This window comes from Luteimonas sp. TWI382 (genome assembly GCF_039674545.1).
GTDB lineage: Bacteria > Pseudomonadota > Gammaproteobacteria > Xanthomonadales > Xanthomonadaceae > Luteimonas.
Genome location: NZ_JBDJNS010000026.1, coordinates 1 through 52,914 on the forward strand (window position 1 = coordinate 1; position 52,914 = coordinate 52,914).

Consider the following 52,914-nt stretch of genomic DNA (forward strand, 5'->3'; position numbering starts at 1 on the left):
TCCCGGCCCGGGGCCGTTACAACCCCGGGGTCTGTAGCCATTTTTCGCCTGGCGAAATGGCACTCTCACCCCGGTTTTTGACCCCGGTTCTTGTCCGGGCCGGGACGAAGAAAAAGCCACGCAATGCGTGGCTTTTCTGTTTCCGGGGGCTGGGATCCGCGTCTGCGGATCCTGCGACTGGCCCGATGGGTCAGTCGAATTCCTTTGCGTACCCCGACGACACCAGCACCTGCTGCAGCGGTTCGATCAGGCGCACATTGGCGGCAAGGATCGGGCGGCCGCCAGCGAGGGCGACATTGAGCGGGCCGGTGGCGCGGCCCTTGAAGTCGCTGACGCGACCGCCAGCCTCGCGGACCAGCAGCACGCCGGCCGCGATGTCCCAGGGATGCACGCCGGCTTCGAAGTAGGCGTCGCAGCGGCCGGCGGCGACGTAGGCCAGGTCCAGCGCGGCCGAGCCGGCGCGGCGGACGTCTTCGGCGGACTCGAGCAGGGCGTCGACCGCGCGCAGCTGCGCACCGGCACGCTTGCGCTCGCGCGGGGCGAAGCCGGTGGCGATCATCGCGCCCGACAGGTCCTTGCGGTCGGCGATGCGGATGCGGCGTTCGTTGAGCTGGGCGCCGGCGCCGCGCGTGGCGGTGAACAGTTCGTTGCGCAGCGGATCGAAGATCACGCCGTGCAGCGGCTCGCCGCCCTCGACCAGCGCGATCGACACGCACCAGTGGGGGAAGCCGCGCAGGTAATTGCTGGTGCCGTCCAGCGGATCGATGACCCAGGTGTAGCGGCTCGCACCGCCTCGGCCGGGCTTGGCGCCGCCTTCCTCGCCGAGGATGGCGTAATCGGGGTGCGCCCGGCGCAGTTCCTTGACGATCGCCTCTTCGGCCAGGCCGTCGACCTCGCTCGCGTAGTCCAGCCGTGCCTTCTCGACGACGTTGAGCGCGTCGAGCTTGTGCATGTTGCGGAGCAGGACGTTGCCGCCGGCACGCGCCGCCTTGACCATGATGTTGACAGCAGGTTGAAGCATCGCGGACGACTCCGGGCGCGGGCGGGTTCGAGGGGAAAAAGAGCAGTGCCGGCGCTTGGCCGGTCGGGCAGTTTACCATTCGCGGCATGCAAGCGCCCCTCAATCCTGACTCTTCGCCCGCCACGATCGCTGCGCGCCTGCGCATCGTGCTCGTCGGCACCCAGCATCCCGGCAACATCGGCTCGGCCGCACGCGCGCTCAAGACGATGGGACTGCACCGTCTGGTGCTGGTCGCGCCGCAGAAGTTTCCGCATGTCGAAGCCGACGCGATGGCCGCCGGCGCCGATGACGTACTGGCCTCGGCCACGCGCTTGGACACTCTGGCCGAGGCGGTCGCCGACTGCCGGTTCGTGCTCGGCTGCACCGCGCGCAGCCGTCGGGTGCAATTGCGCGAGCTGCGTCCGCGCGAGGCGGCGGCTGCGGCACACGCGCAGGCGCTGGCCGGCGGCGAGGTCGCGCTGGTGTTCGGGCGCGAGCGCACCGGGCTCGAGAACTCGGAGTTGCAGCTGTGCCATGCGGCCGTGCACATCCCCGCCAATCCCGACTACAGCTCGCTGAACCTCGCGGCCGCGGTGCAGGTGCTCAGCTACGAGCTGCGGCTGGCGCTGCTGGGCGAGGCCTCCGCTCCTCAGGCGGTCGTGCCGGCGTCGGCAGACGCCGTGCCGCATGCGCAGCTCGAAGGCTTCTTCGCCCAGTTGGCCGACACGCTCGAGGCGATCGATTTCCACAAGGGGCGGGCGCCGGACTCGGCGATGCGCAAGCTGCGCCGGCTGTTCGTGCGCACCGGGCTCGACGAGAAGGAAGTCCGGCTGCTGCGCGGCATCCTGGCCGACGCTCAGCGCATGGCGCAGCTCGCTGGCGAGCGCGGCCGCTGACCGGCTGGCCGCGTTGCCGGGCTAGGTGAGCCGCGCGATCCAATCCGTCGCGGCGGCGGCCAGCGCGCCGCTGAGCACGCCGAACACGCCGATCGCCAGCAGGCCAGCGGCCCAGGCGACCAGCAGCAGGGCGCCGTCGCGTTCGAGCAGCGCCAGTGCATAGGCCAGCAGCAGCACGGCGAAGACATAGTTGGTGAACGGGATCGGCAGCGCCAGCAAGATTCCCAGCAGCACCAGCAGCAGGCCGGTGAACATGGTCGCTGCGCGATGGTCGAGGACGCCCGGCAGCCGCGGGCGACTGACCCGCTCCAGGCGTCGGAACCAGGGCTCGAGCACGGTCTCGAACCGCTGCACGGCGCTGCGGTGCGGGCCGCGCTCGGCGATGAAGGCGGGCAGCCACGGCTTGCGCAGCCCGATCAGCAGCTGCAGCCCGACGAAGATCACCAGCGGGCCGCCGACCGCGCCGCCGACCCCAGGGATCGGGATGAAGGCCGGCAGCGTGGCGACGAACAGCATCATGCCGAACACGCGCTTGTCCAGGCCGGCCAGCAGGTCGCGGAAGCGCAACTGGTCGCCAGGATCGCCCGCCGCCATCGCCGCGAGCAGTTCCCGGGTCGAGGCTTCCTCGCGCGAACGCATCGCAGGCCCGTCAGGCCGCATTGTCGGCCTCGGCCTCGGGCAGGCGCTGCAGCAGCAGCTTGTCCACGCGCGGCCCGTCCAGGTCGACGATCTCCACCCGCCAGCCGTTGGCGTCGAAGTGCTCGCCGACGTTGGGGATGCGTCCGAACTGGGCGATGGTCATGCCGGCCGCGGTGTGGAACAGGTGTTCGTCCTCACCCGGCAGCGTGCCGCCGCCGAGCAGCTCGCGGACCGCCTCGACCGACAGGCTGCCGTCGACCAGCAGCGAGCCGTCGTCGCGTGTGACGACCAGCGGCGAGGCGTCCACGCCACTGCTCTGGGTGCGGCCGATCACCGCTTCCATGACGTCGTTGACGGTGACCATGCCGGTGATGTCGCCGTACTCGTCGACCACCAGCGCCAGCGATTGCTGGTTTTCGCGCAGGATCTCCAGCAGCTTCATCGCCGGTGTCGACTCGGACACGAACAGCGGCTCGCGCAGGTACTTGAACAGGTCGAACGCCCCCGCATCGAGCCGGTCGATCAGCGATTTGATCTCCAGCACCCCGACCACGTCGGCATCGTTGCCGCGCAGCACGGGGTAGCGCGAGTAGGGCGTGTCGCGCATCCGCGCCAGGTTCTCTTCGAAGCTGGCCGACACGTCGAGCCAGGCGATCCGGGTGCGCGGCGTCATCAGCGTCTCGGCATCGCGGTCGCCCAGCGTGAGCACGCGATTGACCATGTTGCGCTCGTCGGCGTCGATCACGCCCTGCTCGTGGCTCTCGCTCACCAGCATACGGATCTCTTCTTCGGTCACCTGGGCCGCTTCGGTGTCGTTGAGCCGCAACAGCCGCAGCAGGCCGCGCACGGAGGCGCTGAGCAGCCACACGGCCGGGGTTGCGATCCGCGACAGCCAATGCATCGGCAGCGCGACCACGCTGGCCACCCGCTCGGGCGCCAGCAGTGCCAGCCGCTTGGGCAGCAGTTCGCCCAACACGATGGTCAGGAAGGTGATCAGGCCGACAGCCAGCACCGTGCCGGCGGTGGCCGCATAGGCGCCCAGCGCCGGCAGCCTCGACGCCAGCCAACTGCCGATGGCGCTGCCCAGCGCGTCGCCGCCGAGCATGCCGGTCAGTACGCCGATCAGCGTGATGCCGACCTGGACGGTCGACAGGAAGCGCTCGGGGTGCTGGGCCAGCTCCAGGGCCGTGCGCGCGCCGCGCCGCTCGGCCATTTGCTTCAGGCGCGGCTTGCGGGACGTCACGACCGACATTTCCGACAGCGCGAAGAACGCGTTGCAGGCGATCAGCGCCAGGACGATGAGGATCAGCTCAATCATCGACGGCGCCCGTGTTCAGGCCGTGGCCGGTGGTGAAGGCCGGCGGGCGCGGGCATCGGCGGGCGAAGGGCGGTCTAGGGTCGTCGTCCATGGGGGGCGGGCAGCGCAGGAGGGCGCGGGCCGGACTATAACAGGTGGCCGCGTGAGGACCCCGGGCACGTCCGGGGTGGTCGCAGGCGTCACGGAGCCGTCATAATTCGCCCTTGCGCAAGCGCCCGGCCCCGCGGGTGCGCGGACAAAGGCGTCGGCATGTTCTCCCTGCAAACCATCTTCGGCCAAGGCAACCAGTTCTACACCCTGCTCGAGGAGGCGGCGGTCGCCGCGCACGACAGCGCCATCGCGTTGCACGCGATGCTCAAGGAGGCCGACCGGCAGCCCGCGCTCGATGCCTTCAAGCTGGCGCGCATGCGCGAGCGCGAGGCCTCCGACAAGATCAGCCAGGCACTGGTCGACAGCTTCATCACCCCGATCGAACGCGAAGACATCGAGGCGCTCGGTTCGGCGCTGTACAAGATTCCCAAGCAGATCGAGAAGTTCGCCGATCGCTACTCGCTGGCCACCCAGCACCTGGAACACATCGACTTCGCGCCGCGCGCGGCGATGCTCGAACAGGCATCGGCGGTGGTGGTGAAGATGGTCAAGACTTTGCGCAGCATGAAGCTCGAGCCGATGAAGGCGCTCAACGACGAGCTGCGTGCGCTGGAGAACGAGGCCGATCGGCTGATGCTCGAGCTCTACCGCGACATCTACTCGGGCAAGCTCGATCCGCTGCAGATGTTCCTGCTCAAGGAGTTCTTCGAGATCCTCGAGAAGGCCATTGACCGCTGCCGCGAGGCGGGTGTCGTGGCCTACGAGATCGTGCTCAAGAACTCCTGACGGGCTGCCGACCATGCTGACCCTCGTGCTGATCGTGGTCGCGACCGCGCTGGTGTTCGAATACATCAACGGGTTCCACGACACCGCCAACTCGATCGCGACGGTCGTCGCCACCAAGGTGCTCTCGCCGATGCAGGCGGTCGGGCTGGCGGCGTCGATGAACCTGATCGGCGCGCTGATGGGGACCGCGGTCGCCAAGACGATCTCCTCGGGCCTGATCAACGCCGGGGTGATCGACGTCGGCTCGCAGCTGATCCTGTGCGCGCTGCTGGGCGGCATCATCTGGAACCTGATCACCTGGTGGTGGGGCCTGCCGTCGTCGTCCTCGCATGCGCTGATCGGCGGCCTGATCGGCGCCGCGCTGGCTGCGGCCTCCAACAATTTCGACGTGGTCGTGTGGTCGGAGCCGGCGACGCCGTTCTGGCAGAGCGCCGGCGTGCTGTGGAAAGTGGTCGTGCCGATGGTCAGCTCGCCGGTGCTGGGCTTTGCGGCCGGCTTTTTGATGATGGGCGTGCTGTTTTTCGTGATCTCGATGATGGCGCGCAGTGGCGGCGTGCTGGCGCGTATCGCGCGGCCGCGCTGGGTCAATGCGTTCTTCGGCAAGAGCCAGATCGTCTCGGCCGCCGGCATGGGCTTCGCGCACGGCATGAACGATGCGCAGAAGACGATGGGCATCGTCGCGTTGACCCTGGTCAGCGCGCAGAGCGTGGGCACGCTGGACAACCTGCCGGGCTGGCTGGCGTTCCTGCATCCCTCCGACGCCGCGCTCAACGATGGCGACATCGACCTGTGGATCAAGATCTCCTGTGCGCTGGTCATGGCCGCGGGCACCGCCGCGGGCGGCTGGCGGATCATCAAGACGCTGGGCCACAAGCTGGTCAAGCTGCACCCGATCCACGGCTTCGCGGCCGAGACCAGCGCTGCGTCGGTGATCCTCGCCGCGTCGTCGCTGGGCATTCCGGTCTCCACCACCCACAACATCTCCTCGGCGATCATGGGCGTGGGCACCGCCAAGCGGCTGAATGCGATCAAGTGGTCGGTGGTCAACAAGATGATCTGGGCCTGGATCCTGACGATCCCGATGTCGGGCGGCATCGCCTACGGCCTGTTCCGGGTGTTCCACCAGTTCGGCTGGGTGTGACGGCCGGCCGCCGGGCGAAAATCGCGCGGGCCGAGCGGCCCGCATCGCTGTCGAAGGCGCCCGACTCGCACCCGCACGCCCGCATCGCGGATGCGATCCGCGCGGTGCCCGCCGGGCGGGTCGCCGGCTATGGCCACATCGCGCGTCGCGCCGGATTGCCGGGCCGGGCACGTCTGGTCGCGCGGGTGTTGCGCGACCACGACGGGCCGGCGCTGCCCTGGCACCGCATCGTCCGCAGCGATGGGCGCATCGCGTTTCCTGAGGGCTCGCCCGGCTTCGAGGCGCAGGTCCGCCTGTTGCGCGCCGAAGGCGTGGCGGTCGTGCGAGGGCGCGTGCGCATGCCGGCCGACGATGGGCTCGATGCGGTGTTGTGGGGACCGGACGCGCGCGACTGAAGGCGACGCAGTCGACACGGCGCGCCGGTATCATGGGCGCGCATAACGAGGAGTGCCGATGTTCCCGAGGTTGCCGCAGGCCGTCAAAGTGATTCTGGCCATCAATGTCGTGGTGTTCCTGCTGCAACTGGTGATCGGCGGCCTGCTCGCGCCGTTCATGCTCTGGCCGCTGGGCGGTGCCGACGCCGGTGGGCTGGGCTTCCAGCCGTGGCAGCTGTTGTCCTACGGCTTCATGCACGATCCGCGCAATCTCGCGCATCTGGTGTTCAACATGCTGGCGCTGGTGATGTTCGGCTCCCAGCTCGAGTACACCTGGGGCACGCGCCGCTTCGTGACCTACTACCTGGTGTGCGTGGTCGGTGCCGGGTTGTGCCAGCTCGCCGTGGTGACGTGGTCGCTGACCCAAGGGGCGTTTCCCTATCCCACGCTCGGCGCGTCGGGCGGGGTGTTCGGCCTGCTGCTGGCCTACGGCATGCTGTTTCCGAATCAGCGGATCATGCTGCTGTTTCCGCCGATCCCGATGCGGGCGCGCACGTTGGTCATCGTCTACGGCCTGGTCGAGCTGGTACTCGGCATCACCGGCACGCGCTCGGGCGTGGCGCACTTCGCGCACCTGGGCGGCATGCTGTTCGGTTGGCTGCTGATCCAGAACTGGCGCGGTCGCCCGCCGTTCAATCGCAGTCGCCGTCACGTGCGGCGGCTGTGAGCGGGGAGGCAGTCTCGGAAGTCGTGATTGAGGATGCGTAGAAGCGAGTGCCTCGATCGACCGCACTGCTCGAAAACGAAGAAGGCCGCACAGTGTGCGGCCTTCTTTTTGGCGCTTCTCAACACCGGGGCCCAGAACCGGCAGAACCGGGGTCAGAGTGCAATTGCGCGTCGCGAAACTGCACTCTGCCCCCGGTTTTGGCCATGGCGCGCGCAACCCGGCTTCGGAGACGAGCGCGGCTCGCGTTTCCTGGTCGGGTGCGACGCCCCAATCCCCAAGCGCGGCTCAGCGCCAGATCCGGACCTGGTCCTCGGCCTTGCGATTGAGCGCGTCGCTGGCCTTGCACTGGAAGGTCTCGGCGAACGCCGGCAGGTTGGCGACCGGGCCGTTGGCGCGCCACTGGCCGGGGGCCTGCGGACTGGTCGCGGCGTTGCGCGTCGCGGTATCGACCGCCGACTGCTGCCGCCACAACTGCGCCCAGGCGTTGAAGAACGCCTCGCGCGACGGCTTGGCGAGCTCGGGCGTGGCCTGCTGCAGCGCATCCCAGGCCAGCTCCACGCCCGCCAGGTCGGCGGCATTCTCGTCGCGGGTCAATGCCCCGTTGACGTTGACCCCGGTCAGGCCAGGATAAGGATAGCGGTTGTACTGGGTGACCAGGCGGTCGGTCGCCTGCATCCACTCCGCATCGTCGGCCGGGGTCCACCAGGTGCGCAGGGCGTCGTTGCTGTCGACCGACTTGCCCTTGATGTCGACCGCGCGGCTCATCTCATGGCCGACCAGCGCGCCGAAGGTGCCGTAGTGCGCCGCGCTGTCCTGGGCCATGTCCAGCACCGGCGCCTGCAGCACCGCGGCCGAGACGATGATCCGGTTCTGCGCCGGGTCGTAGGCCAGCGCCGGTGTCTGCGGCAACACGTCCCAGCGGCGGGCGGCATTGGTCTGGCCGATGCGGCGCATTTCCTGGCCGTGACGCCAGGTCGCGGCGATGAGCATGTTGCTGCCGAAGCTGCCGCGGCCCATCGGCTGGGCGGTGTAGTCGATGTCCTGCACCGGTGCGCCGATCTCGATCCGCAGCTTCGCCAGCTTGGCGCGCGCTTCGGCCTTGGTCGGCTCGCTCATCCAGGTGCTGCGGTCGATGCCGCGTCCCAGCGCGTCGCGCACCTGGCCGGCGATCGTCTCGGCGCGCGCACGGGTGGCGTCGGGCAGGTGGCGGCCGATGTACTCGCGCGAGACCATCGGGCCGGCGGCGCGGTTGATCGCCGCCAGCACCTGCTGCCGGCGCTCGGGCTGGGCGGCTTCGCCGCGCAGGATGCGACCGTGGAAATCGAATTCGGCATCGCGGAAGCGCTTGGACAGGTACGGCGCCATCGCATTGCCGATATGGAAGCGCAGATAGGCCTTCCACTGTTCGGGCTTGAGCGTGTTGACCAGCGTATCGAGCTGTTGGAACAGCGCCGCATCGGCCAGCGAGACCTGGGTGGCGGTCACGTGCTGCGCCTGGAGGAAATCCTCCAGTTGCAGGCGACGGTACTGCTTGCCCAGGCCGGCGACGTCGACCAGCGCGTATTGCGTGCGCGGGTCGCGGATGTCGGCCAGCGGCTTGGAGGCGGCGGCGATGCGGCGCTCCAGGTCGAGCACCAGCGCGGTGTCGGCCTCGAGCCGGTCCTCGGTGGTGCCGGTCAGCGCCAGGATGTTGCGCACGTACTGCGTGTACTGCGCGAACACCGCCTCGGTCTGGGCATCGCCACGGCTGTAGTAGGCCGGGTCAGGCAGGCCCAGGCCGCCCTGAACGAAGTAGGCGATGTTGCGATTGAGGTCCGCCACATCGACCTCGGCACCGAAGTTGAAGACCACCGGGATGCCGACCGAATGCAGCGCGGCGATCGACGGCGCGATGTCACGGGTGCGGCGGATGCCGTCGATGCGCGCGATCAGTGGTGCGATCGGCTTGGCGCCGTCCGCCTCGACCGCGGCCTCGTCCAGGCCGCTGGCCCAGAAATCGCCCAGCAACTGCTGCACGTTGTTCTGCGGCGCTTGCATCGCGGCATCGAGCAGGTCGTACTGCTGCTGTTGCGCCAGCGCCTGCAGTTCGCCGAGCGCCGAGCGCGTGCCCTGGCCGGCGACCAGGACGTTGGCGGCCAGCCAGTCCTTGTTGACCGCGGCGTACAGGTCGCTGCAGGCGGTGACCGGCGGCGGGCCTTTGGGGGCGGCTGCGCGCCGGCGTTGGGCATCGGCGTCGGTGCTCAGGCCCACGAGCAGGGCGATCGACGCGGCGAGCAGGGCCGGGCGGGCGAGGGGGGAATGGATCGACATTGCGGCTTCCGTTCGGCGTGATGCGGGCAAGTCTAGCAAGCGCCGTAGAGGCCGACGTGCAGACGCGCGCGGCGTTCCCGGCGCCGGTCGGCGGGCGTCCGCCAACGCCGCGGCGGGCCGGAAAACGACGAGGCCCGGCGTCGCCGCCGGGCCTCGCTGGTCAGCCGGTCGGGGCTGGCCGAGGCGTTACCAGATCACCACCTGGCGCTCGCCGTCGCGCACCATCGGGTCGCCCGGCTTGCACTGGAACGCGGCCGCGAACGCCGGCAGGTTGGACGGCGCGCCGATCGCGCGGAACGACGAGAGCGCATGCTCGTCGGTCGCCAGCCGCTGGGTCAGCTGCTCGGGCGTGAAGTTGCGGCGCCACACCGTGGCCCAGCTCAGGAAGAAGCGCTGGTCGCGGGTCATGCCGTCGGTCATCGGGTCGGGCGTACCGGCGGTGGCCTTCTTCATTGCATCGTAGGCCGTCGCCAGGCCGCCCAGGTCGGCGATGTTCTCGCCCAGCGTGTGGTTGCCGTTGAGCGCACGGCCATCCGGCAGGCGGTAGTCGTTGAACTGCTGGACGAGCTTGCCGGTCCGCGCCTTGAAGCCGGCGAAGTCCTCCGGCGTCCACCAGTCCTCCATGTTGCCGGTGGGTCCGAAGCGCGCGCCCTGGTCGTCGTAGCCGTGGGTCATCTCGTGGCCGATCACCGCGCCGATGCCGCCGTAGTTCATCTCGTCGGTGGCTTCGGGATCGAAGAACGGCGGCTGCAGGATCGCGGCCGGGAACGTCAGCTGGTTGGCCAGCGGGTTGTAGGAGGCATTGACCGTCTGCGGGCGCATGCCCCACTCGGACTTGTCGACCGGCTTGCCGATCTTGCCCAGATCCCACTTGTAGTTGAACTCGGTCGCCGCCAGCACGTTGCCCAGATAGCTGTCGCGCGAGGTCGTCAAGCCGCTCCAGTCGCGCCACTTGTCCGGGTAGCCCACGCGCGGCTCGAACGTCTCCCACTTGGCCAGCGCCTTGCGCTTGGTCTCCGGGCTCATCCACTCCAGGTGCTCGATGCGCTGCTTGAGCGCATCGCTGAGGTTGGCGATCAGCGCCTCCATCTTGGCCTTGGACTCCGGCGGGAACGCGACCTGCACGTACAGCTGGCCCATCGCGTGGCCGATCTCGTTGTCGACCGTGCCCAGCACCCGCTTCCAGCGCGGCTCGATTTCCTTCTGGCCGCCCAGCGTGCGGTCGTAGAACGCGAAGTGCTGCTGCACGAAGGCATCCGACAGGTACGGCGAGGCCCCGTCGACGAGGTGGAAGCGCAGGTAGGCCTTCCACTGCTCGACCGGCACGTCGACCAGCATCTTGTCGACTTCCTGGTGGAACTCGGGCACCGACAGCGACAGCGTCTGCGGCACCGCAACGCCCTGCGACTCGAAGAACGTCGTCCACGGGAAGTTCGGCGTGAGCTTGTCGGCCTCGGCCACGGTGATCGGGTTGTAGTACAGCCCGACATCGCGCGAGAACGCCTCGCGGGACTTGGAGACCTTGGCGATGCGGGTCTCGAATGCCATCACCTCCTTGGCCTGCGCCTGGGCCTGCTCGGCCGGCACCCCCGACAGTTCGAGCACCTTGGCGATATGGGCGACGTAGGCCTCGCGGATACCGGCCTTGTCGGCGGCGCTGTAGTAGGTGGTGTCGGGCAGGCCGAGGCCGCCCTGGCCGGTCGCGGCGATATTGACCGAGGAATCCTTGAAGTCCGGCATCGCGCCGATGCCCCACAGGAAGCCCTGGCCCTTGGCCGCGCTCGCACGCAGCCACTGCGCGATCGACGCGCTGTCGGTCAGGCCATCGATCGCGGCCAGTTCGCCCTGCAGCGGCGCCAGCCCCTGCGCTTCGATCGCGGCCTCGTCCATGCCGGTGGCCCAGAAATCGCCGACCAGCTTCTCGATGCCGGTCGCATCGGCGTGTTCGGCTGCCTGCTGGGCGAGCTGGTGCTGAACCGCGGTCGAGCGCTCGTCGAGCATTTCGAACGCGCCCCAGGAGCTGCGGTCGCCGGGAATCGGATTGGCCGCCAGCCACTTGCCGTTGACGTAGCCGCCGAAGTCGGCGCAGGCGTTCTTGGTCGTGTCCAGATCGTCGATCAGGAAGCGGTTGTAGGGCGGCAGCGCGGTCTCGTCGAGATGGAATGTCGGCGCCTGGGCCGTCTGCGGTGCGTCGGCGGCGGGGGCTGCGGCGTCCTGGCCGCCCGAGCAGGCGGACAGCGCGAGCACAACGGCGCCGGTCAGCAGCAGGCGCTTGGGAACGATGGCAATCAAGACAGTCTCCGGGAGAGCGGCGCCGGACGGCGCCCTGTGAGCGCGCACTCTACGCCTGCCCCCGGGCACCTGGGGGTGTCGAAGGTCATGCGGCAATCGCCAGATTCCGCATGGTCAACGAGGTCGATCGTCGCCCGTGCTGAGTATCGGGCGGCTGTCAGTGCGGGTCGGCGGGCGGAGGCGCGGGATCATCGTTCAACGACCGCCCCTCGCGCCGCGGCCGGGTGAATGGCACGGGCTTGGGGCCTGGCGCGTCGGTGTTCTTGATCAGCAGCGGGATGCCGGCGCGGGTGTCGTTGTTCGCGGTTTCCAGGTCGAAGCGTTCGGCGTCGAGGCGGCGCACCTGGGCGGCGATCGCATCGGCTTCGTCGTCGTCGACCCCGAGTGCACGCAGCGCAGCGGCGCCGAACAGCACCGCCGATTCGAAGGTCTCGCGTACCTGCACGTCGACGCCGGCATTGACCAGCTTCAGCGCATGCTCGCGGTCGTAGGCGCGGACCAGCAGCCGGGCCTGGGGGAATTCGTGGGTGACCAGTTCGACGATGCGGTCGGCGGCATCGCGATCGTCGACGCAGACCGCGATCGCGCGGGCGCTGTGCGCACCCGAGGCGTGCAGCACGTCGAGCCGGGTGCCGTCGCCGTAGTAGACCTTGAAGCCGAAGTCGGCGGCGCTCTGGATCATCTCGATGTCGGTGTCGATGATCGTCACGTCGACGTCCCGGGCCAGCAGCGACTGACTCATGACCTGACCGAAGCGACCGAAGCCGATGATCAGCACGCTGCCGGTCTGGTCGGCGACGGCCTCCACGCCATCGAGCGAGGGCCGATCACGGCGGGCTGTCCAGCGTCCAGCGGCCAGGACCACCAGTGGGGTAAGCGCCATCGACAGCACGACGACGGCGGTCAGGGTGGCGTTGACCCGGGCCTGGATCAGGCCGCTCGCAGCCGCGGCGGCGAACAGCACGAACGCGAACTCGCCACCCTGGGCCATCAGCACCGCGCGTTCGAGCGCTTCGCGATGGCCGCTGCGGGTGACACGCGCGACGACGTAGATGCACAGGGCCTTGGTCGCCATCAACGCCAGCACCGCCGAGACGATCAGCGGCCAGTCCTCGACCACCACCGCCACATCCAATGCCATGCCCACGCCAAGGAAGAACAGGCCCAGCAGCAGGCCGCGGAACGGCTCGATGTCGGCTTCGATCTGGTGCCGGAACGCGGATTCGGACAGCAGCACGCCGGCCAGGAATGCGCCCATCGCCATCGACAGCCCGCCCAGTTGCATCAGCAAGGCCGCACCGAGAACCACCAGCAGCGCGGCGGCGGTCATCACCTCGCGCGCGCGCGCGGCGGCGAGGATCCGGAACAGGGGATTGAGCAAGTAGATGCCGGCCACGACCAGTGCGGCCAGCGAGCCGATGCCGATCGCGATCGCCGTCCAGCGCGACGGCGCGTCGGCCGCGGCCTCCGGCGTCGGCGACAGGAACGCGATCGAGGCCAGCAACGGCACGATCAGCAGGTCTTCGAACAGCAGCACCGAGACGATCTTGCGGCCGTGCGGCAGCGCGATCTCGCCGCGCTCCGACAGCAGTTGCATGACCACTGCGGTCGAGGTCATCACGAAGCCGGCGGCGCCGACGAACGCGACCGGCCAGGGGAAGCCGAACGCATACGCCACCAGGGTCAGCGCGGTGGTCGCGAGCAGGATCTGCAAGGCGCCCAGCCCGAAGATCTGCCGGCGCAACGCCCACAGGTGCGAGGGCCGCATCTCCAGGCCGATCACGAACAGGAACATCACCACGCCCAGTTCGGCCACATGCAGGATCGCCTGTGGGTCGGAGAACCAGCCCAGGCCGAACGGGCCGATCGCCAGGCCCGCGGCGAGATAGCCGAGCACCGAGCCCAGACGGAACCGTCGAAACAGCGGTACGGCGACGACCGCTGCACCCAGCAACGCGACCAGTTGGACCAACTGACCGGTGGTGTCGTGGGCGTCGGCGGCCATCGGTCAGCGCCTCGGCGCCATCGCCGACAACAACAGGAAACCGCCGGCCAGCCCCAGTTGCTGCAGGAACTGCAGCATCTGACCGGTGCGAGCGGCAGCGCGCACCGCCCAGAACGGATGCGAGAGCAGGGCATCGATGAGCACCAGTACGACGGCCGCCAACGCGGTCCAGCGCAGCTGCCAGCCGGCGACGATCAGCACGCCCACCAGCAACTGGGCCAGGCTGAAGGCCAGCGTCGTGTCGGAGGTCGGCGCGCCGCGCAGCGCCGCCCACAGGCGCAGCGCGCCGGCGACGATGAAGACCGCGGCGAGCAGCCAGCGACCGAGCGTGACCGCGCCGCCGTGGGCGCCGGAACCAGAGGCCATCGAAAACTCCGTGAACGGGAACCCGACGCAGCGTGCCATATGCGCTGTGCAACGCACAGACCCGGTCCGCGACGATGGCGCCGCGGGCCGCAGTGCCCTAGAATGGGCGGGTCCTGCAGCGCGGTCGCCCACCCAAGGTCCCCGGACCCGGTCACGATCCTGGTATGCCGTCGGCGCTTCGCGCCGTTCCGGTCCTTATCCCGCACGTCTTTCGTCGCGCAGACACGGTGCCCGGGCGTTCCCGGTGCCGTCACATCGGATCTCGCAGCGCGGTTTACGGATAGCTCCGGGGTCCATCGCCATCGTCACGGCCATCGGCTGTCGCCCGCACGCGCGGGCCGCCGGGACGTGGACTGGCCCACAGGAGTCCTTGCATGACCACGTTCGAAACCCTCGGGCTGTCGCCCGCGCTGCTGCGCGCGCTGACCGAAACCGGCTACACCACCCCCACCCCGATCCAGGCCGAAGCCATCCCGCTGGTGCTGGGCGGACACGATGTGCTGGGCGGCGCCCAGACCGGCACCGGCAAGACTGCCGCGTTCGGCCTGCCGCTGCTGCAGCGCCTGGCCAAGGAGACCCCGCCCAAGGGGCCGCGCAAGCCGCGCGCGCTGATCCTGGTGCCGACCCGCGAGCTCGCGGTGCAGGTGTCCGACAACCTCAAGGCGTACGGCCGCCACCTGCGCATGAATGTCACGACGATCTTCGGCGGCGCGGGCATGCAGCCGCAGATCGATAACCTGCGCCGTGGCGTCGACATCCTCGTCGCCTGTCCGGGCCGCCTGCTCGACCATATGGATTCGGGCCATGCCAAGCTCGACGCGGTCGAGCTGCTGGTGCTCGACGAAGCCGACCGCATGCTCGACATGGGCTTTTTGCCGCAGATGAAGCGCATCCTCGGCCGTGTGCCCAAGGCACGCCAGACGCTGCTGTTCTCGGCCACGTTCGAGCCGCGGATCAAGGCGCTGGCGCTGGAGTTCATGCGCGATCCCAAGCAGGTGCAGGTCGCGGCCAACAGCACGATCGCCGACACCATCGCCCACCGCGCCCACCCGGTCGACAACAACCGCAAGCGCGATCTGCTGGTCGATCTGCTGTCCAAGCGCCATACCGACCAGGTGCTGGTGTTCGGCAAGACCAAGCACGGCTGCAACCGCCTGGCCGAGCAGTTGGCCGAGTCCGGCCTGCCGTCGGTGGCGATCCACGGCAACAAGAGCCAGGCGCAGCGGCAGAAGGCACTGGATGCGTTCAAGTCCGGCCGCGCCCGCATCCTGGTCGCGACCGACGTCGCCGCGCGCGGACTCGATATTCCGAACCTGCCGCTGGTGATCAACCACGATCTGCCGATGGTCGCCGAGGACTATGTGCACCGCATCGGCCGGACCGGCCGCAACGGCGCGTCGGGCGAGGCGCTGTCGCTGGTGTCGCCGGAGGAGGGCGGTCTGCTGCGCCAGATCCAGCGCATGCTCAAGGCCGAGATCGATATGAGCGCGGTCGAGGGCTACGAGCCGAGCCAGCCGGTCCGGCTGGATACGCCGATCCCGAAGAACGGCGGCGGTCAGCGTCGCCAGCCCGCCGGCGGTCGTCCGGGCGCGCGCATGGGCGAGCAGAAGCCCGGCGGCCAGCGTCCGCCGCGCAAGCCCGCGGCGCGCGGTCATGGCAAGCCGCAGGAGCGCGGTGCGCATGCGCACGCCGGTCCCAGGCCGCACCGCCAGGGCGCGGGCCGGTCGCAGGGCGCACGGCAAGACACCCGCGTCTGAGCCATCGGCGCGCGGCATCCCACCCCGCTTCCGCTTGCCGGAAGCGGAGTTTTTTTTGGGGGGGTTCTCGCCTGGTCGGAAGGACGCTTGCGTCTGCCCGCTCGCGCAGTGCGGTCGTCCTCGGTGAGCGCATCGCGCGGGCCGGGCATTGCGCCCCTGCTCTGCAAACACAAACCCGGGGTCTGTTTGCAATTTCGCGTTGCTAATTTGAACTCTGACCCCGGTTTCTGCGGCGAGCCGTCAGCCGTTCTTGCGCTTGCCCTTGCGCGGGGCCGATGGCGTCTTGGGCGCCGTGCGCTGCGGCGTCGCGGCCGAGCCGCCGTGCGCGGCGATGAAGTCGCGGACCTGCGGGTAGACCTGGTTGCGCCAGCGGCGGCCGCTGAAGATGCCGTAGTGGCCCGCACCTTCGACGGTGAGGTGGGCGCGGTCGGTCTCGGCGATGCCGGTGCACAGCGTGTGCGCTGCGCGCGTCTGGCCTTCGCCGGAAATGTCGTCGAGTTCACCTTCGACCGTCAGTAGCGCGGTGTCGGTGATCCGCGACGGGTCGACCGGTTCGCCGGCCACCACCCAGCGCCCGCGCGGCAGCAGGTGCTGCTGGAACACCACGCGGATCGTGTCGAGGTAGTACTCGGCCGGCATGTCGAGCACGGCGTTGTACTCGTCGTAGAACCGGCGGTGCGCCTGTGCGTCCTCGAGGTCGCCCTTGATCAGGTTCTCGTAGAACGCACGGTGCGATTCCAGATGCCGCTCGGGATTCATCGCCATGAAGCCCATGTGCTGCAGGAAGCCGGGATAGACCAGACGCCCGCGCCCCGGATAGTTCATCGGCACCGGGTGGATGACGTTGTGCTGGAACCACGACAGCGGTTTTTCGGTCGCCAGGTTGTTGACCGCGGTCGGCGACTGCCGGGTGTCGATCGGCCCGCCCATCATCACCAGCGAGCGCGGCGTCGGCTCGCCACGCGCGGCCATCAGCGACACGGCCGCGAGCACTGGCACGGTGGGCTGACAGACGCTGATCACGTGCAGATCCTCGGCACCGATGTGACGGATGAAGGTCTCGATGTAGGCGACATAGTCGTCGAGCGAGAACCCGCCGGACTCGGTGGACACCATCCGCGCGTCCACCCAGTCGGTGATGTAGACCTTGTGGTCGCGCAGCAGCGTGCGCACGGTGTCGCGCAGCAGGGTGGCGTGGTGGCCCGACAGCGGCGCGACCACCAGCACGCGCGGCTGGGCGCGGATCACCTCCAGGTGCGCCGGGTCGTCGGTGTAGCGCTTGAAGCGCAGCAGCTTGCAGAACGGCAGCTCGAGCGCGTCGAGCTGCACGACCGGATAGGTGCGGTCGTTGTGCTCGACCGAATGGATGTCGAAGGCCGGTTTTTCGTAGTCCTTGCCGATCCGGTAGAGCAGCTCATTGGCCGCGGCCACCTGGTCGGCACCCGCCAACTGCGACAGCCAGGTGCCGCCGGGCGCATAGGCGCGCGCGGTGGCGTCGGCCAGCAGCGTCCATGGCTTCATCCACGCGCGGCCAAGTTCGTGCATTTGATAGAACAGCATGGCGGGTATCCGGGGCGGGTTGTGCGTTGCAACATATTCTAGGCCGCATGAACCGGTCCTGCGGCATTGCGACCGGATTCAGCCCGTCATCGGCGCCAATTCGAGCGCGGTGGCGGCGTCGGCCAAGGCCGGCGAGAGCCAGCAATGCGAGCCGAGCGGGCGAAATCCCACGCCGGTGAACCGCGTGCGGTAGAAGCGGGCAGGCCGCTGCCGAAAGCCGTCCTCGTCGCCTTCGGCGCCGTCCTCACGAGCGAACGTCTCCAGGAACGCGACACCGCCGCACAGCTCGGCCAGACCGGGCAGGCCGCGATCGAGTTCGCGCGTGTCCAGGTAATGCATCACGTCGCTGCACACCAGCAGATCGACCGGCGGGCAGGGCCGCAGCATCGCGAAATCGCCGAACCGAGCAAGGTGCAGGTTGCGCCTGCGTCCATGACGAGCGACGGCGTAGCGGCTGGCATCGAAGCCCAGATACTGCGCCTTGGGGCGCAATTTCAGCAGCGGCGCGCGCCAGGCGCCTTCGCCGCAGCCGATGTCGAGCACGCTGCGCAATGGCCGTTCGAGATGGTATTCGGCGGTCGCGACCGCGAGCGCGACCTTGCGCGCCAGGCGCGCCGGTCCGCCGATGTCGCCGGCGCGATACCAGCGGTCGAAATAGGCACGGTCGTACTGCTTGGCCATCGAAAATGCCGGCACAAAAGGGGCGGCCATTCTAAGCGGCCGTGCCGCGCGCGACCGGACGCGGAGCGACATGCGATCCTATGCGCCAGTCAGAGGAGCCAGCGCGCGATGCAAGCCTATCTGTGGGTCAAGACGTTTCACCTGGTGTTCGTGATGGCCTGGGTCGCCGCCGCGTTCTATTTGCCGCGGATCCTGATCAACCTGGTCGAGGCGCAGGGCCGCGTCGACGTGCACGAGCGGCTGGTACTGATGGGGCGTCGGCTGTATCGCTTCGGCCACGTGATGGCAGGCCTGGCGGTCGCGCTGGGCCTGGTGCTGTGGCTGGGCTATCGGGTGCTGCCGGATTTCCCGACGATGGTCGGCGGCGCGGGCTGGATGCACGCCAAACTGCTGCTGGTGGCGCTGCTGTTCGCGCATTTCGTCGTCGGTGGCCGCTGGCTCAAGGGCGCCGGCCGCGGCCGCGCGCTGCCCTCGACGCGTGCGCTGCGCTGGTTCAACGAAGTGCCAGTGCTGTTGCTGGTGGGCGTGGTGTATCTGGTGATCGCCAAGCCGTTCTAAAGCCCGATCAAGCACACCGCCCCGGTCGGCGTGTGGCCGACCGGGGCGTGTCCTGTCTCACTTGTGCGCGGTGACGCCGGCGTCGATGCGTGCGTAGCTGCGGTCGCCGAAGCCGCCCGCCGTGCTGCCGTCGGAGATCGAGAACAGCCGCTCCGACAGGCCGTAGTCGCTGTTGCCCAGGTTGCGGCCCAGCGAGAGTGCGAAGTCCCAGGCCTCGGGCGTGGGGTAGCTGCCGTCGCGGTTCTGATAGCCCAGCAAGTGGCCCAGGCTCATATGCGCACCGTTGCCGACCGCGGTGGCGGTCTTGCCGGCCAGTGCGGCCATCTGCTGCTCGCTGAAGCTCAGGCTCACGGTCTGGCCTTCCTGCACCGGCGTGCCGTCGAGGCCGCCGCTCAACGCGGCGTTGAGCATCTGCACATTGCTCTGGTCGACCTTGACGTCGTAGCTGTAGACGCGCGCACTGGCGATCTCGTTGCCGTTCGCGTCCCAGCGCTGGGTCACGTTCATCGGCACATTGCCCGCGTACTGCAGGTCGACGTTGCGTTCGACGCTGCCGTCAGGACGCGTGGTCACGACCATGTTGCCGGTATTGCGGGCGCCGTCGAGCGACAGGTTCACCGGCCCGAGCTTGGCGCTGAGATTGGTCTGCGAGCTGTAGTCCAGGCGCTCGATGGTGGCGACGTCGGCAATGCCGGCGCCGTTGCTCTCGGGCATGCGGCCGGCGGCCAGAAAATCGTTGTAGGCGGCCTGGCCGGCCTCGGTGGACAGGTCGAACTCGGCGGTGCGCAGCGTCGCGCCCGACAGGCTGTCGTTGCGGCCCAGCATGACGTTGCCGATCCCGAACTCCACGCCGACGCCGTTGTAGGCCTTGACCGCCTCGGTCGGCCCCGCGGTCACGCGGACGGTGTCCTCGCCGGTGCGCGCGATCACCGTGCTGACGCCGGTCTCGTCGGTGACCTTGGTCTGCGTGGCGAGATTGCGGAAGGTCGCCTTGAATTCGTTGGTGGTGTAGTCCGAGCCGTTCATCGTGACGGTGGACCCCACCGGCATCGAGCGCGGCGAGAACGGGTTGACCGACAGCGGGTCGACACCGGCATCGGCCGGCATCGCGACCTGGTAGCTGGCGCGGATGCCGTCGGTCCGGCCGAGCTCGACGCCGGCCTGCGGCGTGTTCACGCCGCCCTTGAGGAACACCGAGACGTCGGTCGAGGCCTTATACGTGGTCACGCCATCGGCGGTGTTGACGCCGCCGGTCACCGACGCATTCGCACCGGCGCCGAAGCTCACGCCATAGCCGTTGGCCGATTTCACCGACTCGCTGAAGGACACGCCGCCCGACGCGGTGACCGAGCCGGCCTCCGGATTGACGCTCACGTTGCCGCTGGCCGACGTGGTGGACTGGTGCACGGTGCCGGCATCGCTGGTGTAGGTGGTGCGGGCGTCGGTGCGCGTGCCCTGATTGGCGCTGATGCCGCCGGTGTTGGAGATCGAGACCCCCTGGCTGCCGCTGTGCGATGTGCGCGTGGGGATCACCAGCTCGTCGCTGGGATAGATCATCTCCGGGTTCACGACCTGCGGGTTCGCCTTGAGCAGGTCCTGCGGCGAAACACCGTACTGGTTCGCGATCTGAACCAGGCTCTCGGCCGGTTGCACGGTGTGGCGCGCGGGCTCGGTGGACGGGGATGCGGGAAGCGACGACGGCGCGTGCGATGCGGCGGGCTGAATGCTCATGCGGAACCTGAAAGGGAGATCCCATTCAGGATAAGAGCCGGGCCTATCGTCGGGACCTGGGGTTGTCCCCAGGTCGGGGCGTAAAACACCCGTCGAGCCAGCCTCGATTCAGCGATGCGCAGTCGCCCTGCGGTTACTGCATCGACCACCCATGACTGACGTTCAAGCTTTGCCCGGTCAGCGCGTTGGTCTCGAATGCGGCCAGCATCAACGCGACGTTGGCGACATCGTCGAGCGTGGTGAATTCGCCGTCCACGGTGTCCTTGAGCATGACCTGGCTGACGACTTCGTCCTCGCTCAGCCCCAGCGCCTGTGCCTGTTCGGGAATCTGCTTGTCCACCAGTGGCGTCCGCACGAAGCCAGGGCAGACCACGTTCGCGCGCACGCCGTATTCGGCGCCTTCCTTGGCCACCGTGCGGGCCAGGCCGAGCAACCCGTGCTTGGCGGTGACGTAGGGGGCCTTGAGCTTGGAGGCGAGGTGGGAATGCACCGAGCCCATGTAGATGATCGCGCCGCCTGCGCGGCGCTTGGCCATGTCGCGCAGGCATTCGCGGGTGGTCAGGAACGCGCCGTCGAGATGGATTGCGAGCAGCCGTTTCCAGTCGGTGAAGTCGAAGTCGACGATCGGACTGACGATCTGGATGCCGGCGTTGGCGACCAGCACGTCGATCCTGCCGTAATGCGCGATCGCGCGGGCGATCCCGTCCACGACCTGCGCCTCGTCGGCGACATTCATCGCCAACGCCAGGGCATCGCCGCCGGCGCTGCGGATCTGGCCGGCGACCGTCTCGGCGGCCTCGGCCGCCAGGTCGGCGACGACCACCCGTCCGCCAGCCGCGGCATAGACCTCGGCGATGCGCCGGCCGATGCCGCTGGCTGCGCCGGTGACCACGCAGACCTTGCCGTCGAGACGATTCATGCGCGCGTTCGTCATGGGGAAGATGCCGCGCAGCTTAGCGCGGCCGCGGGCACGTGCGTCAGTGCGTGCGCGCCGGCGCCGGCCTCGGCAGCTCGACCGGCACGCCGTCGGCGTTGCAGTGGCCATCTGCACACAGCTTGGTACGCAAGGCTGGCGTGGCCTGCACGATGATGTGGTAGATCGCGTTCTGCTCCATCGTGCCGCGCACCGCGTCGCTGCCCGGACCGCGCGCCCAGATACCGACGTCGTCGCCGCCATGCGACTCGCTCTTCATCGGCACCAGCGCCTCCTGCATGTAGTCCGGGTGCTCGGTGTCGACCGCGCGCAGGTCCGGACGTCCGTGCGCCGGCTCGACGCTGCGGGGTGCGTGGGGGTGGGTCTTGGGGCCGGCCGGTTGCTGGTCGCTGGCGCCGGTGTAGCCCGGGCCGTTGGCATAGGACAGCGTGGTGTAGGGCAGGCCGGTGGCATCGAGCGCATAGGCGGTGGGGTCGCCCTCTTCGCCGGTACGGCCGCGGACCTTGCCCAGGATCGGATTGCCGCGCGCCGGATAGCCGACGAAGTTCAGCGTGTGCGAGTGGTCGGCGGTGACCAGGATCAGCGTGTCGTCGGCGGAGGTCAGATCGACGGCCGCCTGCACCGCGCGCGACATCGAGACGGTCTCGTCCAGGGCGCGGAACGCGTTGCCGGCGTGGTTGGCGTGATCGATGCGGCCGCCCTCGACCAGCAGCACGTAGCCCTTGCCGTCGCGCGAGAGGGCGTCGATCGCGAAGCGCGTCATCGTTTCCAGGTCGGGCTGGCCATCAGGACCGGTATCGCGGTCGTGCTCGTAGTCCATGTGGCTGAGGCCGAACAGCCCCAGCACCGACGACGATGCACGCGCCGCTTGCAACTGCCGCGTGGTCCAGACGAATGCGCCATCGGGCCGGGCCGCCTGCCACTCTTCGACGAGGTTGCGTCCGTCGCGGCGTTGGCCGCGGATGCCGGGCATCACCTCCGCATCGGGCAGGAACGGCCGGGCGCCACCGCCCAGGGCGACGCGCGGGCCGTAGCCATCGCGTACCGCGTCGACGAACTGGCTGGCGATGTCGCGGCAGCCGGCCGCGCGTGCGGCCTCGGGCATGTCGACATCGCTTTCCCAGTTGCGGTCCGGGACGTGGGCGTAGGTCGCGGCGGGGGTGGCGTGGGTCAGCCGCGCGGTCGTCACGATGCCGGTCGCAAGGCCGGCCTCGGCGGCCAGGCGCAGCCACGACTGCAGGTGCCGGCCCTGGCTGTCGGCGCAGTCGGTGCGGTCGCCGGCCGAGACGCCGATCGCGCCCATGTGCGACTTCACACCGGTGGCGACCGCGGTCATCGTGCCGGCCGAATCGGGCGTCTGCGAATCGGTGTTGTAGGTCTTGCTCAACCCGGTGTGCGGGAAGTGCTCCCAGCTCAGCTGGTGCTCCTCGCCGCTGCCGCCGTTGCGCTGGCCTTCGAGAATCCGGGCCGCGGCGACCGTGGTCAGGCTCATGCCGTCGCCGAGGAAGACGATGACGTTCTTCGCGTTCCCGGCCATCGCGCCATTGCCCGCTGCGCGCGCGGCGCCGCTGCGGTACCACCATTGCGCGGTCTCGTCGGCGGGACGGGCGGCGACGGGGACGTCGACGTGCAGTGCGGTGCCGGCCTGGGGCGGCGTGGGGATGTCGATGGAGGCGCAGGCGGCGCAGAGCAGGGTCAGGGTGCAGGCGAGGCCCGCGGAGAGAACGCGCATGGAGAGTCGGCCCGGTAACGAAAAGATGCGCCTCCATTATGCCCGCCCCGCATGGCAGGCTCGTGTCGGTCGCGCGGCGCGCTACCATCGGAGCGCCGGCGAGGCGACTCCCCCACGCCTGCCGGCGCGGAACGACGACGATGACGCTGACCATTGCGCTGCTCGAAGACGACGACATGCTGCGCGAGCGCATCCTGCTGCCGCGCCTGGCCGACTTCGGCTTTCAGATCGAAGGCATGGCCAGCGCCGCCGAACTCGAGCAGCGCCTGCGCCGCGGCGTGCCGGACATCGTGGTACTGGATGTCGGCCTGCCCGACGCCAGCGGCTACGACGTCGCGCGGAGCTTGCGTATGCGCCATCCGCGGATGGCGCATCGTGATGCTGACCGCCCGGCGCGATACGCCCGACCGGGTGCGCGGGCTCAACGAAGGGGCTGATGCCTATCTGGCCAAGCCGGTGGAGATCGACCTGCTGGCGGCGACCCTGCACAGCCTCGCCCGTCGCCTGCACGGCGATGCGCCGTCGCCGGCACCGGCCGATGGCTGGCGACTGGCCGACAACGGCTGGCGTCTGGTCGGGTCCAGCGGCCACGGCGCGGCGCTGACCAAATCCGAGCGGCGGATGCTGCAGTGCCCGGTCGAAGCCGAGGGCGAGACAGTCGCGCGCGACCGCCTGATCGCCGCGGTCTCCGACAACGTCCATGACTTCGATCCGGCCACCGAGACCTGCGCACTCGGCACCCAACTGTTCAATGGCGCCGACGTCACCGGCCTGGCCTCCAACGGCGAGGGCGCGCTTCCGCTTCGAGGCGCAGGCCGGTCGCACGTTGACGCTGATGACGCTGGCCGGCCCCGGCAACGTCACCCTGCTCGCGCGCTATGGCGCACCGCCAACGTCGACCGACGACGCGTTCCGCTCGGCGCGTGCGGGCAGCAATATCGAAACGATCCGCATCACCGCGCCCCAGGCGGGCACGTATGACCTGCAGTTGAGCGGCAGCTACACCGGGCTGACTGTCGTCGCCCGCCAGTAGTTGCATCCGCGCACTTGGTGGCAGTCGATGTCGCCGGGCGTTGCACTGATGGGACGCTGGCGTCGCGGCAGGGGCATCGCCAACCCCCATGCGCTCACGTATCGTCGCAGTTCGACGTTTCGGGCAGGCCGCAATGAACGCAGTGGCATGGTGGTTCAGGATTCCGTTCTGGCAGCGCGTGCTCGGTGCCTTCGTGCTCGGCGCGCTGGCCGGCTGGCTGCTCGGGCCGGCAGCCGGCACCTGGCTGCAGCCACTGGGCACGCTGTACGTCAACCTGATCCGGATGATCGCGGTGCCGCTGGTGTTCTTCGCGGTCATCAATGCGGTCGCCGCCTTGCACGGGCAGCAGTCGATCGCTGCGCTCGGCGGGCGCACGTTCGGCTGGTTCGCCGCGACCGCGGTGCTCGCGGTGGGCGTCGGCTTCGCTGTCGCCTACACCTTCAATCCCGGGCTCGGCGTGGAGCCGGGCTCGCTGACCGTGGCCGCCGACTACACCCCGCGCGAGGTGCCGACCCCGGTCGAGGTGCTGCTGAGTGTGGTGCCGACCAACCCGTTCGCGGCGCTGTCGGAAGGACGGATCCTGCAGGTCATCTTCTTCGCCGGCCTGCTCGGCTTTGCACTGGTCAAGCTCGGCGAGCGCGTGGCGGCGCTGCGCACGCTGGTCGGCCAGGCGTCGGATGCGATGATCCAGGTCACGCGCTTCGTGCTCGAGATGACCCCGCTCGGCACCTTCGGCCTGATCGCCGCCCTCGTGGGCACCTACGGCTTCGAGAAGCTGCTGCCGTTGGGCAGCTTTGTGATCGCGCTGTATGTCGCGTGCGCCGCGCACATCGTCATCGTCTACAGCGGCCTGCTGCTGGTGCATGGACTCAATCCGCTGAAGTTCTTCCGCGGCGCCGCGCCCGGCATGCAGGTCGCGTTCGTCAGTTCGTCGAGCCTGGCGGCGATGCCGGTCGCGCTGCGTGCGGTCACCCACAACCTGGGCGTGAACCGCGACTACGCCGCGTTCGCGGTGCCGCTGGGTGCGACGATCAAGATGGACGGCTGCGGCGCGATCTATCCGACGTTGGCCTCGGTATTCATCGCGCAGTATTTCGGCATCGAGCTGAGTTTCGCGCAGTACGCGGCGATCCTGCTGGCCTCGGTGCTCGGCAGCTTCGGCACCGCTGGCGTGCCGGGCACGGCAGTGGTGATGGCGACGGTCGTGCTGTCGGCGGCCCGCCTGCCGCTCGAGGGCCTGGGCCTGCTGCTGGCGATCGACCGGATCCTGGACATGATGCGCACGATGACCAACGTCACCGGGCAGATGCTGGTGCCGGTGCTGGTCGCGCGCGAGACTGGCCTGCTCGATCGCGAGGTCTTCGAGGCGGCGAGCAGCAACGTCGGGCTCGACGATCCCGATCCCGACGCCGACGCGCCGCGCTGACGCAGGCGGCGTCGCCGGGCGCCACCTCGCCCAGCGTTGCAGGGCGCGGTTGAGTGGCGCGTTGGGTCGCGGCTCGAACATCGGCAGGCCCTGGTCCTGCAGCGGCATCCGGCCGCAGTCCACACTGCGTTCTGGCCCGAACAATCGGCGTTGCGGGCGACTGCATCGGCGGCCAGCGGCAAAGCCGGCATGTCGGGACAGCACGTGAGCACGGTTGCGCTGGGCGAACGCCGCCCCGGCGTCCTGCAGCCGACGATCGGGCGCCATCGCGTGCCGACGGACGGCAAGTGTGAGCGGCGCGTGCAGGCCGGGGCATGACCTGCGGCACACCGCGACGCCGGCGATGCGGCCTATAGTCGGGCTTCGCGCCCCCGGGAGCGGGGCGGCAAGGGGATCGACATGAGACGACTCGCAGGACTGGGCGGTGCATGCGTGCTGCTCGCGATGTTGGCCGCGCCGGCGGCCGCGCAGACCGCCGACTGGCAACTGCCGATCGAGACCCGGCGCCTGGACAACGGGCTGACCGTCGTGGTGTCGCAGGACCGCAGCTCGCCCACCGTCGGCGTCGGCGTGGTCTACCACGTGGGCATGCGGCTCGAGCCCGAGGACCGGACGGGCTTTGCGCATCTGTTCGAGCACTTGATGTTCCAGGGCACGCCGATCGCCCCCAAGGGCGTGTTCGACCGCGTGATCCAGGGCGGCGGTGGCCGGCTCAACGGCTCGACGCGGCCCGACTACACCAACTACATCGAGACCGCGCCGGTGTCGGCGCTCGCGCCGATTCTGTGGCTGGAAGCGGATCGGATGAAGACGCTCGACTTCTCTGCGCAGAACCTGAAGAACCAGCAGGACGTGGTCAAGGAAGAGATCCGCGTCAATGTGCAGAACCAGCCCTATGGGCTGTTCTTCGTGTTCGACATCAACCGTCTGGCGTTCGACAAGTGGGCCAACGCGCACGATGGTTACGGCAGCTTCAAGGATCTCGAGGGTGCGACGCTGGCCGATGTCGAGGCCTTCCATCGCGATTACTACGGGCCCAACAACGCGGTGGTGGGCATCGTCGGCGACATCGCGCCGGACGAGGCGTTCGCGCTGGTCGAACAGTACTTCGGCGACATCCCTGCACGTGCGACGCCCGCGCGGCCGGACGTGTCCGAGCCACTGAACACGCGCGAAAGGCGCGAAGCGCAGAGCGATGCGCTGGCGCAGGTGCCCGCGCTGGCGGTGGGCTGGAAGATGCCGCCGCGCGGCCATGCCGACCAGGCGCCGATGGCGGTACTGGCGCAGGTGCTCGCCGGCGGCGACGCGTCGCGGCTGTACCAGGGGTTGGTCAAGGGGCGCGAACACCTGCTCAACATCGACGGCGGAGTGGGCTGGCCGCTGGGGCACGCCTGGGACTACGACGGCCCGACGTTGATGACGCTGTTCGCGCTTTACAAGCCCGATGTCTCGCCCGACGCCGTGCTCGCCGCGATGGACGAGGAGATCGCGCGGATCGTGGCCGAGGGCGTGCCGGCGCAGACGCTGGCCGCGGCCAAGACCAAGCTGCTGGCCGATTACGTCGACGGCCTGGAGCCCTTCATTTCGCGCGCCGACGAACTGGCCAAGGCGCAGTTGCTGTGGGGCGATGCGAAAACGCTCAACGCAGTGCCCGGCTGGGTGCGGTCGGTGACCGTGGCCGACGTGCAGCGCGTCGCCAGGACTTACCTGACCGACGGCAACCGCACTGTCATCGACCGCGTACCGGCCGCGATGGCCCCGGCACGCGGGATCGCCCCGCCGGCCGCACCGGCCCCCGCCACCCCCGCGCAGGACTGAGGAGACCGCCATGGACATCCCGTATCGCCGTGCACGCGCAGTGCGTCCACTCGTTCTGGCGCTCGGCGCCTGCCTGATGGCCGCCGCCGCGCAGGCGCAGTCGCAAGCTGCGCCCGGTGCGCCACCGGCCGAGGCGCCGCCGACCGTGTTGCCCGCCGACCTGCCGGCCTACGGCGCCGACCGGCCGCTGCCCGAACTGGGCCTGGTCGAGCGCCGGCTCGACAATGGCCTGACGGTCTGGATCGTGCCGCGCGCGGGCGGCCTGCCGAAGGTCGACTACGTGCTGGCCGTGCGCGGCGGTCTGGCAAGCGACCCGACTGCGCTGCCGGGCATGTCGAACCTGCTCGCCGGCCTGCTGCAGGAAGGGACCGCGACGCGCACCTCGGTGCAGATCGCCGAGACGCTCGAACGTCTGGGGGCGTCGATCTCGGCCAGTGCGAGCAGCGACGGGCTCGTCATCGCCGCATCCGGTCTGTCGTCGTCGGCGCAGCCACTGGCGGCACTGTTCGCCGACGTGGTGCGCCACCCGGCGTTCCCGGCCAGCGAAGTGCAACTGGCCAAGACCAACGCGCTGCAGAGCCTCAAGGCGATGCAGGCGCAGCCGGCCTACCAGGCCAACCGTGCGATGGGGCGCGTGCTGTTTGGTGACCACCCTTACGGCAACACGCTGCCGACCGAGGCCAGCATTGCCGCCACCGACGTCGCGGCCCTGCAGGCCGCGCATGCCGCGCGCTTCCGACCCGAGCAGGCGTTGTTGGTGATCGCCGGCCCGCTGTCGGACGACGCGGCACTGGCGCTCGCGCGTGACGCGTTCGGCGACTGGGCGGGCCGCGGTGATGCCATCGCCGAGGTGCCCGCGCCCGCGGTGACCGACCGGCCGCAATTCGTCCTGGTGCCGCGCGCCGGCAGTGTGCAGTCGGCAGTGCGGATCGGCCGTCCGGCGTTCGCGGCCGACGACGCGCGGGCGATCCCCGCCGCGCTCGCCAGCACCATCCTTGGCGGTGGCTTCGATAGCCGCCTGATGCGTAACCTGCGCGAGGACAAGGGCTACACCTACGGCGCCGGCAGCAGCTTCGGCCTGCGCGCGCGGGGCGGGGCGTTCCAGGCCCAGGCCGACGTGCGCAACGAGGTCACCGGCGCGGCGATCGGCGAGTTCCTGGCCGAGTTCGAGCGGATGCGCGCCCGGCCCGTGCCGGAGGATGAGTTGCAGCGCGCCAAGCGCTTCACCGCCGGCACCTACCTGTTCCAGAACCAGTTGCAGGGGGCGGTGGCCTCGGCGCTGGCGTCGAACTGGCTACTGGGCCGGCCGGCCGATTACCTCAGCCGCTACGTCGAGCAGGCCAACGCGGTGACGGCGTCCGAGGTGCAGGCGGTCGCGCGCGCGTTCTTCGATCCCGCGCGCCAGAGCATCGTGGTCGTTGGCGACGCCGCGGTCGCCGGACAATTGACGGCGTTCGGTGCGTTCAAGGCGGACGACGCGCCTTGAGGCGTGGGCGCCGGCATGTGCCGGCGTCGTTCAACGGCGCGGTGCGGCGCCGGCCAAGCGCCCGCCGCACCAGGCCAGGGGCATTGCGCCGATCGCGTCGAGCAGGGTCATCCACACCGGCTGCGGCAACAGCCAGGCGTTGAGCAGCACGGCGATCAGGATCAGCGCGCCGACCGTCAGTGCCATGCGCATCGGCCGTCGGCGCGCGATGCGGGCGGCGACCCAGCCGCCGCACAAGGCCCCGGCCAGCCAGCCGAGCGCGACCAGCAGCAACATGCCGGTCGGGGCGATCGCGAACAGATCGGTCGGTCCGGCATCGGTAGGCAGCGCACCGGCCGGCAGCGGGAACAGCCGCTTGCCGAGGAACTCGAAACCCAGCGCGACCGTCGTGGCGGCCAGCATGCCGAGCATCAGCGAGGACAGCGTGCGGATCGTCTGGCCACGCGGCGCTGCGCGGGCGGCGGCATCGTCGCGCGCGCGCGCACCTGCGGGTTGCGTGCGCTGGCGGGGGCGACGTGTCGGCACGGGACTCAGCGGGGGGGCGCCGCCGTGGGCGGCGGCTCGAAAGGAATGGTGTCGGGCGCGACCGCGCCGCCGGAGATGATGAAGCTCATCGCCTGATCGACGGTCCAGTCGGTCGGCGTGACCTTGTCCAGCGGCACGATCTCCAGATAGCCCGAGGTCGGGTTGGGCGTGGTCGGCACGTAGACCGCCGCGAGCTCGCGGCCGGTGCCCTGTTCGCGGATCACCCGGGTCACGAAGCCGACCGATTTCATCTGGCTGTGCGGGAAATCGATCAGCACCACGCGCTGGGTGCCGTCAGGCTTGGTCTGCAGGATGTCGAGCAGCTTGCGTGCGCTCGAGTAGATGATGTTGGCCAACGGAATGCGGCGCACCAGTGCGTCGAGCCAGCCGAGCATGCGCTGCCCGATGACCCGGCGCGTCAGCCAGCCGACGGCGAGGATCAGCACGATCGTCGCGATCATCGCGACCGTCGCCTGCACCGAGGCGACGTTGATCCATCTCAGAGCCGGGAACGCGGAGGAGATGCCGTGCGCCAGGGGCACCACCCAGGGGGTGCTGATGTCCGACAACAGCACGAAGACGAACTTGACGACGATCCAGGTCAGCCAGATCGGCAGCAGCGTCAACAGGCCGGTGAGGAACAGGCGCTGCAGGCGCCCGCCCAGGGAGTGGGCACTCATGAAAGATCCGCAAAGCGAAAGGGGGGCGTCATCATGCCCGGGAAGTCATGGCAGATGTACCAGCCGGAAGCCGACGTCGTCGTAGCCGCGCCGCGGGTCGAGGGCGCGGCTGTCGAGCGCGTCGCGCCGGCTGCGCCCGGCGGCGATGCGATCCTTGCATGCGGCCGCGCAGTCGCTGCGCCACTCCGCCGGTCCCTCGGCGGACGCAGGCGCCGCGGCGCCTTGTGCGGTGGAGGCCACCACGATGCTGCGACCCTCGCGTTCGCTGCGCCAGCGTGCGTAGTCGAGTGCGTCGTGCCAGGACACGCACACCACCGGATCGTTCGGCCCCTGGTCGAAGCCCGGCGACTCCCAGTCGCGCGGCGCCAGCGCACGCAGCACCGAGCCGCGCGCGCGGCACGGCGCCGACTTGCGCCCGGTCGCGGCGACGAAGGCCGCGTAATCGCCGCGGCTGACCGGCGCGTTGGCGATCGCGAAGCTCGTGTCGCCACTGCGCACCACCCGAGCGCCTCCGGGGATCTTGGCCGCGAGCGCGTTGAGGTCGGGAATGGCCTGGGCCTCGCGGCGCAGGCGCGCCTTGGTCGCGGTGTCGAGCCCGATGGCGTCGGCGGCGGCCAGGCTGGCGATCGCGTCGTCGCGATCGACCGCGGTCACGGCGTCGGCGACGCGCGCCTCGATCGCATCGGCGACTTGCGCGCGCACCGGTTGCAGCGCCGCGACCTCCTCGGCACTGCCGGCATGTGCGCGTGCGGCCTGCAGCAGTTCGGTGGCCGCGTCGTCGTCGCCGCTGGCGATCAGCGTCCCGGCGCGGCTGCCGACCGCGGCGAAGACGCGCGCGGTCAGCGACGGCAGCCCCAGGTGCTGGGCATCGGCTGCGCGCGCGCGGCGCAGGCGCTCGAGCGCGTTGTCGTCGTGCGGTGCCGCCAGCCGTCCGGCCCGCAGTAGGCGCTCGGCGGCGGTGAGGTGGCGGTCGGCCTCCGACACCGGCGCGGCCTGCGAGGCTTCGATGCCGGCGGCGGCCGCCGTCGCGTCGGGATCGGCCTGCGGTGCGAGATCGGCATCGGCGTCGCCGTTGGCGGCTGCCTGGTGCGCGACCGGCGGCGCGCTCGCGCTCGATGCGGCCGGCGCCGCCTCGTCGGCCGCCGCGGTCGTGGCCGAGGGACGCTCCCAGGCGCGCCAGACGCCGACGCCGGCCAGCAGCACGACCGGCAGCGCCAGCCACGGCAACAGGCGGCGCCCGCCGCGGCCGATCCGGCGGATCTGCCCGGTGATCCGGGCCTCGCCATCGCGCTGGGGCACCTGCCCGAGCGCCCGCAACATCTGTCCGGCATCGGCGAACCGCCGCTTGGGCGACTTCGCCAGCGCCTGGTCCAGGAACCGCTGCCAGTGGCGCAGCTCGGGCGGCAGGCGCGGCACCGGGTTCTGCACGTGCGCCAGCGCCATCGACAGCGCGTCCTCGCCCTCGAACGGCAGTGCGCCGGTGAGCATTTCCCAGGCCAGCACGCCGACGCTGTAGAGGTCGGCGCGGAAGTCGACCTGCTGCCCGCGGGCCTGCTCGGGCGCCATGTATGCGGTGCTGCCCACCGCCAGCCCGACCATCGTCATCCGGGTGCCGTAGCCGCGGCGCAGTGCGATGCCGAAGTCCGCCAGCAGCGGCCGATCGGTTTCGTCGAACAGCACGTTCTCGGCCTTGACGTCGCGGTGGATCACCCCGCGCGCATGCGCATAGGCCAGCGCCGACAGCAGGGCGTGCAGGACCGTGCGGACCCGAGCCTGGTCGCCGCGCAGGTCGCGCTGGCCCAGGTGTCCATGCGGCAGGTGGGGCATCGCGTACCAGGGCAGCCCGTCGGCGGTGCGACCGACGTCGTGGATGCCGACGATGTTGGGATGCTCCAGGCGCGCGATCGTCCGCGTCTCGTTCTCGAACCGGCGTCGGCTGACCTCATCGGCCAGCGTCTCGGGACGCATGACCTTGATGGCGACATCGCGTCCCAGCGACAGTTGCGTGCCCAGGTACACCGTCGCCATGCCGCCGTGGCCGATGACGCGCAGCAGGCGATAGCCCGCGATCTGCGGCAGCGCAGGCGACTCGTATCCACTTGTGGTCTGCGACATGCGTCTTCCCCGTGGCGCTACAGCATACCGAGCGGTCGATGGCTTGGGGCGTGGCGTGCGCGGATCAGGCAGGTGCGGGGGCGCTGCCGCGGTCGCGTTTGCGGCGCACATAGATCTGCTTGCGTACGCGGGCGACCGGTTCGCCCGCAGCGTCGACGACGTCGGTGGTGAACCAGCGCAGATGCTTGTCGCCGTGCGCGGTCGCCACGCGGATCGCCTCGACCGTCGCCGCATCCAGATCGAAGGTGGCGTGCACGGTGCCGCGCCCGGGACGGATGAATTCGATCTCGGCGGCCTTGTCCCAGACCACGTAGTCGTCGCCGAGCGCGTGCAGCGTCATCAGCATCCAGAACGGGTCGGTCATCGCGAACAGGCTGCCGCCGAAGTGGGTGCCGACGTAATTTCGGTTGTACCAGTGCCGGCGCAGCTCGACCCGGGCATGCGAAAGCCCGGGCGTCAGCGCGGTGACGCGGATCCCGGTGAACAGGAACGGCGGCCAGAGATTGAACAGCAGGCGGGCGAGGCGCGGCGACATGGACGAGGGACGTGGCCAGGACGTTCGGACACTACCATACGCACCTGTATGTTTGCGCGGCGCCCGCACCGGGGCGGACCGATGCGGGCGTCGCGGCGTCGCGCTGTCAGAACAGCAGCGAGGCCATCTTCCTGCGGTAACGGCCGACGAGTTCGGCGTCGTCGACGATGCGGAATGCGTCGATCAGCGCCTTGCGCGGCAGGCCGTCCTCGAAGCTGCGGTCGCGGCGCAGCATCTCGATGAACTGCTCCAGGCCGTCTTGCGCATCGCCAGCGACGATCTGGCGCACGCCCAGCAGATGGCGGGCGCGCAGGTCCGCAGGATCGCGTTCGATCGCCGCCTGCAACGCATCGGCGGGCGGCGCGTCGACCAGCAGCGCGGCAAACTCCAGACGTGCCCGGGCCTTCACGGCGCGATCGTCGGTGGCGAGATTGGCCGGCAGCCCGTCGAGCAGGCCTTCGGCTTGCTGTGCGGCGCCGGTCTGCAGCAGCGCCAGCGCCAGGTCGAGCCGCAGCTCCGCCTTGTCGGGCTCGGCGGCCACTGCCTCGCGCAGGCGCGCGACTTCGGCTTGCGGATCGAGCGGGGCGGCCTCCTCGGGCGACGCGACGTCGTCCTCGGCCGGCACGATGCCGTGCCGCTGGAGGAACTCGCGCAACTGGCCTTCGGGCAGCGCGCCCGGAAAGCCGTCCACTGGCTGCCCCCCGGCGATCAGGAAGACCGTGGGCACCGAGCGGATCTGGAATGCCGCGGCGATCTGCGATTCCTTGTCGACGTCGACCTTGGCCAGGATGAAGGCGCCGTTGTACTCGGCTGCCAGCTTTTCGAGCACCGGACCCAGGGTCTTGCACGGGCCGCACCATTCCGCCCAGAAGTCCACCAGGACCGGCACTTCGAGCGAGGCCTGCAGCACCGCCGACTCGAAGGTCTCGGTGGTGACATCGACGATATGAGGCGAGCGTTCGGGAGTGGGGGCTTGGCCGTTGAGGAGCATGCGGTTTTCCGGTTGCGATCGGGGAGCCGCCGGAGCGGCCCGACTAGAGGTGGCGACGGTTGCGCAGGATACAAGCGCGACCTCGAGTGCAGCCTGTCGTGACCCTGGTCGACAGCGGCGCGGTGGCGTGCCGGGGCCTATCATCCGGGCCGGACAAGGCCGGAGTGGGGCGGATGGTGAGATCGGTGCGATGGCGATCGCTGGGGGCGGTGCTCGTGGCGCATGCCGCGACCTGGCTGGCGATGCTCGGCTTCGCGCGCTTCGTGGGCCTGGCGCCCGGCTTGCCGCTGGCGTTGCCAGGCGCGCACGGGCTGCCGCATGCGGGTGTGTTCAATCTGCTCGCGTTCGTGCTGCCCGGCCTCGCCCTGGGCGCGGTGGCGTGGCGCGCGCGCGCGCGCTGGTGGCCGGACGCGGGCCTGGCCGTCGGCATCGCATTGCGTCTGTGGCTGCTCGCGGCGCTGCTGTTCGCGCTGCAGGGCGCGCTGCCGCTCGATGCCGGCGACCTCGACGGTGGCGGCAGCCGGGCGCATGCGAGCGCGTGGATGCTGTGGGCGCTGGCCTTCGGCGCCGGCGCGGGCCTGGCCGTCGTCGTCGTGCCGGGTGTGCGGCTGGTCTCGCTGCTGGCCACGCTCGCGGTCGTGGCCGCGCTGGCATCGCCGGCGGTCGCGGCCGCCGGTGCGGCCGACCGCGTGCTGCTGCTGGCCTGGTGCGGCTGGACGGCCTGGCTGGCGTGGCGATTGCCGCGCCGGGCCGGCTGACTCAGTCGCGCGTTACCGATGCGTCCGGCGTGCGGTACACGCGGCCGGCCTTCATCACAAAGTCGACCGCCAGCACCGCATTGATGTCGGCGACCGGGTCGCCCGGCATCGCGATGATGTCGGCGCGCCGCCCGGCTTCGACGAGGCCCTGGTCGTCGACGCCCAGCACCGTGGCCGCGTGCAGCGTCGCCGACTGCAGCGCGTACGCCGCCGGGATACCGGCCTCGACCATGTAGACGAACTCGCGCGCGTTGTCGCCGTGCGGGCCCACGCCCTGGTCGGTGCCGAACGCGATCGGGACCCCGGCGCGGTAGGCGCGCGCTGCGGTGTCCTGGATCTGCGCGCCGATCGTCGCCGCCTTCGGGCGCACGACCTCGGGAAAGTAGCCCGGTTCGCGCGCTTTGTCGGCGACGAAGCGCCCGGCGTAGATGGTCGGCACGTACCAGGTGCCGCGCTGCTTCATCAGTCGCATGACCTCCTCGTCCATGTGGGTGCCGTGTTCGATGCTGGTCACGCCGGCCAGCACCGCGCGCTTCATGCCCTCGGTGCCGTGGGCATGCGCGGCGACGCGATAGCCGTAGTCCTTGGCGGTGTCGACCACCGCCTGCACTTCGTCGACGGTGAACTGCGGCGCATCGCCGGATCGGGCGTAGCTGAGCACGCCGCCGGTGGCGGTGATCTTGATCACGTCGCTGCCGTCCTTGTAGCGCTGGCGCACGGCCTGGCGGGCGTCGTCGATGGAGTTGATCACGCCTTCGGTCGGTCCCGGCGGGCCGAGCAGGTGCGAGAGCATCGAGTTGTAGCCGTTGCTGGGATCGGCATGGCCGCCGGTGGTGGCGATCGACTTGCCGGCCGCGAAGATCCGCGGGCCGCGTACCAGGCCCTGTTCGATCGCATCGCGCAGATGCGGCGCGACTTCGCCGCCGAGATCGCGCACCGTGGTGAAGCCGGCGAGCAGGGTCTTTTCCGCGTAGCCAACCGAGCGGTAGGCGAAATCGACCGGGTCGAGGCGGAAGCCTTCCGAATAGCTCTGCGGGCCGGACTGCGAGCCCAGGTGCACGTGCAGGTCGGTCCAGCCGGGCATGCAGGTGCGTCCAGCGAGCGCGATCGTGCGTGCCGGCTCCGCCGAGGCCGCATGACCGGCGGTGACCGATTCGATCCGGCCGTCGGCGACCACGACCGTATGCGCGCCGAGCACGCGCCCGCTGCGCGCATCGAACAGGCGCTCGCACTGCAGCGCGGTCCGGTCCTGGGCCTGCGCGGCCGGTGCGAGCAGGGCGGCGGCGAGCAGGGCGAGCACCGGGGACGGTGCGGTGAGGCGGAAGCGGCTGGACATGCGGCGGGCTCCGGACGGCCGGGACAGGAAGCCGGATTGAAGCACGATCGTGCGGCCTGTGCCGCAGCTTCAGTCGGTCTGCGAGGCGTGCAGCACGCGGTTGCGGCCTTCGGCCTTGGCGCGATACAGGGTCGCATCGGCGACCTGCAGCAGCAGTTCGGGCGTGGTGCCGTTGGCGGGGAAGGTCGCGATGCCGATCGACAGTGTCACCGGGCCGAGGGTCTGCCCCATGTGCTGCAGGCTGGAGATCTCGACCGCGCGGCGGATCTGCTCGGCGCGTACGCGCGCATTCGCCGCGTCGAGTTCGGGCAGCACCACCGTGAACTCTTCGCCGCCGTATCGGCAGGCGATGTCCTCGGTCCGCACGCCGGCCTGGATCAGCCGGCCGACCTGGCTGAGCACGGCGTCGCCCGCGGCATGGCCGTGGGTGTCGTTGAAGCGCTTGAAGTGGTCGACGTCGAGCATCATCAGCGACAGCGGCAGGTTGCGGCGCTCGCAGCGCTGGAGCTCGCGCGCCAGGCTCACTTCGAGATAGCGGCGATTGAACAGCGAAGTCAACGGATCGCGCAGCGACTGCGTGCGCAGGGTCTCGCGCAATTGCAGGTTGGCCAGCGCCAATGCCATCTGCTCCGACAGCGAGGCCAGGATCGCGGCGTCGTTGTCGCCGCTCGACGCATCGCTCGCCGCGCTGACGTGCAGCATGCCCAGCGACTGGCCCTGCGCGATCAGCGGCACGCACAAGGTCGACACGCCGTCCAGCGGCACGTCCCGATCGATGTGCGCGCAGCGCAGCCCGCCGCTGCGGCCGCGCAGGTAGTGCGGCTGGCCGCGGCGCAGGGCCCAGCAGTCGTCCTGGGTGACGGTGTCCTCGTGGCTGATCGGATGCTCGCCGAAGGTGGCGGCGCTTTCGAGGAAGTTCTGCGACGGGCGCGCCAGGTAGCAACGCCCGCTGGCGCCGGGCACCAGCTCGACGACCGCGCGCGTGGTCAGCGCGACGATCTCCTCGCGGCTCTGGCAGCTCTGCAGCATGCCCGCGTACTCGCTCTGGGTGTGCCGCTGTTCCGACAGCGCGTGCAGGTCGCGCATTGCGTTGCGCGCGTCGCGCTCGAGCAGGCGGTTGCGCTGATTTTCGCGCCACAGGCTCCACTGCATGAAGACCAGCAGACCCAGCGCGACGACGAACGCCAGCACGATGAACACCACCAGCAAGGTCGCCCGCTGCTGGCTGGTGACCTGGCGTTCGGCCAGCAGCCGGCTTTCCTCATCCATGATCTGCTGGCGCAATGCCGACATCGCGGTGGCGCGGCGCACGTTGTCGCTGATCCGCCGTTGGCGTTCTTGGTCGGGCAGAGCGGCCATCTGCACCGGGTCGAGCAGGATTTCCATCGTGCTCAAGTGACGCTGCATGTCGGCGTCGAAGGTGCGCGCCAGCGCCTGCTGCGACGGATTGTCGGCTGTCAGCTCGATCAGCCGGCGACTGGATTGGCTGGCGCGCGCCACCGCGTCGCCGTACTCGGGACGGAAGCTCTCGCGGCCGGTCAGGCGATAGCCGCGCGCCTTGGACTCGGCTTCGTGCAGCGCCGCCTCCGAGGCGACCAGCAGGTTGATCACCAGGTAGCTGTGTTCGAGCGACCCGTTCGCGCGCTCCAGGCCGCGCACGCCGACGATCGCCGCGGTGGCGGCACCCACCAGCAGCACGAACGCCAGCAGGATCGCGGGCAGGCGCAGGGCACGGGATCGGGAGCACGATGATGTCCTAGACATCAGGTCAGTCTAGCAGCGGCCCGGTGGCGCTGCGGCCTGCGTGGCGGACGCCGGGGCGCTGGGGTAGGCTTGCCGGCTGTCCTCCGCTCCGCAGAACCGTCCGTGTCCAGCGATCCCGCAGCTCCGTCGTCCAACGCCTATCAGCCTACCCGCGTCGAGGCCGACGCCCAGCGGTTCTGGACCGACACCCATGCCTTCGAAGTCGTCGAGCGCAGCGACCGGCCCAAGTACTACTGCCTGTCGATGCTGCCCTACCCCTCCGGTGCGCTGCACATGGGCCACGTGCGCAACTACACGCTCAGCGACGTCATCAGCCGCTACCAGCGCATGATCGGCAAGAACGTGCTGCAGCCGATGGGCTGGGACGCGTTCGGCCTGCCGGCCGAGAACGCGGCGATCAAGAACGCGACCGCGCCGGCCAAGTGGACCTACGCCAACATCGACCATATGCGCGGACAGCTGCAGGCGCTGGGCTATGCGATCGACTGGGGCCGCGAGTTCGCCACCTGCAGCCCGGACTACTACGTGCACGAGCAGCGCATGTTCGTGCGGCTGATGAAAAAGGGTCTGGCCTACCGCCGCAATGCGGTCGTCAACTGGGATCCGATCGACCAGACCGTGCTCGCCAACGAGCAGGTCATCGACGGCCGCGGCTGGCGCTCGGGCGCGGTGGTGGAGAAGCGCGAGATCCCGCAGTGGTTCCTGAAGATCACCGACTACGCGCAGGAACTGCTCGACGGCCTGGACACGCTCGAGGGCTGGCCGGATTCGGTCAAGACCATGCAGCGCAACTGGATCGGCCGCAGCGAGGGGTTGGAGATCACCTTCGCGGTCGACGGCGAAGCGACCCCGCTGACCGTCTACACCACGCGTCCCGACACGCTGATGGGCGTCACCTTCCTGAGCATCGCCGGCGAGCACCCGCTGGCGCTCAAGGCCGCGCAGGACAATCCTGAGCTGGCCGCGTTCCTGGCCGACCTGCGCCAGGGCGGCGTGTCGGAGGCCGAGCTCGAGGCCCAGGACAAGCGCGGCATGGCGACCGGCCTGTGGGCGATCCATCCGGTCACCGGCGAGGATGTGCCGATCTACGTCGCCAACTTCGTGTTGATGGGCTACGGCACCGGCGCGGTGATGGCGGTGCCTGCGCACGACCAGCGCGACTGGGAGTTCGCCAAGGCCTACGGCCTGCCGGTGCGGCCGGTGATCGTGCCGCTGGCAGTACGCGATGCGTTGCGCGAGGTGATCGGCGACGTTGCCCACGACGCCGACCCGTTCCAGGCCGCGTTGGCCGGCGGGTCGGTCGATGCCTACGACACCTCGGCGGCGGTCGCGGTGGTTCGCGACTATCTCGACGGCATCGAGCAGCGCGGCGCCTACACCGAGCGCGGCGTGCTGATCAATTCCGGTCAGTACGATGGCCTGGATTTCGACGGCGCCTTCGATGCGCTGGCCGCGTACCTGGGCACGCAGGGGCAGGGCGCACGCAAGGTCAACTTCCGGCTGCGCGACTGGGGCGTGAGCCGCCAGCGCTACTGGGGCTGCCCGATTCCGGTGATCTACTGCCAGGCCTGCGGCGCGGTGCCGGTGCCGGAGGACCAGTTGCCGGTCCTGTTGCCCGAGGATGTCGAGGGCGCGTTCGCCAACCCGGGCGTCGTGCAGTCGCCGATCAAGTCCGATCCGCAGTGGCGCAAGACCACCTGTCCGGACTGCGGCGGCCCGGCCGAGCGCGAGACCGACACCTTCGACACCTTCATGGAGTCGAGCTGGTACACCGCGCGCTACACCTCGCCCGGCGCTGCGGACATGGTCGACGAGCGCGCCAATTACTGGATGCCGGTCGACCAGTACATCGGCGGCATCGAGCACGCGATCCTGCACTTGCTGTACTTCCGCTTCTACCATCGCCTGATGCGCGACGCGGGCCTGGTGCAGGGCGACGAGCCGGTCCGCAACCTGCTGACCCAGGGCATGGTGATCGCCGAGACGTTCTATCGGGAGCAGGCCAACGGCGGCAAGGACTGGATCCGTCCAGCCGACGTCGAGGTCTCGCGCGACGACAAGGGCCGTATCGTCGGTGCAGTGTCCAGGCTCGACGGCGCGCCGGTGCAGGTGGGCGGCGTGGAGAAGATGTCCAAGTCCAAGAACAACGGCGTCGATCCGCAGTCGATGATCGACAAGTACGGTGCCGACACCGTGCGCCTGTTCTCGATGTTCGCCGCCCCGCCCGAGCAGTCGCTGGAATGGAACGAGGCCGGCGTCGAGGGCATGGCGCGCTTCCTGCGCAGGCTGTGGACGCAGGTCCAGCGGCACGTCGAGGCCGGCCCCGCCGGCGCCTTCGACGTCGCCGCCGCTACCCCGGCGCAGCGGACGCTGCGCCGGCAACTGCACGAGGCGATCCAGAAGGTGGGCGACGACTATGGCCGCCGCCACAGCTTCAACACCGCGATCGCGGCGGTGATGGAGTTGTTCAACCATGTGCAGAAATTCGAGGCCGACGACGCCAACGCACGCGCGTTGCTGCAGGAGACCTTCTCGACGATCGTATTGCTGCTCAATCCGATCACCCCGCACATCGCGCACGCGCTGTGGCAACTGCTGGGCCACCCCGAGACACTGCTCGAGGACCAGCCGTTCCCGCGCGTCGACCCGGCCGCGTTGGCCCGCGATGCGCTGACCCTGGCCGTCCAGGTCAACGGCAAGCTGCGTGGGACGATCGAGGTCGCCGCCGATGCCGCCAAGGACGCGGTCGAGGCGCAGGCCTTGGCCGAGCCCAACGTGGCGCGCTTCCTGGCACAGATGACCGTGCGCAAGGTGATCGTCGTGCCGGGCAAGATCGTCAACATCGTCGCCGCCTGAACCTGCCGGGGCGGCGCGTCCGCGCGCCGCTTGCCGGCCAAGACCGCCTCGTCCAGACTCCGCCCATGAGCATCCTTCGCCCGGTTTCCCTCCGTCTGGCCGCCGTCGCTGCGGTTCTTGCGCTGACCCTGTCGGCCTGCGGCTTCCATCTGCGCAACGCACTGACGCTGCCGGCGGAGCTGGGGCCTGTGGACATCGTCTCGTCCGATCCCTACAGCCGGCTCGCGCGTTCGGTCGAGCGCGCGTTGGCCGCGGCCGGCGCGCAGATCGCCGAGGAGGATGCGGTCGACGTCGCGGTGCTCGACATCCGCTCCGAGCGCTGGGCGTCGCTGCCGGCCAGCCTCGATGCCCAGGGCCGCGCGCAGGAGTACACGCTGCGCTACGCGGTGGTGTTCACGATGCGCGACGCCGACGGCCGGGACATCGTGCCCCAGCAGGCGATCGAGCTGGCGCGTGACTATCTTGCGTTGCCGACCGACTCGATCGGCGCCGATTCCGAGCGCGAGCTGCTGTCTCGCGAGCTCGAGCGCGAGATGACCGCCTCGATCATCCGCCGCATCGACGCCGTGTTCCGCAACCCGCAGGAACGCGTGCGCAATTGATGGCGGCGGCCCCGGCCAGCGGCGTGTCCCCGCCGTGGAACTGACCCCCGAACGCCTGCCCGCGCAACTGGCGCGCGAGCCATTGCGGCCGGCCTATCTGATCGCCGGCCCCGAGCCGCTGCGTGTGCTCGAGGCCGCCGACGCGGTCCGGGCCGCGGCACGGGCCCAGGGCGTGTCCGAGCGCGAAGTCTTCGAGCCCGAAGGCCGCGATGTGGACTGGAACGCGCTCGAAGCCACGTTCCGAGCGCCGAGCCTGTTCGCCAGCCGACGGCTGGTCGAGCTGCGCCTGCCCACGACCAAGCCCGGCAAGGAGGGCGCGCAGGTCATCGCCGGCTTCTGCGCCGATCCGCCGGCTGACGTCACCTTGCTGATCACCGGCGGCGAATGGAGCCGCCAGCACGGCGGCAAGTGGAGCGAGGCGGTGGCGGCGGTCGGGCATCTGGTCGTCGCCTGGCAGGTCAAGCCACACGAACTCGAAGGCTGGATGGAGGCGCGCCTGCGCAGTCGCGGCGTGCCCGCCGAGCGGGCCGCGGTGCAACTGCTGGCCGAGCGCGTCGACGGCAACCTGCTGGCTGCAGCGCAGGAGGTCGACAAGCTCGCGCTGCTGGCCGACGGCCAGCCGCTGGATGTGGCACGGATGCAGGCGCTGGTCGCCGATGCCGCGCGTTACGACGTGTTCCGGCTGCTCGATGCGACGATGAACGGCCAGCCGGCGCAGGCTGCGCGGATGCTGGCGGGCCTGCGCGCCGAGGGCGCGGCGATTCCTGCGCTGATGGGCATGATCGTCATGGAGCTCACGCGCGCGGCCAGCCTGGCACAGGTCCAGGTGCGCGGCGGCAACATGGCGGCCGAGTTCAAGGCCCAGCGCATCTGGGACGCGCGCCAGGCCGGCTACCGGCGTGCGCTGCAGCGGCACCCGGCTGCGCGTTGGGACCGCTTCGTCGCCGAGGCCGGCCGGATCGACCGGATCGCCAAGGGGCGCGGCCGGCCGGGGATCGACCCGGCCGACGCCTGGCTCGCGCTCGAGCGGCTGCTGATCGCGGTCGCCGACGCCCGGGCCGGCGCGCTGCTGGCGGCCTGACCCCGGCGATGCTCTACCTGGTCTACGGCGGCACCTTCGATCCGCTGCATTGCGGCCATCTGGCGATCGCGCGGGCCGCGCGCGACGCGCTGGGCTGCACGGTCCGGCTGATGCCCGCTGCCGACCCGCCGCATCGCGCGCCGCCCGGTGCCGATGCCGCGCAGCGCGCGGCGATGATCGCGCTGGCGATCGACGGCGAGCCGGGCCTGCTGCTCGATCCGGAGGAACTGCAGCGTGGCGGCCGCAGCTACACCGTCGACACCTTGGCCGCGCTGCGCGCGCGCCTGGGCGATGCCCGGCCGCTGGCCTGGCTGGTCGGTGCCGACAGCCTGCTGGGCCTGCCCGGCTGGCATCGCTGGCAGGCGCTGTTCGCGTTGGCGCACCTGGTGGTCGCCGAGCGTCCAGGCAGCGGCCTGGACGGTGCGCTGGCGCCGGCGTTGGCGGCCTGCCTGGCCGATCGCTGGACCGATGACCCGGCGGCGCTGTCGGCGACCCCGGCCGGGCGGGTACTGCGCCTGCGCCAGCCGCTGCATCCGGTCTCGGCCACGCAGGTGCGCGCACGGGCGGCCGCCGGTGCACCGCTGGTGGGCCTGGTGCCTGACGCGGTGGCCGCATTCATCCAGGAGAAGGGGCTGTACCGGCCGCCGCCGGGCGCTCCGCTATAATCCACGCCGCACTTTCCGAGTCCCGATCCCTTGTCCGATACCGCCCACGTCATCAAGACCCGTCTGCCCGAGCCGCCGCCGGCGGCAGATGTTCTGCTCCGCACCGCGCTCGACGCGGTCGACCACCTCAAGGCCGTCGATGTCGTCGATATCGACGTGCGGGGCCGCAGCAGCGTCTGCGACTTCATGGTCGTCGCCTCCGGCACCTCCAGCCGCCACGTGAAGTCGATCGCCGATGAGGTCGTCAAGCGCGCCAAGCAGCTTGACTGCCAGCCGCTCGGCGTCGAGGGCGAACGCGAGGCCGAGTGGGTGCTCGTCGACCTGGGCGATGTGGTCGTGCACGTCATGCTGCCGCGCGTGCGCGAGTTCTACGCGCTCGAGCGCCTGTGGACCGTCGGCGACCAGCCACCGGGCGCCGGCGAGCCGCGCAGCGACGGGTGAATCGGCGTTCGGCCCCGGCCGATGGCCGTCTGCCGCGCATGACTGCATGAAGGCCCGACTGGTCGCGGTCGGCGAGCGTGCCCCCGGCTGGGTGGTCGATGGCTTCGGCGAGTACCGCAAGCGCCTGTCGCACTGGTTGCCGCTGGACCTGGTCGAGGTCGAGCCGGGCCTGCGCGGCAAGGGCCGCGACACGGCGCGTGCGATGGCCGACGAGGGGGCGCGCGTGCTCGCCGCGCTGCCACGCAATGCGCTGGTGGTGGCGCTCGACGGCCGCGGCCGCATGCATTCGTCCGAGGACCTCGCCCAGCGGCTGGAACACTGGCGGGCGCAGGGGCGGGATCTGGCCTTCCTGATCGGCGGACCGGAAGGCCACGCCGATGCGGTGCTGGCGCGCGCCGACGAGCGCTGGTCGTTGGGGCCGCTGACCTTGCCGCACATGCTGGTGCGACTGGTGCTGGCCGAACAGCTCTACCGCGCTGCGGCGATGCTGGCCAACCATCCCTATCACCGCGCTTGACGGCGGCGCTCGCGCGGCGTCAAGCGCGCATAGGGGGCGGCGCTACAGCCGTGCGTCGACCTCGTCGGCCGGCAGGATCGCCTTGACGTCGAACAGCACCGCGCCGGGCTTGCCGTAGGCGCGGATGCCTGCACTGCCGAGTTCGCGGAACTGGCTGTGGGCGACCGCCAGCACGATGGCGTCGTAGGCGCCCGCCTCGGGCACAGCGACCGGGCGCAGGCCGTACTCGTGCTCGGCATAGGCCGGGGCCACCCAGGGGTCGTGCACGTCCACTTCGACGCCATAGCTGCGCAGTTCGGCGACGACGTCGACCACGCGCGTGTTGCGCAGGTCCGGGCAGTTTTCCTTGAAGGCCAGGCCCAGCACCAGCACGCGTGCGCCGGCGGTCTGGATACCGCGCTGCTGCATCAGCTTCACCAGCCGCTGGGCCACGTGCAGGCCCATGCTGTCGTTGATGCGGCGTCCGGCGAGGATGACCTCCGGGTGGTAGCCGATCTGCTGGGCCTTGTGGGTGAGGTAGTAGGGATCGACGCCGATGCAGTGGCCGCCGACCAGGCCGGGGCGGAACGGCAGGAAGTTCCATTTCGTGCCGGCTGCTTCGAGCACCTCGTAGGTATCGATGCCGAGCCGCTCGAAGATCAGTGCCAGTTCGTTGACCAGCGCGATGTTGACGTCGCGCTGGGTGTTCTCGATGACCTTCGCCGCCTCGGCCACGCGAATGCTCGAGACCCGGTGCGTACCGGCCTGGACGATGTCGCGATACAGCGCATCGACAAAATCGGCCGCCTCAGGCGACGAACCGGCGGTGACCTTCAGTGTGTTCTCCAGGCGGTGCAGCTTGTCGCCCGGGTTGATGCGCTCAGGGCTGTAGCCGACTTGGAAATCGTCGCGGTAGCGCAGGCCCGAGGCCTGTTCGAGGATCGGGACGCAGACCTCCTCGGTCGCGCCCGGATACACCGTGGATTCGTAGATCACCACATCGCCGGCCGCGAGCGTCGCGCCGACCGCTCGGCTCGCGCTTTCCAGCGCCGACAGATCCGGGCGGCGGTAGTCGTCGACCGGCGTCGGCACCGTGATCACGTGTACGTTGCAGCGCGCGAGCGCTGCCGGGTCGGCGCTGTAGTGCAGGTGGCTCGCCGCGCGCAGTTGGTCTTCGGACAACTCGCGGGTATGGTCCTGCCCGGCCTGCAACTGCTCGATGCGCGCCTGGTCGATGTCGAAGCCCAGCGTGGGGTGGCGCCGCCCGAACGCGACCGCGAGCGGCAGGCCGACGTATCCCAGGCCGACGACGGAGATGCGGATGTCGTCGCGTGCGGGTGGCGTTGCGCTCATGGACGAGGGGACGTTCGGGAAGAGGACAGCGCAGTTTAGCGCAGCGCCCCGGGGCGACCGGGTCAGCGCTGCGCGAGCCAGTCGGCGATCGTATCGGGCCGCTGCATCCAGGCGAAATGATCGGCGTCGATGCCCAGCGCCTGGGCATCGAAGGTCGCGATCGTCGGCGCCGGCGTGGCGAGCTTGCCGAGCAGGTAGCGCAACGAGGAGGCCGGGGCCATCCAGTCGTCGACCAGCACGGCGGCCGCGACCGGGACATCGACCCGATGCAGCGCGGTGTCCAAGTCCAGGTCCAGGCCGGCGGCGCAATAGCGGCCCGACAGCCCGCTGCGCGTCCAGTCGGCGATGACGCCGCGGGCCTCGTTGCCGCCGAAGCCGAGCCGGCGACCGGGCAGTGCGCCGTTGACCCGCGACAGCCAGGCCATGAACCGGTAGAGCGCCGGCAGCGCGAGCGCGCGCGGGCCGGAAAACGCGCGCCAGTACGGCGCGCCGCTGGCGACCAGCCACAGCGCCTGCGCCGCGTCGGGTCGACAGGCCAGATGGCAGCAAGCGAGTTGGCCGCCGAGACTGTGCCCGCCGACGATGCGGCCAGCATTGGGGACGGCCGTGCGCATCGCCGCCTCGCTGCAGGCGATGTCGGCCAGCAGTTCGCGATAGCCCCAATCGACGTGTCGTCCTGCACGCAGCGCGCTTGCGCCGATGCCGCGCCATTCGTGCAGGAAGACCGCGATGCCCCGCGCCGCCAGGCGTTCGGCGAACGGCAGGTAGTGGCGCGCCGCCACGCCCAGCGCGGGCAGCCAGAGCAGGCTGCGCTGTGGCACAGCCGGCACGCGCGCGATCAGTTCGTAGCGATGGCCGTCGCCTGCGACCAGGGGCAGGGGCGGCGACGGCGTGCTCATCGGGCGATCGGCCCCAGGTGGCCGAGCACGCTGACCGCGCTGCGCCCTGGCCGGTAGGCGTCGCGCATCGTCGCGTGCACGTAGTCGATGCCCTGGCGGCAGGCGTCCGCCGCCGACGCGCCCAGCGCCAATTGCGCGGCGATCGCCGACGACAGCGTGCAGCCGGTGCCGTGGCCGTCGATCGCCAGGCGCGGCGCGTCGTGTTCGAACTGCGTCTGCGCATCGGCGTAGCGGTCCACCACGCGGTCGCCCTCGTCGAGGTGGCCGCCCTTGAGCAGCACGCCGCGCGCACCAAGCGCGCGCAGCTCGCCCAGTGCGGTGCGGGCGCGGGCGGCATCGGTGATCGGCGAACCGAGCAGCAGTTCCGCCTCAGGGATGTTGGGGGTGAGCACGGTCGCACGCGGCAGCAGCCGGGTGCGCAGGGCTTCGAGCGCATCGTCGTCGAGCAACTTGGCGCCGGAGGTCGCGATCATCACCGGGTCGAGCACCACCGGGACGTGCGGATGTGCGGCGAGCGCGTCGGCCACCGCGACCACGATCGACGCGGTGGCGAGCATGCCGATCTTCACTGCACGCACGTCGAAGTCGTCGAAGCAGGCGTCGATCTGCGCCTGCAGGAATGCGACCGGCGGCGCGTGCACCGCACTCACGCCGCGGGTGTGCTGCGCAGTGAGCGCGGCGATCGCCGACAGGCCGTGCACGCGGTGCGCCGCGAAGGTCTTCAGATCGGCCTGGATGCCTGCACCGCCGCCCGAGTCGGAGCCGGCGATGGTGAGCGCGGAAGGGGGGCGAGGGGTGTCGGACATGGCGCTATTCTGCCGCAACGCCCGGTGCGCACGGGCAGACGTTCACTCGACGCGGCGCGTAGCGCGCACCAGCGTCCAGTGCCGGTAGCCCACATAGCTCAGACCGGTCAGGCCGGTCAGCGCCGCCGGGATCAGCAGCGCGTGGTAGTGCAACGCCCGGAACAACCAGGTGCCGAGCACGCCGCCGCCGAGGAAGCCGGTGATGATCAGTCCGCTGAGCGTGAGCCGGCGCATCGGCAGTGGTTTGCCGCGGATCAGATGGCCCAGGCCGATGCCAAGGTCGGTGAACATGCCGCTGAGATGGGTCGTGCGCACGATCGCGCCGCTGTAGGTGGTCACCATCGCGTTCTGCAGGCCGCAGGCCATTGCCGCCAACAGCGCGCCGTGGAGGGGCTGGGACGAAAACAGCGGGACCGCGGCCAGCAGCAGCGCCGACTCAAGGGCGAGCGCGACGCCATAGCGTCGTCCCAGGCGCAGCGCACTGTCCTGGATGATCAGGCCGCTGAGCATCGCGCCGATGCTGAAGGCGATCAGCATCGCCCACAGATGGCGCACCGAGCGCCAGTCGCCGTCGGCGAGCGCGGCGCCGAGCAGGCTGGTGGTGCCGGTGAGATGGCTGACGGCCAGATGCTCGAAGCCCAGGTAGCCGGTCACATTGACCATGCCGGCGATGCACGCCAGCGTCACTGCGCCCACCCAGACCCAGCGTGGCAGCTGCATCCCCATCGCCTCAGCGCACCGCCTTCGATGGTCGGAACGGGCTCATGCCGGGTCCTTGAGCCGCACACCGCGGCCACGCCCATGGCTGGGGCGGTCGTTGCCGATCAACTCGACGCCTGCCGCTTCCAGCGCGTCGACGATCTTGGTCAGCGTCGCGATCGACCCGCGCACATCGCCGGCGCTGGCCTCCATGCGTTGGATCGTCGGCAACGAGACGCCCGACAGCGCCGCCAGCATTCGCTGGTCGAGACCGAGCAAGGCACGCGCGGCGCGCAGCTGGGTGGCGGAGATCACGGCGGCGGCCCTGGGCGCATGCCGGCATGTTGCATCGCAGCGAAAGCCGATGCAAGCCAGAGCGGTTCAAATCGATGGCTGATACATCAATCCAGCCGTCACAGCCCTGGTTGGAGGTGGCGGGTAGCGAGCCGCGGGATGCCGACACCCGCAGCGCGGGTGCCGGCGTCGTGTGGACCCCAATCGGTCGGGCACATCCCGGCTGATGGCTGGGGTCAGAGGACCTCGGACGCGAAATCGGCCAGGCGCGAACGCTCGCCGCGGCGCAGCGTGATGTGCGCGCTGTGCGCCCAGTGCTTGAAGCGGTCCACCGCGTAGGTCAGGCCCGAGGTCGTCTCGGTCAGGTAGGGCGTATCGATCTGCTCGACGTTGCCCAGGCACACGATCTTGGTCCCTGGGCCTGCGCGGGTGATCAAGGTCTTCATCTGCTTGGGCGTGAGGTTCTGCGCCTCGTCCAGGATCAGGTAGCGGCTGAGGAACGTGCGTCCGCGCATGAAGTTCAGCGAGCGGATCTTGATCCGCGACGCCAGCAGGTCGTTGGTCGCCGCGCGGCCCCAACTGCCGCCGTCCTGGTTGTGCGTGAGCACCTCGAGGTTGTCGGTCAGCGCGCCCATCCACGGCGTCATCTTCTCTTCCTCGGTGCCGGGCAGAAAGCCGATGTCCTCGCCGACGCTGACCGTCGCGCGGGTCATGATGATCTCGCGATAACGCTGCTGGTCCATCGTCTGCGCCAGACCCGCAGCCAGTGCCAGCAGGGTCTTGCCGGTGCCGGCGGTCCCCAGCAGCGTGACGAAGTCGACATCCGGGTCCATCAACGCGTTGAGCGCGAAGTTCTGCTCGCGGTTGCGCGCCAGGATGCCCCAGACCGCATGCTGGTTGTGGCGGAAGTCGTCGACGATCTGCAGCGTCGCGCGGCCGTCCTCGACCGCCACCACCCGGAACTCCGATTCTTCGTCCCCGGGCAGGTACAGGAACTGGTTGGGATACCAGCCGTCCTCCTCGTCGGCGGCGAGTTCGTAGAACGTGCGGCCCTTGTCGGTCCACGAGCGCAGATCCTTGCCGTGCCGGGTCCAGAAGTCCTCGGGCAATGCGGTCGCGCCGGTGTAGAGCAGGCTGAAATCGTCGAGCGCGCGATCGTTCTCGTAGTCCTCGTTGGCGATGCCGGCGATCGCGGCCTTGATCCGCAGGTTGATGTCCTTGGAGATGAACACCACCGTGCCGTCGGGCGCCTCGCGCTTGAGTGCGAGGATCGCGCCGAGGATGCGGTTGTCGGGGGCGACCGCGCCGAACGAGGTCTTGTCCTCCTGGGGCACCGTGGTCTGGAAGCGCAGGTGGCCGACGCTGGCCGCGCCGCGCAGTTGCAGGCCCTGGGGGCGGGCGAGCGGCAGGCCCGAGGCGATGCGCTCACTGCCCGAGGCTTCGATCAGCTCGTTGATGAACCGGCTGACCTGCCGGGCATTGCGGCTCGATTCGCTGGTGCCCTTCTTGGCGTTGTCGAGCTCTTCGATCACCTGCATCGGCAGGTAGACATCGTGCTCCTCGAACTTGAACAGCGCCGTGGGGTCGTGCATCAGCACGTTGGTGTCGAGGACGTAGACACGCTTGCCTTGGGTCATCATCGTGGTCGCGGCGCTCCGTGGCGGGGCGGGGAGGGAGACAGGGTCGAGGCCAGCATCCGCGCCGGCGGTCGAGAACGGGTGAGGCCGGGCAACCGGCCGATATCGATCGCGCACGGCGCCGCCGCCATGGCCCGGAATCCGGGACGGCGGCCGCCGGGGCGGGCAAGGGCGATCACCGGGATTGCGCGGCCTGCAGCGCGTCGAACACGGCCTGGGCATGGCCGGCGACGCGGACCTTGCGCCATTGCGCCTCGATGCAGCCCGACGGGTCGATCAGGAACGTGCTGCGCTCGATGCCCAGCACCTTGCGACCGTACATGGTCTTTTCGCGGATGACGTCGAATGCGCGGCACAGCGCCTCGTCGGCATCGCTGACCAGCGGGAAGGCGATGCCCTGCTTGGCGCAGAAGTTGTCGTGCGCGCGCACCGAATCGCGCGACACACCGAGCACGTCCGCCCCCAGCGCATGCAGGCGCGGCAGCAGCGCATTGAAGTCCAGGCCCTCGGTCGTGCAGCCGGGCGTGGCGTCCTTGGGATAGAAGTACAGCACCAGCCAGCGGCCCGCGTAGGCGGCGAGCGTGGTGGTCGTACCGCCGGACAGGGCCAGCGGCAGCTGCAGTGTCGAGGCGGGGAGAGGTGTGGCGCTCATCGAACAGTCGGCCGTTCCATGCCGGTGGCGTTGCGCATCACGATGCGCGATGCCGATGCGGGAGGCAAGCGGTGCACCATCGGCATCAGAACTTCATCGGGTCCATGATGGCGTCGAGATTGAGGTGGTCGCAGAACTCGAGGAAATCGTCGCGCAACGCGGCGATGTGCATGTTCGACGGAATGCCGATGGTGACCTGGGCCGAGAACATGTCCGCGCCGGTCTGCATCGCGCGATAGCGCGAGGAGTGCAGGCTCTCGATCGTGATGCCTTGGCGGTCGAAGAAATCCGCCAGTTGATACAGGATGCCCGGCTTGTCGGCCGCGACGACTTCCACCACGTAAGGCAGCAGGTTCGACTGCACAGGCTTTGGGCCGGTGCGGTACCAGATCAGTTTCAGGCCTTCCTCGCGCTCCAGGCGGGTGAGCATCGCCTCGAGCTTGGCGACCGCGTCCCATGGGCCATTGGCCAGCGCGGTGACTGACACATCGCGGCCCACGGTGGACAGGCGGGTGTCGACGAGATTGCAGCCGCTGTCCGCGATCCGCCGCGACACCGACAACAGCGGCGAGGCCGGATGCGTGGTGTAGGCGTTGATGAGCAGGTAGTTCTCGTTCGGCGCAGGCCGTGAAGCGGTATCGGAATCGGTCAAGGCGGCGTCCGCGGCGGGAATCTGTTCGACGGCAAGCGCGTCGAGGGCGACTGGAGGGTGAACGGCGACCCGGCCGGGGCCGGTGCCGCGGTCAGCATACTTGCCCGCGCTTCGCGGCCGCAAGTAACATCGGCCGGCATTTTCCGCGTGTTTCCGCCGTTCGTGCGCCCAACGGGCGCGTTCCGGCGACCGCGGTCGCCCCGTCCCCAAGCCCTGGATGCCTCATCTTGCGACTCTCCGGCAGCATCACCGCCCTTGCCACCCCGTTCTCGCCCTCGGGCGCGCTCGACCGGTCGGCGTGGAAACGCCTGGTGGACGCACAGTTGGCAGCGGGCACCCAGGGGCTGGTGGTCGCCGGCTCGACCGGCGAGGCGGCCACGCTGGAGGACGAGGAATACGACTGGCTGATCGCCACCACGGTCGCGCAGGTCGCCGGCCGCGTGCCGGTACTGGCCGGGACCGGTCAGCCGGGCACGGCGAAGACGGTCGCGCTGACCCGTCGGGCGGCGGCGCTCGGCATCGATGCGGCGCTGGTCGTGGTGCCGGCGTACGTGCGCCCGACCCAGGCAGGCCTGGACGCCCATTTCCGCGCAGTCGCCGACGATGGCAGCGTGCCGGTGCTGCTCTACAACGTGCCGGGGCGGACTGGTACCGACCTGTTGCCCGAAACCGTGACCGGGCTGGCGACGCATCCGCGCATCGTCGGCATCAAGGAGGCGCACAACGGGCAGGCGCGCATGCAGGCGCTGCTGGCGCTGCAGGGCGAGGGGTTCTCGGTGCTCAGCGGCGACGATCCCACCGCTGCGCGCGCGATGCTGGCCGGTGCCGACGGCACGATCTCGGTGGTGTCCAATATCGTGCCCGCCGCGTTCCGTCGCCTGTGCGATCTGGCGCGGGCCGGGCGTGCGGACGAGGCCATGGCCTGGGATGCACAACTGCAGCCGATCCACGCGTTTTCGGGCATCGAGTCCAATCCGATCCCGGTCAAGGCGGTACTGGCGCGCCAGGGCTTCGGCCACGGGCTGCGCCTGCCGTTGACCCCCCTGGCCGAGGCGCATCGCGCGCAGGCCGACGACGCGACGCGACTGGCGGCGGACCTGGAAGGGTCCTGCCGCGCGCGCGCCGCCTGATTTCCCAGGAGAACTCCACCCATGCGTCGATCCCATTCCCCCATCCGTTACGTCGCCATCGCCGTCCTGGCCGTCGCGGTCGTGGGCGCCAGCGGCTGCCGCTGGTTCAAGAAGGACAACGCGCTGTATGCGCAGAGTCCCGAGAGCCGGCCGCTCGAAGTGCCGCCGGACCTCGACCAGCCGCGCACCGATGGCGCGATGGCGTTGCCGCCGGCCGGCGGCTCGGCGACCCAGTCGGCGACGGTTGCGGCCGCCTCGTCGAATGTCGCCTTCACCGTGGCCGGCGAGCGTGACGCGGTGTTCGCCCGCGTCGGTCAGGCGTTGGCGGGGGTCGAGGGTGTGACCGTCAACAGCCAGTCGCAGGCGCTGGGCACCTACGAGATCGCCTATGCGGGCAGCCAGTTCCTGGTGCGCGTGGGTGCCGGGCAGGGCGGGGCGACAGTGTCGGCGGTCGATCCGCGCGGTGTCGCGGCGAGCGGCGCAGGCCCCGAGCGCGTGATTGCGGCGCTGCGCGCGGCGCTGGCCAACTGAGGCTGGGCGTCGGTCCCTTCGGGCCGGTCCGCAAACGCAGAACGGGCGCCTCGCGGCGCCCGTTCTCGTTGCGATGCCGGACCGGTCGGCTCAGCGTTCGAGCAGCGGCAGCTTGCCCGGCTTGCCTTCCCAGTCCTTGGCGTCGGGCAGCGGGTCCTTGCGCGTGGTGATCACCGGCCAGACCTGGGCCAGTTCGGCGTTCAGCGCGACGTAGTGTTCTTGGCCGGCGGGGACATCGTCCTCGGGGTAGATCGCGTTGATCGGGCACTCGGGCTCGCACAGGGTGCAGTCGATGCACTCGTCCGGGTCGATGACCAGGAAGTTCGGGCCCTCATGGAAGCAGTCCACCGGGCAGACTTCGACGCAGTCGGTGTACTTGCACTTGATGCAGTTTTCGGTGACGACGAAAGGCATGGAGATCTTCGAACGCGCGGCAATGCGTCAAGTTTAAGGCAGGGCTCCGCGCTGCGGTGGAAAGGATTCGCATTTGCGCGTCCAGGACGTGATGTTGGACGAGCGAAGAAGCGCTTGACTGACACGACGGCGCGGCGTCTTCGGACGGGCAGCGGCCGACCCGCCGGAAGCCGCTCTTCCCTCGGTCAGGACATCCTGTCCTGACTCGGGCGCGCGCCATCCTTGGCGCGCTCGATGCAGCCACCGGCCGGCCGGCCGCTGATGCGGGCGTTTGCAAACCCCCAACGGAGCGTCGAGGCAGGGCCCAAAACAGGGTGAGAAAGGAAAATAGAGAGGCGAAAA

Annotated in this window: 49 protein-coding genes; 21 read left to right on the plus strand and 28 right to left on the minus strand. The window is 70.0% G+C overall.

All coding sequences use genetic code 11. The features are described from left to right. Positions 1-190: 190 nt before the first annotated feature. On the minus strand, positions 191-1,021 hold the full coding sequence (locus ABE505_RS14045) for an inositol monophosphatase family protein (protein WP_346443843.1): 831 nt from the start codon (positions 1,019-1,021) through the stop codon (positions 191-193). An 86-nt stretch (positions 1,022-1,107) separates the two neighbouring features. Here ABE505_RS14045 and ABE505_RS14050 point away from each other — a divergent pair, with 86 nt between their 5' ends. After that, a complete protein-coding gene (locus tag ABE505_RS14050; RefSeq protein ID WP_346443844.1) occupies positions 1,108-1,896 on the plus strand; it encodes an RNA methyltransferase in 789 nt (262 codons plus the stop codon). Positions 1,897-1,917: 21 nt separating this feature from the next. On the opposite strand, the gene ABE505_RS14055 is transcribed toward ABE505_RS14050, so the two are convergent. Next, positions 1,918-2,535, minus strand: coding sequence for an exopolysaccharide biosynthesis protein (locus tag ABE505_RS14055; RefSeq protein ID WP_346443846.1), 618 nt, complete (start codon positions 2,533-2,535; stop codon positions 1,918-1,920). A gap of 10 nt (positions 2,536-2,545) precedes the next feature. Beyond that, positions 2,546-3,853, minus strand: coding sequence for a hemolysin family protein (locus tag ABE505_RS14060; protein WP_346443847.1), 1,308 nt, complete (start codon positions 3,851-3,853; stop codon positions 2,546-2,548). 249 nt (positions 3,854-4,102) lie between these two features. Here ABE505_RS14060 and ABE505_RS14065 point away from each other — a divergent pair, with 249 nt between their 5' ends. The 4 genes from ABE505_RS14065 to ABE505_RS14080 are packed head-to-tail and all read left to right on the plus strand — an operon-like array spanning position 4,103 to position 6,971. Continuing rightward, positions 4,103-4,729: a DUF47 family protein gene (locus ABE505_RS14065; RefSeq protein ID WP_183426139.1), complete on the plus strand. Its 627-nt coding sequence runs from the start codon at positions 4,103-4,105 to the stop codon at positions 4,727-4,729. 13 nt (positions 4,730-4,742) lie between these two features. After that, a complete protein-coding gene (locus tag ABE505_RS14070) occupies positions 4,743-5,870 on the plus strand; it encodes an inorganic phosphate transporter (RefSeq protein ID WP_346443849.1) in 1,128 nt (375 codons plus the stop codon). A gap of 47 nt (positions 5,871-5,917) precedes the next feature. Continuing rightward, the gene (locus ABE505_RS14075; RefSeq protein WP_346444014.1) at positions 5,918-6,265 is read left to right on the plus strand and encodes an MGMT family protein; all 348 of its coding nucleotides are present in this window, start codon (positions 5,918-5,920) and stop codon (positions 6,263-6,265) included. Positions 6,266-6,323: 58 nt separating this feature from the next. Continuing rightward, positions 6,324-6,971, plus strand: coding sequence for a rhomboid family intramembrane serine protease (locus ABE505_RS14080; protein ID WP_346443850.1), 648 nt, complete (start codon positions 6,324-6,326; stop codon positions 6,969-6,971). A 285-nt stretch (positions 6,972-7,256) separates the two neighbouring features. Here ABE505_RS14080 and ABE505_RS14085 read toward each other — a convergent pair whose 3' ends face one another. The 4 genes from ABE505_RS14085 to ABE505_RS14100 all read right to left on the minus strand — a co-directional run bounded on the left by ABE505_RS14085 (position 7,257) and on the right by ABE505_RS14100 (position 13,944). Then, the gene (locus ABE505_RS14085) at positions 7,257-9,281 is read right to left on the minus strand and encodes a M13 family metallopeptidase (RefSeq protein ID WP_346443851.1); all 2,025 of its coding nucleotides are present in this window, start codon (positions 9,279-9,281) and stop codon (positions 7,257-7,259) included. A 186-nt stretch (positions 9,282-9,467) separates the two neighbouring features. Next, complete coding sequence (locus ABE505_RS14090) at positions 9,468-11,570, minus strand: M13-type metalloendopeptidase (protein ID WP_346444016.1); 2,103 nt, start codon at positions 11,568-11,570, stop codon at positions 9,468-9,470. 160 nt (positions 11,571-11,730) lie between these two features. Beyond that, entirely contained in the window at positions 11,731-13,578 is a 1,848-nt protein-coding gene (locus ABE505_RS14095) for a monovalent cation:proton antiporter-2 (CPA2) family protein (RefSeq protein ID WP_346443852.1), read from the minus strand. Between the two features lie 3 nt (positions 13,579-13,581). After that, entirely contained in the window at positions 13,582-13,944 is a 363-nt protein-coding gene (locus ABE505_RS14100; RefSeq protein WP_346443854.1) for a hypothetical protein, read from the minus strand. A 374-nt stretch (positions 13,945-14,318) separates the two neighbouring features. On the opposite strand from ABE505_RS14100, the gene ABE505_RS14105 reads away from it, so the two are divergent. Further along, entirely contained in the window at positions 14,319-15,701 is a 1,383-nt protein-coding gene (locus ABE505_RS14105; protein ID WP_346443855.1) for a DEAD/DEAH box helicase, read from the plus strand. Between the two features lie 240 nt (positions 15,702-15,941). Here the strand turns inward: ABE505_RS14105 and phaZ are convergent, their stop codons facing one another. Both phaZ and ABE505_RS14115 read right to left on the minus strand, forming a co-directional pair. Then, positions 15,942-17,261, minus strand: coding sequence for a polyhydroxyalkanoate depolymerase (phaZ, locus tag ABE505_RS14110; RefSeq protein WP_346443856.1), 1,320 nt, complete (start codon positions 17,259-17,261; stop codon positions 15,942-15,944). 78 nt (positions 17,262-17,339) lie between these two features. Continuing rightward, positions 17,340-17,942 (minus strand): class I SAM-dependent methyltransferase, encoded by a 603-nt coding sequence (locus ABE505_RS14115; protein ID WP_346443857.1) that lies wholly within the window; start codon positions 17,940-17,942, stop codon positions 17,340-17,342. 108 nt (positions 17,943-18,050) lie between these two features. Here ABE505_RS14115 and ABE505_RS14120 point away from each other — a divergent pair, with 108 nt between their 5' ends. Continuing rightward, entirely contained in the window at positions 18,051-18,500 is a 450-nt protein-coding gene (locus tag ABE505_RS14120) for a CopD family protein (protein WP_346443858.1), read from the plus strand. A 57-nt stretch (positions 18,501-18,557) separates the two neighbouring features. On the opposite strand, the gene ABE505_RS14125 is transcribed toward ABE505_RS14120, so the two are convergent. From ABE505_RS14125 to ABE505_RS14135, 3 genes are all read right to left on the minus strand, one after another. Next, the gene (locus ABE505_RS14125) at positions 18,558-20,231 is read right to left on the minus strand and encodes a LysM peptidoglycan-binding domain-containing protein (protein ID WP_346443860.1); all 1,674 of its coding nucleotides are present in this window, start codon (positions 20,229-20,231) and stop codon (positions 18,558-18,560) included. Between the two features lie 133 nt (positions 20,232-20,364). After that, positions 20,365-21,150, minus strand: coding sequence for a 3-hydroxybutyrate dehydrogenase (locus tag ABE505_RS14130; protein WP_346443862.1), 786 nt, complete (start codon positions 21,148-21,150; stop codon positions 20,365-20,367). A 58-nt stretch (positions 21,151-21,208) separates the two neighbouring features. Then, positions 21,209-22,897 carry an alkaline phosphatase gene (locus tag ABE505_RS14135; RefSeq protein ID WP_346443863.1) on the minus strand — a complete coding sequence of 563 codons (1,689 nt, stop codon included), beginning with the start codon at positions 22,895-22,897 and terminating at the stop codon, positions 21,209-21,211. A 140-nt stretch (positions 22,898-23,037) separates the two neighbouring features. Between ABE505_RS14135 and ABE505_RS14140 the strand changes: the two genes are divergently transcribed. The 5 genes from ABE505_RS14140 to ABE505_RS14160 all read left to right on the plus strand — a co-directional run bounded on the left by ABE505_RS14140 (position 23,038) and on the right by ABE505_RS14160 (position 28,660). After that, complete coding sequence (locus ABE505_RS14140) at positions 23,038-23,334, plus strand: response regulator (RefSeq protein WP_346443865.1); 297 nt, start codon at positions 23,038-23,040, stop codon at positions 23,332-23,334. Between the two features lie 19 nt (positions 23,335-23,353). Then, complete coding sequence (locus ABE505_RS14145; RefSeq protein WP_346443866.1) at positions 23,354-23,878, plus strand: hypothetical protein; 525 nt, start codon at positions 23,354-23,356, stop codon at positions 23,876-23,878. Between the two features lie 185 nt (positions 23,879-24,063). After that, on the plus strand, positions 24,064-25,356 hold the full coding sequence (locus ABE505_RS14150; protein WP_346443868.1) for a dicarboxylate/amino acid:cation symporter: 1,293 nt from the start codon (positions 24,064-24,066) through the stop codon (positions 25,354-25,356). Positions 25,357-25,755: 399 nt separating this feature from the next. After that, positions 25,756-27,174, plus strand: a complete 1,419-nt coding sequence (locus ABE505_RS14155) for a pitrilysin family protein (RefSeq protein WP_346443870.1) — start codon at positions 25,756-25,758, stop codon at positions 27,172-27,174. 10 nt (positions 27,175-27,184) lie between these two features. Continuing rightward, complete coding sequence (locus ABE505_RS14160) at positions 27,185-28,660, plus strand: pitrilysin family protein (protein WP_346443872.1); 1,476 nt, start codon at positions 27,185-27,187, stop codon at positions 28,658-28,660. A gap of 30 nt (positions 28,661-28,690) precedes the next feature. Here ABE505_RS14160 and ABE505_RS14165 read toward each other — a convergent pair whose 3' ends face one another. The 5 genes from ABE505_RS14165 to trxA all read right to left on the minus strand — a co-directional run bounded on the left by ABE505_RS14165 (position 28,691) and on the right by trxA (position 33,506). After that, complete coding sequence (locus ABE505_RS14165) at positions 28,691-29,185, minus strand: hypothetical protein (protein WP_346443874.1); 495 nt, start codon at positions 29,183-29,185, stop codon at positions 28,691-28,693. Positions 29,186-29,190: 5 nt separating this feature from the next. Then, positions 29,191-29,865, minus strand: a complete 675-nt coding sequence (locus tag ABE505_RS14170) for a DUF502 domain-containing protein (protein ID WP_346443875.1) — start codon at positions 29,863-29,865, stop codon at positions 29,191-29,193. 45 nt (positions 29,866-29,910) lie between these two features. Next, positions 29,911-31,980 carry a bifunctional serine/threonine-protein kinase/formylglycine-generating enzyme family protein gene (locus ABE505_RS14175; RefSeq protein WP_346443877.1) on the minus strand — a complete coding sequence of 690 codons (2,070 nt, stop codon included), beginning with the start codon at positions 31,978-31,980 and terminating at the stop codon, positions 29,911-29,913. Positions 31,981-32,044: 64 nt separating this feature from the next. Next, the gene (locus ABE505_RS14180; protein WP_346443879.1) at positions 32,045-32,515 is read right to left on the minus strand and encodes a DUF4442 domain-containing protein; all 471 of its coding nucleotides are present in this window, start codon (positions 32,513-32,515) and stop codon (positions 32,045-32,047) included. 106 nt (positions 32,516-32,621) lie between these two features. After that, a complete protein-coding gene (trxA, locus tag ABE505_RS14185) occupies positions 32,622-33,506 on the minus strand; it encodes a thioredoxin (RefSeq protein WP_346443881.1) in 885 nt (294 codons plus the stop codon). A 185-nt stretch (positions 33,507-33,691) separates the two neighbouring features. On the opposite strand from trxA, the gene ABE505_RS14190 reads away from it, so the two are divergent. After that, positions 33,692-34,264 (plus strand): DUF998 domain-containing protein, encoded by a 573-nt coding sequence (locus ABE505_RS14190; RefSeq protein ID WP_346443883.1) that lies wholly within the window; start codon positions 33,692-33,694, stop codon positions 34,262-34,264. 1 nt (position 34,265) lies between these two features. Here ABE505_RS14190 and ABE505_RS14195 read toward each other — a convergent pair whose 3' ends face one another. Beyond that, a complete protein-coding gene (locus ABE505_RS14195; protein ID WP_346443884.1) occupies positions 34,266-35,600 on the minus strand; it encodes an amidohydrolase family protein in 1,335 nt (444 codons plus the stop codon). A 69-nt stretch (positions 35,601-35,669) separates the two neighbouring features. Continuing rightward, positions 35,670-37,364, minus strand: a complete 1,695-nt coding sequence (locus ABE505_RS14200; protein ID WP_346443886.1) for a diguanylate cyclase — start codon at positions 37,362-37,364, stop codon at positions 35,670-35,672. 102 nt (positions 37,365-37,466) lie between these two features. Here ABE505_RS14200 and leuS point away from each other — a divergent pair, with 102 nt between their 5' ends. From leuS to rlmH, 6 genes are all read left to right on the plus strand, one after another. Then, on the plus strand, positions 37,467-40,220 hold the full coding sequence (gene leuS, locus ABE505_RS14205) for a leucine--tRNA ligase (RefSeq protein WP_346443888.1): 2,754 nt from the start codon (positions 37,467-37,469) through the stop codon (positions 40,218-40,220). 65 nt (positions 40,221-40,285) lie between these two features. Then, entirely contained in the window at positions 40,286-40,822 is a 537-nt protein-coding gene (gene lptE / locus ABE505_RS14210) for an LPS assembly lipoprotein LptE (RefSeq protein ID WP_346443890.1), read from the plus strand. 34 nt (positions 40,823-40,856) lie between these two features. Beyond that, positions 40,857-41,903: a DNA polymerase III subunit delta gene (gene holA, locus ABE505_RS14215; RefSeq protein WP_346443891.1), complete on the plus strand. Its 1,047-nt coding sequence runs from the start codon at positions 40,857-40,859 to the stop codon at positions 41,901-41,903. Positions 41,904-41,911: 8 nt separating this feature from the next. Further along, a complete protein-coding gene (gene nadD, locus ABE505_RS14220; RefSeq protein ID WP_346443893.1) occupies positions 41,912-42,568 on the plus strand; it encodes a nicotinate-nucleotide adenylyltransferase in 657 nt (218 codons plus the stop codon). A gap of 30 nt (positions 42,569-42,598) precedes the next feature. Beyond that, complete coding sequence (rsfS, locus tag ABE505_RS14225; RefSeq protein ID WP_337244929.1) at positions 42,599-43,009, plus strand: ribosome silencing factor; 411 nt, start codon at positions 42,599-42,601, stop codon at positions 43,007-43,009. Between the two features lie 46 nt (positions 43,010-43,055). Then, a complete protein-coding gene (rlmH, locus tag ABE505_RS14230) occupies positions 43,056-43,526 on the plus strand; it encodes a 23S rRNA (pseudouridine(1915)-N(3))-methyltransferase RlmH (protein WP_346443894.1) in 471 nt (156 codons plus the stop codon). Positions 43,527-43,568: 42 nt separating this feature from the next. Here the strand turns inward: rlmH and ABE505_RS14235 are convergent, their stop codons facing one another. The 8 genes from ABE505_RS14235 to ABE505_RS14270 all read right to left on the minus strand — a co-directional run bounded on the left by ABE505_RS14235 (position 43,569) and on the right by ABE505_RS14270 (position 50,518). Beyond that, positions 43,569-44,858 carry a nucleotide sugar dehydrogenase gene (locus ABE505_RS14235; RefSeq protein ID WP_346443895.1) on the minus strand — a complete coding sequence of 430 codons (1,290 nt, stop codon included), beginning with the start codon at positions 44,856-44,858 and terminating at the stop codon, positions 43,569-43,571. Between the two features lie 62 nt (positions 44,859-44,920). Next, on the minus strand, positions 44,921-45,757 hold the full coding sequence (locus ABE505_RS14240; RefSeq protein WP_346443896.1) for an alpha/beta hydrolase: 837 nt from the start codon (positions 45,755-45,757) through the stop codon (positions 44,921-44,923). Beyond that, positions 45,754-46,563: a bifunctional hydroxymethylpyrimidine kinase/phosphomethylpyrimidine kinase gene (thiD, locus tag ABE505_RS14245; protein ID WP_346443898.1), complete on the minus strand. Its 810-nt coding sequence runs from the start codon at positions 46,561-46,563 to the stop codon at positions 45,754-45,756. The genes ABE505_RS14240 and thiD overlap by 4 nt, the downstream gene beginning before the upstream one ends. Before the next feature lie 42 nt (positions 46,564-46,605). Next, a complete protein-coding gene (locus tag ABE505_RS14250; RefSeq protein ID WP_346443900.1) occupies positions 46,606-47,289 on the minus strand; it encodes a YoaK family protein in 684 nt (227 codons plus the stop codon). Between the two features lie 36 nt (positions 47,290-47,325). Next, positions 47,326-47,577 carry a helix-turn-helix transcriptional regulator gene (locus ABE505_RS14255; protein ID WP_346443902.1) on the minus strand — a complete coding sequence of 84 codons (252 nt, stop codon included), beginning with the start codon at positions 47,575-47,577 and terminating at the stop codon, positions 47,326-47,328. Positions 47,578-47,792: 215 nt separating this feature from the next. Further along, entirely contained in the window at positions 47,793-49,193 is a 1,401-nt protein-coding gene (locus ABE505_RS14260) for a PhoH family protein (protein WP_346444018.1), read from the minus strand. Between the two features lie 175 nt (positions 49,194-49,368). Further along, complete coding sequence (locus ABE505_RS14265; RefSeq protein WP_346443904.1) at positions 49,369-49,845, minus strand: peroxiredoxin; 477 nt, start codon at positions 49,843-49,845, stop codon at positions 49,369-49,371. Positions 49,846-49,930: 85 nt separating this feature from the next. Then, on the minus strand, positions 49,931-50,518 hold the full coding sequence (locus tag ABE505_RS14270) for a glycine cleavage system protein R (RefSeq protein WP_183426267.1): 588 nt from the start codon (positions 50,516-50,518) through the stop codon (positions 49,931-49,933). 206 nt (positions 50,519-50,724) lie between these two features. Here ABE505_RS14270 and dapA point away from each other — a divergent pair, with 206 nt between their 5' ends. Then, the gene (gene dapA / locus ABE505_RS14275; protein ID WP_346443906.1) at positions 50,725-51,627 is read left to right on the plus strand and encodes a 4-hydroxy-tetrahydrodipicolinate synthase; all 903 of its coding nucleotides are present in this window, start codon (positions 50,725-50,727) and stop codon (positions 51,625-51,627) included. 21 nt (positions 51,628-51,648) lie between these two features. Next, entirely contained in the window at positions 51,649-52,158 is a 510-nt protein-coding gene (locus tag ABE505_RS14280) for a hypothetical protein (protein ID WP_346443908.1), read from the plus strand. 90 nt (positions 52,159-52,248) lie between these two features. On the opposite strand, the gene fdxA is transcribed toward ABE505_RS14280, so the two are convergent. Next, positions 52,249-52,572: a ferredoxin FdxA gene (gene fdxA, locus ABE505_RS14285; protein ID WP_346443910.1), complete on the minus strand. Its 324-nt coding sequence runs from the start codon at positions 52,570-52,572 to the stop codon at positions 52,249-52,251. Positions 52,573-52,914: the final 342 nt, after the last annotated feature.

Bases quoted from the DNA above. Each gene is read 5' to 3' on its own strand.
- ABE505_RS14265 (WP_346443904.1), bottom strand. From the start codon at position 49,845: ATGAGCGCCACACCTCTCCCCGCCTCGACACTGCAGCTGCCGCTGGCC.
- ABE505_RS14195 (WP_346443884.1), bottom strand. From the start codon at position 35,600: ATGTCCAGCCGCTTCCGCCTCACCGCACCGTCCCCGGTGCTCGCCCTG.
- trxA (WP_346443881.1), bottom strand. From the start codon at position 33,506: ATGCTCCTCAACGGCCAAGCCCCCACTCCCGAACGCTCGCCTCATATC.
- phaZ (WP_346443856.1), bottom strand. From the start codon at position 17,261: ATGCTGTTCTATCAAATGCACGAACTTGGCCGCGCGTGGATGAAGCCA.
- nadD (WP_346443893.1), top strand. From the start codon at position 41,912: ATGCTCTACCTGGTCTACGGCGGCACCTTCGATCCGCTGCATTGCGGC.
- lptE (WP_346443890.1), top strand. From the start codon at position 40,286: ATGAGCATCCTTCGCCCGGTTTCCCTCCGTCTGGCCGCCGTCGCTGCG.
- ABE505_RS14250 (WP_346443900.1), bottom strand. From the start codon at position 47,289: ATGGGGATGCAGCTGCCACGCTGGGTCTGGGTGGGCGCAGTGACGCTG.
- ABE505_RS14125 (WP_346443860.1), bottom strand. From the start codon at position 20,231: ATGAGCATTCAGCCCGCCGCATCGCACGCGCCGTCGTCGCTTCCCGCA.
- ABE505_RS14065 (WP_183426139.1), top strand. From the start codon at position 4,103: ATGTTCTCCCTGCAAACCATCTTCGGCCAAGGCAACCAGTTCTACACC.
- rlmH (WP_346443894.1), top strand. From the start codon at position 43,056: ATGAAGGCCCGACTGGTCGCGGTCGGCGAGCGTGCCCCCGGCTGGGTG.
- ABE505_RS14160 (WP_346443872.1), top strand. From the start codon at position 27,185: ATGGACATCCCGTATCGCCGTGCACGCGCAGTGCGTCCACTCGTTCTG.
- ABE505_RS14095 (WP_346443852.1), bottom strand. From the start codon at position 13,578: ATGGCCGCCGACGCCCACGACACCACCGGTCAGTTGGTCCAACTGGTC.
- ABE505_RS14150 (WP_346443868.1), top strand. From the start codon at position 24,064: ATGAACGCAGTGGCATGGTGGTTCAGGATTCCGTTCTGGCAGCGCGTG.
- fdxA (WP_346443910.1), bottom strand. From the start codon at position 52,572: ATGCCTTTCGTCGTCACCGAAAACTGCATCAAGTGCAAGTACACCGAC.
- ABE505_RS14115 (WP_346443857.1), bottom strand. From the start codon at position 17,942: ATGGCCAAGCAGTACGACCGTGCCTATTTCGACCGCTGGTATCGCGCC.
- ABE505_RS14200 (WP_346443886.1), bottom strand. From the start codon at position 37,364: ATGTCTAGGACATCATCGTGCTCCCGATCCCGTGCCCTGCGCCTGCCC.
- thiD (WP_346443898.1), bottom strand. From the start codon at position 46,563: ATGTCCGACACCCCTCGCCCCCCTTCCGCGCTCACCATCGCCGGCTCC.
- ABE505_RS14085 (WP_346443851.1), bottom strand. From the start codon at position 9,281: ATGTCGATCCATTCCCCCCTCGCCCGCCCGGCCCTGCTCGCCGCGTCG.
- ABE505_RS14045 (WP_346443843.1), bottom strand. From the start codon at position 1,021: ATGCTTCAACCTGCTGTCAACATCATGGTCAAGGCGGCGCGTGCCGGC.
- ABE505_RS14180 (WP_346443879.1), bottom strand. From the start codon at position 32,515: ATGTCGCCGCGCCTCGCCCGCCTGCTGTTCAATCTCTGGCCGCCGTTC.
- ABE505_RS14130 (WP_346443862.1), bottom strand. From the start codon at position 21,150: ATGAATCGTCTCGACGGCAAGGTCTGCGTGGTCACCGGCGCAGCCAGC.
- ABE505_RS14050 (WP_346443844.1), top strand. From the start codon at position 1,108: ATGCAAGCGCCCCTCAATCCTGACTCTTCGCCCGCCACGATCGCTGCG.
- ABE505_RS14055 (WP_346443846.1), bottom strand. From the start codon at position 2,535: ATGCGTTCGCGCGAGGAAGCCTCGACCCGGGAACTGCTCGCGGCGATG.
- ABE505_RS14155 (WP_346443870.1), top strand. From the start codon at position 25,756: ATGAGACGACTCGCAGGACTGGGCGGTGCATGCGTGCTGCTCGCGATG.
- ABE505_RS14070 (WP_346443849.1), top strand. From the start codon at position 4,743: ATGCTGACCCTCGTGCTGATCGTGGTCGCGACCGCGCTGGTGTTCGAA.
- ABE505_RS14135 (WP_346443863.1), bottom strand. From the start codon at position 22,897: ATGCGCGTTCTCTCCGCGGGCCTCGCCTGCACCCTGACCCTGCTCTGC.
- ABE505_RS14140 (WP_346443865.1), top strand. From the start codon at position 23,038: ATGACGCTGACCATTGCGCTGCTCGAAGACGACGACATGCTGCGCGAG.
- ABE505_RS14235 (WP_346443895.1), bottom strand. From the start codon at position 44,858: ATGAGCGCAACGCCACCCGCACGCGACGACATCCGCATCTCCGTCGTC.
- ABE505_RS14100 (WP_346443854.1), bottom strand. From the start codon at position 13,944: ATGGCCTCTGGTTCCGGCGCCCACGGCGGCGCGGTCACGCTCGGTCGC.
- ABE505_RS14240 (WP_346443896.1), bottom strand. From the start codon at position 45,757: ATGAGCACGCCGTCGCCGCCCCTGCCCCTGGTCGCAGGCGACGGCCAT.
- ABE505_RS14060 (WP_346443847.1), bottom strand. From the start codon at position 3,853: ATGATTGAGCTGATCCTCATCGTCCTGGCGCTGATCGCCTGCAACGCG.
- ABE505_RS14170 (WP_346443875.1), bottom strand. From the start codon at position 29,865: ATGAGTGCCCACTCCCTGGGCGGGCGCCTGCAGCGCCTGTTCCTCACC.
- ABE505_RS14260 (WP_346444018.1), bottom strand. From the start codon at position 49,193: ATGACCCAAGGCAAGCGTGTCTACGTCCTCGACACCAACGTGCTGATG.
- ABE505_RS14080 (WP_346443850.1), top strand. From the start codon at position 6,324: ATGTTCCCGAGGTTGCCGCAGGCCGTCAAAGTGATTCTGGCCATCAAT.
- ABE505_RS14105 (WP_346443855.1), top strand. From the start codon at position 14,319: ATGACCACGTTCGAAACCCTCGGGCTGTCGCCCGCGCTGCTGCGCGCG.
- ABE505_RS14120 (WP_346443858.1), top strand. From the start codon at position 18,051: ATGCAAGCCTATCTGTGGGTCAAGACGTTTCACCTGGTGTTCGTGATG.
- ABE505_RS14280 (WP_346443908.1), top strand. From the start codon at position 51,649: ATGCGTCGATCCCATTCCCCCATCCGTTACGTCGCCATCGCCGTCCTG.
- ABE505_RS14175 (WP_346443877.1), bottom strand. From the start codon at position 31,980: ATGTCGCAGACCACAAGTGGATACGAGTCGCCTGCGCTGCCGCAGATC.